The sequence below is a fragment of the Spirabiliibacterium mucosae genome, assembly GCF_014884965.1.
GTDB lineage: Bacteria > Pseudomonadota > Gammaproteobacteria > Enterobacterales > Pasteurellaceae > Spirabiliibacterium > Spirabiliibacterium mucosae.
The window spans coordinates 1-51,168 of record NZ_JABTBO010000016.1; the positions used below are offsets into that span (position 1 = coordinate 1).

Consider the following 51,168-nt stretch of genomic DNA (forward strand, 5'->3'; position numbering starts at 1 on the left):
GACACGGTGGTCCTCCAATAATTAAGTCAATAGTTTATCTTTGAGTAAATGATCAATGGCAAGAAAAATATTATCTAAAGACTCCTCAGATATTGTTTCGTTAATTACGGAGTTCATGATTTCATCAGGAATACAAGCATAAAACTCATCTCTACTTATTTTTCCTGTCAGATAATTTTCATATACATCTTCTTTTTGGTTGGATTTTAACCAGTGATACGCTGAGCGAGTGCGAAGAGTAAAACAAGCTGCTTTATCTGACTCTATATGAGCAATGGGATTAAAACCAGCTTGGATAAAACCTTCCGATAAACCGCCCGCCCCTGAAAACAAATCAAGAAAATATCGTTTATGATTCAACACAAAACCACCTTATCTATCATTACTCGTATCCAAAACTGAAATATAGAATTATGCATATTATCTCTTTAGTTAGACCTTTTTACGAGTTTACTCAACTCTAAATTTAGTAGAAGATACAATAAATTAAGCCACATTGTATTGTAAAATCAATTTGGTTGTCTTTTTGTTTTGATGATCTTTTGGGAGCTAATCTTTCATACTTAAAACGCCAACTTAGCTTTCCGCTATCCTGTAAGCATTGCAAATAAAGCCTACCTCCGTCAGCTAGTACCTTTTCTTTCTCTCTAAATTTTTAGCATTGTCTATCAGTGAGCAGCGGAGTTACTATTCTAGTCATAATTTCACCCTTAAAACCTCAATTTTGTACCACAATTCTAACGTGGTTCTTCCCGTGGTTCAAAAAGTAATTTATTTGGTTTTATTCTATGCAACTGCATTAGACATTAAAAAAGCCCTAAAGACTTGTCGCTCTAGGGCTCGTTTGACTTTGTTAGATTGTATTTTATCGCTTGTTGGTGCCTAGGGCCGGACTCGAACCGGCACACCCGAAGGCGGTTGATTTTGAATCAACTGCGTCTACCAATTTCGCCACCCAGGCGCGATAGTTACTGCAATCTCTTTGTGTGACGCATTATACGAAGATTAGAAAAACTTGCAAGCATTAAAACGAAAAAAATGTTTGTTCGCTTTAATTTTCAACAGTTTTGACCGCACTTTGCACATTTAAGTGCGTTTTCGCTTTAAAATCCACCACGTAATCAGCAAAAAGAGCACGCTTGGCAGCAGGGCACCCACAACGGGTGGGATGTCGAACACCATGGTGACTTTGCCGAACGTTTCGTTAATCACATAAAACACAAAGCCTGAGATGATGCCCGTGACAATGCGCGCACCCGCGGTGACGCTGCGCAGCGGCCCAAAGATGAACGACAACGCCAGCAGCACCATCACACCGACAGAAAACGGCTGCACCAGCTTGCGCCAAAAGAGCAGCTCAAATTGCGTTGGGTCTTGCCCGCTTTGTTTGAGGAAGCTGGCGTAGTTATAAAGCCCTGAAATCGACAGCGAGCTGGCCTTGAGGCTCACTGTCATCAGCTTGTCGGGCGTGAGGCTTGAGGCCCAAGTGCGGTTGAGGTAGTTTTTATTGTCGATTTTATCTTGGCCAATAATCGTTTCATTGAGGCGATTGAAGACCCATTGCTGCTGTTGCGGGTCAAAGGTTGCCTCGTTGGCGTATTGCACGTTTTTGAGCTTGCGCTCGCCGTCAAATTGATAGATGTAGATGTTTTTCAGCTTATTGGCGTCGTTGATTTGCTGGACATAGACAAAATTGTTGCCGTCTTTCGCCCAAATGCCGTTTTTCACTGAAATCAATGCACCACCACTCATGGCTTGTGAGCGCATATTGCGGGCAAATTGCTCCGTTTGCGGGATGCCCCATTCGCCCAGCAGCATAATGATCAGCACCAGCGGGATGGCCGTTTTAATCGTCGCCAGGCCAATTTTCAAGCGTGAAAAGCCCGAGGCCTGCATCACCACCAATTCGCTGTTGGCCGCCAGTGTGCCCAGCCCAATCAGCGCGCCGAGCAGCACTGCCATCGGGAAGAAGGTTTCAATATCTCGCGGCATGGTCAACAGCGTGTAATACACCGCTTGCAGGCCGTCGTAGCTGCCTTTGCCGATGTCGCGAAATTGCTCAACAAATTTAATGATGGCCGAAAGCCCCACCAGCATCAGCAGCGAGGCCAAAATGGTGCCAAGAATCGTTTTGCCGATATAGCGATCTAAAACCCCAAACATCGTTATTCCTCCAACGCGGCGCGGGGTGAAAACCAAGACCGCACTTTATACATAAACGCACTGTTCCACGCATTGAGCACAATGCCGAGCAGCAAAAAGGCCACGTGCACCAGTGGCATCATCACCATCGCATCAAGCTTGCCCGCACTGCCAGCGGACTTAAATGAGCTGAGCAGCAAGAAATAAATCAAATAGAGCAGCAATGCTGGCAGCATTTTGGCAAAACGCCCTTGGCGCGGGTTGACCTTGCTCAGCGGCAAGGCCAGCAGCGCCATCAGCGGCACGGCAATCACCAGTGAAATGCGCCACATCAGCTCCGCTTTGGCTTGTGGCGAGTTGTCAGCCCACAATTCAAGCAAGTTCAAACGTTCAATTTTATCGGATTCTGCCTCCACTTCACTGAAGGTGAGGTAGGCTTGGTAATCTTCAAAATGGGAGATTTTAAAATCCGGCAGCACCGCGCTGCCTTCATACCGCTCACTGTTGCGCAGTTTTAAGATTTGATCGCCATTGGGCAGGGAGGACAACTCACCTTGCTCGGCCACCAGCACCGACGGTTTGACGTTGCCGCGCTCGCGGGTTTGGAAAAGGTAGATATTTTCCAGCTGATTGCGCTTGACCGAATCAATAAACAGCACAAAATTGCCGTCTTGGCTGCCGATAAATTGCCCCGGCGTGAGGGCCGACAGGCTCGGGTTTGCCTTGGCTTGCTCCACCAAGGTGACTTGTTTATTAATCGCCCACGGTGAGAGCACAAACACGTTGTAGGCACTTAAAAGTGCGGTCAGCACCGATAAAATCAGCGCGACTTTCACCAAAATCCGCTGGCCCACACCACAGGCGCGCATCACCGTGATTTCACTGTCGGCATAAAGCTTGCCCAGCGTCATCAAAATCGCCAAAAAGAGCGACAGCGGCAGCATCAGCTGCGCCATGGTAGGCATGCCTAGGCCAAGCAGAGAAAAGATTAAATCGGACGGAATGTTGCCATTGACGGCTGAGCCGAGCACGCGCACCAATTGTTGGGCAAAAAAGATCAGCAGCAAAATGAATAAAATCGCCAGCTGGCTTTTGAAAATCTCGCGGGTTAAATATCTCAGTAAAATCACGCTATCGCCTTTGGGTTAAATAAACGGGCATTTTGTTAGTATACCCAAGTTGCGCCCATTTGTGAAAAGCCTTGTGCGTGTTTTGCTAGCGTTATTTTGCGCTATCCGTATAATGAACGGGCGATGCATTACCAAAATAAGGAGAAAAAATGCAATATACGTTAATCAATGGTGCGCTGGCGACACTGCCGGCGGACTGCTTAGTGCTCGGCGCCTATCAAGACGCCGCGCTGTGCGAGTGCGCACAACAGATTGATGACACGCTGCAAGGCAAACTCAGCGCGTTGATCGACAACGGCGATTTTGAGGCAAAGTGCGGTCAAACCGTGATGCTTTATGATGTTGCTGGCATTGCCGCCCAGCGCGTGTTGCTGGTGGGCGCAGGCAAAAGAGACAAACTCGACGCGCGACAATACCAAAAAATATGGGCGGCCGTGTTCACGGCGTTGAAAAGCAGCGGGGCAGAAACCGCACTTTGCTGTTTGCACCAGTTGGACGTGCGCGAGCGCGACACCTATTGGAAAGTGCGGTTCGCCGTTGAGCAGCTTGCGCGCTCGAGTTATGTGTTCGACCGCTTCAAAAAAGAAAAAGCGCCAGTGGTGGCATTGCGCAAGGTACAATTTTGGTCTGAGCACGCAGACAGCAACCTTGAAACCGCACTGGTGGAAGCGCAAGCCATTGCCTTTGGTGTGAAGGCGACCAAAGACATCGCGAACCTGCCAGCGAATATTGCCAACCCAGCTTATTTAGCCGAGTGCGCACGCGAGCTAGCGCAAGACTGTGACGTTGTCACTACCACCGTGATTGACGAAGCTGAAATGCAAACACTGGGCATGAACGCTTATTTGGCGGTGTCTCGCGGCTCAACAAATCCCGCGTTCATGTCGCTGATCGATTACAACAACACGGGCGATGCGAACGCACAACCGATTGTACTGGTGGGCAAGGGCTTGACCTTTGACGCTGGCGGCATCTCGCTGAAACCGAGTGCCGACATGGACGAGATGAAATACGACATGGGCGGCGCGGCCGCGGTGTATGGCGTGATGAAGGCGTTAACCCAATTGCAGCTGCCTGTGCGCGTTATCGGCGTGTTGGCTGGCTGTGAAAATATGCCCGACGGCAATGCCTACCGCCCAGGCGACATCCTCACCACAATGAACGGCCTGAGTGTCGAAGTGCTCAACACCGACGCGGAAGGGCGCTTGGTGCTGTGCGATGCGCTCACCTATGTGGAACGCCTCAACCCTGAGGTGGTGATCGACATCGCCACCCTCACGGGTGCTTGCGTGGTGGCGCTAGGCCAACACAATAGCGGCCTGCTCAGCCCAGATGACGCGCTGGCCACCGCACTTTTAGAGGCTGCGCAAAAAGCCGACGACAAAGCCTGGCGACTGCCGTTAGGCGAGGAATACAGCGAGCAGCTGAAATCCAATTTTGCCGATTTGGCCAACATTGGCGGGCGTTGGGGTGGCGCGAGCACCGCGGGGGCGTTTTTGTCCCATTTCACTGAAAACTACACCTGGGCGCACCTTGACATCGCCGGCACCGCGTGGAAGTCGGGCGTGGAAAAAGGCGCCACAGGCCGGCCGGTGGCACTGCTGGTGCAGTATTTGATTGACCAAGTGAACAAAAAAGGCACAAAGTACAACCTCAGCGCCCTTTATTCACGCTAAAAAGTAGGTTATACTGAACCACTATTTGGGGCTGATCTAGGATTCGACGGGATTAGCGAAGCCCAAGGTGCATGTCGAGGTGCGGTAGGCCTCGTTAACAAACCGCAAAACAATAGTCGCAAACGACGAAAACTACGCACTAGCAGCTTAATAACCTGCTCAGAGCCTTCTCTCCCTAGCTTCAGCTCGTAAGACGGGGGTCAAGAGGAGTCAAACCAAACGAGATCGCGCGGACGCCTAGGCTTGGGGATCGAAGCGTTAAATTGAATCAAGCTAGCTTATCTATCGCGTGTCTGTCCGCAGTGGGTAAGTGAAATCAAAGATAGACTAAACATGTAGTGCTGAAGGTAGAGTAATTTCGGACGGGGGTTCAACTCCCCCCAGCTCCACCAAATCGATGTAAAACACAGTTGAAGAAAGTTAAACAAGCCCTAGAGCGACAAGCCTTTAGGGCTTTTTTAATGTCTAATGCAGTTGTATAGAATTGAACCCAATAAAATACTTTTTGAACCACGGGAAGAACCACGCTAGAATTGTGCTGCAACCCCGTGGTTCTAAGACTAAAGATGAAATATCCCTTATTCAGCATGACGTTAGGACTGGTTTATCACACAATAGCAAGCCAAATTTTTAGTAATACGTTTAGTAATACGCCAAAATCATCTCACCAAAACGTATTACCAAAACTCCATCGCCTTGTCTTTTGGTACTAATAAAGGTACTAATGATTCAACCACCCTCTAGCCGTCGTTTTTTAGTCTTCTGTTTCGTCATGCGCTCGGCTTGCTTTGGATACTTATTATGACCTGAAAGCGTTATTCTCAACCGCACTTTTACCACTCTGAGCTGCCGTGAGTCTACTGGCCAATTGGTTCAATAAATCGATTTCACAGCCTAGTCTTTAATATTCTACGCAAATCAATCATCACTTCTTCATGCGGGTAGGTTTTGATTTGACTGTCTAGTATGCTTTTCAAAAATTTTTGCTCTTCGGTCAACGATTGCTCAAAGGCAGATAAGAGTATATCTTGCATGGTATCCTGCTGTTCTCGTGATTTTGCTTGCACATTTTGCATGATAACCTCCGTGGACTCGTTTATGAGTGTTTAACACAAAATTAGATCAGTAAAGAACGAAACTTTGCCCCTTTCTAATTTCAGCCCGATCCACTTACCCTACTCCCCCTCACTGAACCGAATTTTCACAGGTTCTTCGGTTTCGGTGAATTTTTTATCGCTGGTGCTGGAGAGCAGCCGTGCGATGGCGTTGAGGTAGGTGATTTCAAGGGTTTCGCGGCTGGTGGCGATAACGCCCATGTCGTGTAAAAAGCCGTCGCCGACGTCGTACATCCAGCCGTGGAGTGAGAGCTTTTTGCCTCTGTCCCACGCGGCGCGCACGATAGATGAGCAGCCGAGGTTATACACCTGCTCTGCCACGTTGAGCTTGGTGAGCATATTGGCGCGCTCTTCAGGCGGGATGGAGCCAAAGAGGTGGCTGTGTTTGAGCCAGATGTCGCGCAGGTGTAGCAACCAGTTGTCGATGAGCCCAAGGCTTTTGTTTTCCATCGCGGCTTTGATGCCGCCACAGTTGGTGTGCCCGCAAATGATGATGTGCTCCACATCGAGGGCGTCGATGGCGTACTGCACCACGGAGAGGCAGTTGAGATCGGTGTGGATGACTTGGTTGGCCACGTTGCGGTGGACAAACAGCTCGCCGGGGCCGAGGTTGGTGAGTTTTTCGGCCGGCACGCGGCTGTCTGAGCAGCCAATCCAGAGGTAGTTGGGTTTTTGATGTTCTGCCAGCTCTTTGAAATAGTTGGAATTTTCTTGCTGCATGCGGATGGCCCAACTGTGGTTGTTGGCCAGCAATTGCTCGATTTTTTTCATTGTTATTATCCTGTGTTAACTTCCTGTGGGTTATGATACTGGCTTAGGCCTGTGTAAGACAAGCAAAAACCCAAAGTGCGGTCAGCAGAGATGAAAAAAGCCATGAAACCATGGCTTTTTAATTAAGAGAAAATCAGCGTGCCGAGAAAAACGATCATGCCCAAGGCGCCGATAACGGTAATTAATGCGTATGTTAATGTGCTCATAAACACTCCTTTTTAAGATAATTACACCCGTGGCTTAAAGCCGCCGAGTTTGCCAATAAACCTTTTTCCAATAGGGCGAGTTGAGCGAGGAATAAATCACCCCGCCTTTGGTGGAAGCATGCAAGAACAAGTCGTCTTTGACATAAATCCCCACGTGGTAGCCATTCGGCCCCCGCCCTGTTTTAAAGAAGACTAAATCGCCTGTTTGAATATCACGCTTGGCCACCCGCACGCCTTGCTTGGCTTGTGCTTTGGTGGTGCGTGGCAGCTTGATGTTGAAACGCTGGGCAAAGGTGGTTTGCACAAAGCCTGAGCAATCCACCCCGCGGCGTGATTGCCCGCCGAGCACATAAGGTGTGCCCTGCCAGCTGTGTTGCTGCTCGCTGAGCTGGGCGATGGTATAGATGGGGTCTGGCAAGTGGGTGTTGTAGTGCCCTGTGCTTGCCACACGTTCTTCATCACCGCCACTCGACGAGCAGCCCACCAAGGCCGCCAGCATGAGCGCGGTCAGGGTTGCGCGCAACATCAACGCACCCTTAGCCCTTGCGAGAATGTTGTTGCGCCACGCGTGAGCGCAGTTTTTGCCCCGGCTTAAACACCACTACGCGGCGGGCCGAAACGGCAACACTTTCACCCGTTTTCGGGTTGCGCCCTGGGCGGGATTTTTGTCACGCAGTTGGAAATTTCCAAAGCCGGAGAGCTTGACATCTTCGCCTTGTTCCAAACAGGTGCGAATTTGCTCAAAAAAGCTCTCCACCAGCTCTTTGGCCTCACGTTTACTCAAGTCGAGCTTTTCAATCAAATGATCTGCAATTTCTACTTTCGTCAAAGTCATAGTTTAATCTCTCAAATAAGCATTAAAACGCTGCTTCAACTCAGATACAACATTCGATACTATCTGGGTAATATCGTCTTCTTCGAGCGTTTTTTGTCGGTCTTGTAAAATCAAGCTGATCGCAAGACTTTTACACCCATCGGCCACTCCTGTGCCTTGATAAACATCAAACAAGTTAACTTGAGTGAGCGTTTCACCTGCAGCGTCACGGCATGCTGCAACAACATCTGCTGCGGCCACTTCTTGGCTGACCACAACAGCAATATCCCTGCGGTTGGCAGGAAAACGAGAAATTGGCTTGGCTTGCACAATGTCGCGCTCGGCAATGGCGGACCACAAAATTTCAAACGCAATCACGCGGCCATTGAGGCCTAAGCTTTGGGCAATTTGTGGGTGCACGCTGCCGATAAAGCCCACCTCTTGGCCGTCAAGCACAATCGCAGCGGATTGGCCTGGGTGCAAGGCGGGAAGGCTTTGCTGAAATAGCTCACACGGCTGCCTGCGCGGGTGAGCTTCAAAATGCTGTCTAAATCGCCTTTGAGGTCATAAAAATCCGCACTTTCGCTTTTTTCAAACCAGTTTTCATTGTGGCGTGGGCCGGTGATCACAGCGCTGAGCACAAATTCTTGGCGCACGCCCGCTTCGGCGCTTTCATCAGGGATAAAGCGCAGGCCTGTTTCAAACAAGCGGATGCGATTTTGTTGGCGATTTTGGTTATACACCAGCGCGCCCAAAAGCCCTGGCAGCAACGACAAACGCATCGCTGACATATCTGCCGAGATTGGGTTTGGCAAAATCAGCGCAGGCTGCTCTGGGTGCAATTTTTGTTGCACTTTCGGGTCAACAAAGCTGTACGTCACCGCTTCTTGATAGTCACGATCGACCAGTGCGGTTTTGATGCGTGAAAGCGCCACATCGGCCTCTTTGTGCTCACGCATGGTCAAATGCGCAAGTGGTGCGCAATTTGGGATGGCGTTATAGCCATAAATGCGCGCCACTTCTTCAATCAAATCTTCCTCAATGGCGATATCAAACCGCCAGCTGGTCGGTTTGGCTGTCCATTGGTCATTCGAAAAGGCCACATCAAACCCAAGGCGGGTTAAAATGTCGGTCACGGTGTCATCAGCAATGTGATGGCCAAGCAGCGCATCGAGCTTGCTGCGGCGCAGTGTCACGCTGGTTTGTTTTGGCAAGTTTTCCTCGCTGACTACTTCACAAATTTCACCGGCTTCACCGCCACAAATGGCGATTAAAAGTGCGGTCGCGCGCTCCATTGCGTGACGTTGTAACATATAATCCACGCCGCGTTCAAAGCGGTGGGAGGAATCCGTATGCAGCCCGTATTGGCGGGCACGGCCAGTGATGGCCAACGGCGCAAAAAAGGCGGATTCCAAAATCACATTTTTGGTTTCGCTACTCACGCCCGTGGCCAAGCCGCCGAAAATCCCGGCCATCGCGACGGGGCCGTTTTGGTCGGCAATCACCAAGGTGTTGGCTTGTAATTTGGCTTCGCTTTCATCTAACAACGTCAGCAGCTCACCCTCGTTGGCCATGCGCACCACAATCGGTTGCGCGAGTTTGTCGGCGTCAAAGGCGTGCATTGGCTGGCCGAGTTCAAGCAAAATGTAGTTGGTGACATCCACCACAGGGTCAATCGAGCGCAAGCCACAACGGCGCAATTTTTCTTGCATCCACAGTGGCGTTTTGGCGCTGAGATCGACATTTTTCACCACGCGGGCTAAGTAGCGCGGGCAGGCTTGTGGTGCTTGCACGTCAATCGACACTTTATCGCTCAAGGTAGCGTTAACCTGCTCAATGACAGGCTCTTGAACATCGGCTTGGTTGACCACACCCAGCTCACGCGCCACGCCGCGCACGCTTAGGCAGTCCGCGCGGTTAGGAGTGAGACTGATTTCAATCGCGTTGTCGTCCAGCCCGAGGTATTGGCGCAAATCTTGCCCTACGGGCGCGTCAGCTGGCAGCTCGATAATGCCGCTGGAGTCAAGCTCAATGCCGAGCTCTTTGTACGAGCACAACATGCCTTCAGATGGCTCGCCGCGCAATTTGGCTTTTTTGATTTTAAAATCACCTGGCAGCACCGCGCCCACGGTGGCGCAGGCCACTTTCAAGCCTTGGCGGCAGTTTGGCGCGCCACACACGATATCCAATAAAGCATCAGCGCCCACATTGACTTTGGTCACGCGCAATTTGTCGGCATTCGGGTGTTGTTTACATTCCACCACTTCACCGACCACCACGCCTGAAAATTCACCCGCGCAAGGCTCAATGCCGTCCACTTCAAGGCCGAGCATGGTAATTTGTTCTGCTAATTCGGCTGTTGAAATGGCAGGGTTCACCCACTCACGCAGCCACAATTCATTTAATTTCATCTATCTCACCTTACAGCGTTTTAAATGTTTCAAAAAGCGCAAATCATTTTCAAAAAACGCTCGCAAATCTGTGACGTTGTAACGCAACATGGTTAAACGCTCAACCCCCATGCCGACCGCAAAGCCAGAATACTCATTCGGGTCAATGCCGACGTTGCGCAGCACATTTGGGTGCACCATGCCGCAGCCGAGCACTTCAAGCCATTTCCCGTTTTTGCCCATCACATCCACCTCAGCTGACGGCTCAGTGAACGGGAAATAAGACGGACGGAAGCGGATTTTCAAATCCTCTTCAAAGAAGTTGCGCAAAAAGCTGTGCAGCAGGCCTTTGAGCTCGGTGAAATTGGCTTTTTTATCCACAAACAACAGCTCAATTTGGTGGAACATCGGGGTGTGCGTTTGGTCGTAATCGTTACGATACACACGCCCAGGCGCCATGATGCGAATTGGCGGCTGTTGTTTTTCCATGGTGCGGATTTGCACGCCAGAGGTTTGGGTGCGCAGCAGGCGGTTGACATCAAACCAGAAGGTGTCGTGGTCTGCGCGCGCTGGGTGGTGCGCTGGAATGTTGAGCGCATCAAAGTTGTAGTAATCGGTTTCAATTTCTGGGCCTTGTTCAACACTAAAGCCCAGCTCTGAGAAAAATTGGGTCACGCGATTGATGGTGATGGTCACCGGGTGCAGGCCGCCAGTGTCACTGTTGCGCCCTGGCAGTGACACATCGAGTGCCTCTTTGGCGAGTTGTTCGTTGAGTTGTGCTTGCTCAAGTGCGGTTTTGCGGCTGTTGAGCGCCTCTTGCACTTGCACTTTGGCAGCGTTGATTTTTTGCCCTGCCGCTGGTCGCTCTTCAGGGCTGACATCGCGCAGGCCTTGCATCAAGGCGGTAAACTGCCCCTTTTTCCCAAAATAGTCAACCCGCACCGCATCAAGTGTGGCGATGTCATTGGCATTGGCAATGGCATCCAGTGCTTGGGTTGTAATGTCTTGTAACTGTTCCATTTTTTCTCCAAGGCCGCCGCCTGCGAGCCTGCGCAATAAAAGCCGTTTTAAAGGCAACACGGGGTGATTTTGCGCATAAAAAAGGCGCACGCAAGACGCGCGGCAATGATCCCTAATAAGTTATGTTGATGTGTGGCTATATAATACTCTAATAAATACGAAAAATCATCTAGTTATTATGCTTTTACCACCACCATGGATAAAAACTTGCGCCAACGCTTGGGCCGTAAAAATCCCCAAAGCCATAGCCCACGCCAATGCTTGGCGCCATGCGCACCGGCCGTTGTGGGACTGGCGGGGCATAATCGCTGGCATTGAGCAGGCTAGGCTGTTGATTTTGATTGTCTTTTTTGGCTGCTTGGGGTTGTGGCGTTTGGTGTGCAGCTTGGTAGCTTGGCAACGCGCTGTCTTGCGCAGGTGGCGTGTGAGCACAAGCGCCCAGCAACAGGCTTAAACTTAATAATAGAAAACGTGGCATAAGGCTCCTTGTTTTGCGCATTTAAAGGCTCATTATACAACAAAAAAACCGCACTTTAAGGCCTAAAGTGCGGTTTGTGAAAGCAATTAAAATGTGGTGGTGTCTTGGAATAGGCCCACTTTGAGATCGGTTGCGGTGTAGATCACGCGGCCATCAACCTCAACCTCGCCATCAGCCACGCCCATCACCAATTTGCGGTTGATTACGCGTTTAAGGTGCAGGCGATATACCACTTTTTGGGCGCTCGGCAGGATTTGGCCGGTGAATTTCACCTCGCCCACGCCGAGTGCGCGGCCTTTGCCTTTGCCGCCAAGCCAGCCGAGATAAAACCCGACCAATTGCCACATGGCATCAAGCCCCAAGCAGCCTGGCATCACAGGGTCATTGATAAAATGGCATTGAAAAAACCACAAATCCGGCTTGATGTTGAACACTGCCTCAACGTAGCCTTTGCCAAAGTTACCACCGTCTTCACTCATGTGGGTGATTTCGTCCATCATCAGCATCGGCGGGGCTGGCAATGGCGGGCCATCTTGGCCGAACAGTTCACCCTTGCCAGAGGCAATCAACTCTTCATAGTTGTACGACGCTTGTTTGTTAACGCTGTTGCTCATCGCTGTGTTCTCCTTTTTTAGCGCTGCAATGGGGGCATTCTAACAGAGAAAATCACAATTGAAAACAGCTAACAAGTGTATGCTGAATTATTTCTTAAATTTCACTAAACCGCGCGTAATCACACTATAAAAGTGGCCAACCGCACTTTGTGTTTTGTTCTCAAGCCGCGCTGAAATCAGATCGGAAAGCGACTCAAGTGCAAGGTCGTCACTAAACAGTGGCGTGTGCGTTAAAATAGCTAACGCTTGTTCAACATTTTCAACACACCAAAGATGAAACTGCCCCGCTTGCACGGCGGCTATCACCTCTGGGCGCAGGCTCAATTGGGAAAGCGTGATTTTTGGGATAATCACGCCCTGCTCGCCGGTCAGCCCACGCTGTTGGCAAAGGGCAAAAAAGCCTTCAATTTTTTGGTTCACGCCGCCAACGCTGTGTACTTGCCCGCTTTGGTCGATAGCGCCTGTGATGGCGATATGCTGAGCGACCGCCACACCTGCCAGCGCGCTGACCAAGGCGCAAAATTGTGCTAAAGAGGCGCTGTCGCCGTCAATGTCAGAATAGGATTGCTCAAACACAATCGCGGCTGAAAACGGCAATTGCGCCGGCAGGTTGAGCAAATGCGCCAAGCAATATTGCGCCAGCATGGTGCCTTTGCCGTGCACGTTGCCAGCTAGGTCATTTTTGCGCTCCACGTCGGTGATTTCCCCCTCACCTAATTGCACGGTACAGGTGATGCGGCTGGGTTCACCAAAGCTTATCGGGGTGCCGGCGTATTCCACCACCGACAAGCCATTCACCTGCCCCACGCGCGCGCCTGTGGTTTCGATAAAAATTTGCTGATTGACGTATTCCCGCAGGCTTAAATCCGCCAATGCAGCTTGTTGAAAGCGAATACGATCGGCATAGTGCCAAACCGCACTTTGGTCAATCACGCCATCTTGGCAAAGTGCGGTCATGGCGTGAATTTGGCTTTGCAGCTTGGCCAACGCAATGGGTTGCAGTTGGGCGTCTTCACTTTCACGCGCGCCGAGTTGATAGAGCGCACGCAGGCCGCTTTCATCAAAGTGCGCTTTGGCCTCATGGGCGATGCCTTGCACCAACCCTGCCCACAGCGCGAGGTTCGCCGGCGTACGGGTGTCGAAATAGTGCTCAATTTCACTGTATTGCGCCAGTTCATACAACGCATCATCAAGTTGCGCCAGTGCGGCAAGCTGCTCACGCGAGCCCAGCAGCACTAGCTTAAACGCCACGGCGGCAGGCTTGGGTGAAGGCAAATTGACTTTATCGGGCACCGCCCAAGCCAGCGAGTGTGTTTGCAGCGCATTTTTGAGCGTGAACCACCATTGCGGGTGCGCCAGCAGCGGCTCAATGCCAAGCAACAGCACACCGCCGTCGGCATGATGCAACAAGCCTGGTTCACAATGCAGCTGGCCGTCAGCACTGTGCACGCGGCCAAAAAGCGCCGCATGGTGGTAATAAAGTGCGCTGCGCACGTTCGTTTGCCCCTGCTCGCGGACAAATTGCGCAATCAGCTCGCCATAAACCGCCATGCCCTCACATTTGAGCACCAACGCCTGCCCCACATTTGCTTGCAGCAAATCCACCAAGGCCGAGCACGCACGCGGCTGCAGCGCCATAAACGGCTGCGTTGGGCGGATGTCAAACTCAAAGTGCGGTTGCGGGGCCAAGGCTTGGTAAGAAAGGGGTTGTATGCTCACAGTATTCTCTCAATTAATTTAACTTTGGGTATTATACATCAAACAGTTAAATCTCCACATAGAATATATCGCATGGCATTTTAGGATTTACAGAAAATGACGCTATGCGATAATATCATTGGCGGTAGAAGCTGCAGACGAATGCATGAACAGACTATGACAGGAGGTTCCTAATGGGTATCACAATCGGGCTTGTTGTATTTGTTGTTTTAGGGGCGATTTTCGTTTATAAAGTTAACCAGCAAATTAACCATCACAAATAATTATAAGGCCTGCATTTGCAGGCTTTTTTATGCCGCCTAGCCATTCACAAAGCCTAAAAAGGCGTGTATACTGCCTAAAAGTGACATTGTCACGAATCAAGCAACAGGGGGCGTGATGAAATATCAAAAACTGGAAAATCAAGAAGCACAGTGGAAGTGGCTCTATTTGGCCAAAAAAATCCGCAATGGCGAGAATATCACCCGTTATGACGAGCAAAGCCTGGCGGAAGATAAAGCCAATGCGCTGCTGCAAGCGCAAAATTACCCCGCCTTGATTGAACAGTGGATCACCCAACACCTCGCCCCTGATTTGACTATCAAACTCGACCAAGCCATACGCGCGCGGCGCAAGCGGTTTTTCAATGGCGAAAAACGCAGCACCAAGAAAAAGTCCATTGACTTGGAATACCACGTTTGGGCACGGCTGTCGCGCCACTCCCGCAAGATGAAAATGACGCTATCTGAAACCATTATGTATATGATTGACGAGGCGGAAAACAAAGAACGCTACGCCAGCAAAATGGATTTAATGAAGAAAAATCTCAAGCAGCTGCTTGAATAATTTTTATTCAACGCCATCTATCCTTTTACGAAACTGTGAACATTTTAGCGAAACATCTGTCATAGCTTTCGTTAGGCTTAACAATTTCTTTTACAGGATAGAGAGCAATTTATGAAAAAAAATAACTTTATTTTATCAACGCTGGCGGCAGCCGTATTGGGCTTGAGCCTGGGCACACTGCCAGCGCACGCTGAAAACGCAACCAATCTTGCCGAGAGCATTATCAAAACCCCAACGGTGGCGGCCAACGACAGCCAGCAATTGCCTAGCTTGGCGCCGATGCTGCAAAAAGTGCTGCCAAGTGTGGTGACCGTGAATGTCTCTGGCACACAAAAGCAAGAGTCCTTAATCCCTGATGAGTTTAAATTCTTCTTCGGGCGCGATTTTGGCGCTGAGCCGCGTGAGTTTCAAGGCTTGGGCTCTGGCGTGATTATCGATGCTGACAAAGGCTATGTGCTCACCAACAACCACGTTATCGAAAATGCCAATAAAATCAGCCTAACGTTGCAAGACGGGCGTGAGTTCAAAGCCAAATTGATTGGCGCGGACAATAAATCCGACGTGGCGTTGCTGCAGATGGAAAACCCGAAAAACCTCACCGCGATTAAGGTCGCCAACTCTGACAAACTGCGCGTGGGTGATTATGTCGTTGCCATCGGCAACCCATTTGGCCTTGGCCAAACTGTTACCTCCGGGATCGTCTCCGCCCTTGGGCGCTCAATGATTTCCGGCAACGGCAATTATGAAAACTACATTCAAACCGATGCCGCCGTCAACCGGGGTAATTCGGGTGGTGCGTTGATCAACCTCAACGGTGAGCTGATTGGCATCAACACCGCCATCATCGCGCCAAGTGGCGGCAATGTTGGCATCGCGTTTGCCATCCCAAGCAACATGGCGAACAATTTGGTGAAACAAATCATTGAATACGGTGAAGTACGCCGCGGCATTTTGGGCATCAAAGGCGGTGAACTCAATGCCGATCTCGCCAAAGCTTTTGGTGTTGAGGCGCAAAAAGGCGCATTTATCAGCGAAGTGATGCCGAAATCGGCGGCCGAAGTGGCAGGCTTGAAAGCTGGCGACATCATCACCGCCATTGACGGCCAGCCAATCAACAGCTTCGCCGAACTGCGCGCCAAAGTCGCCACCACCGGTGCAGGCAAAACGGTGAAATTGACCTATCAACGTGAAGGCAAAAGCCACGACACCGATGTGGTGCTGCAAGCTGATGACCAAAGCCAAACCGCAGCCTCCAGTGTGATGCCAGCCTTGAAAGGCGCTGAGCTTGGCAACTTCAACAAAGACGGCGTGCAAGGCGTTGAAATCACCAATGTGGTGCCAAAATCTGAAGCGGATCGCTACGGATTACAAAAAGGCGATGTGATCATTGGCGTCAACCGTCAAAAAGTTAACAACATCAGTGAGCTGCGCAAAATGCTGGAGAACAAGCCTTCTGCCGTGGCGCTGAACATCAAACGCGGTGACAGCAACTTCTATATGTTGGTGCAATAACCGACCGCACTTTTCGCTTAATCCCCAGTTTTGCTGGGGATTTTTTTATCTTGCAATTTTGCCCAACTGCCCTACAATCAGCCAAAAACAGGAGGCACCATGGCAGACCCGCATATTCAATCCCCGATGGACGGGTGGGATTATTTAACTGTGATTTTCTACCGCGCTGGCTTTTTTCTCGCTGCCGCTGGCACCGCTTTGCTGCCCGTGCAGGCGCAATCCCAGACCAGCTTTTTGCTGTTGGCCATCGCCAGCACTTTGTGCGCGGGGAGCTTGCATATTTACCTCAAAAAATTCCGCCTGATTTTGCAATTTGCCACCTGGACGGGCCTTGTGCTTGCCCTGCTCGGGCTGCCCGCGCTTGCCCTTGGCGCTTTTTTTGTCACCCTTGGCGGCTTGTGTTTTAAAGAGTATTTTTGCTTTCGCGTGCCACTGCTGAACCTCCAACCGCTCTTTTTGGCGCTTTTGTGGGCTGCGCACACCTTTGCCGGCGCCACACTCACCATGATGCTCGCGGCAATCTCGGGCGTGCTCTTTTTGTGGCTGGCGGTGAAAAAAGCACTGATGCCGCTGCATTTTGACATTGGGGATAAGCGCAAGTATGAAGTCTGATGCGCGCGTGAGCGCACTTTACCTCTACCCGATTAAATCGACCCAACCCAATGAGGTGACGCGACTAAAGATCAGCGCGGAAGGCGTGGAGCATGACCGCCGCTTTATGCTGACGGATTTAAACGGCCAGTTTATCACCGCGCGCAAGCACGGTGCGCTGTTTGATCTCGCCAGCCAGTTGATTGACGATGGCTTGGTCATTCGCCACCGTGATGGCAGCCAACTCACCGTGCGTTACGACGACTTCATCCAAACCGCACTTTGCACAGTGTGGGGCACAGAATTTGACAGCCTGATGGCCCGTGATGCCATCAATCAATGGTTGAGTGACAAATTGCAAAGTACGGTTGTGCTGCGCTGGTGCGGCCACCACAGCGCGCGGCGGATTAAACGCTACCCCGACACCGCGCTGTCCTTTGCCGACGGCTACCCGCTACTGCTGACCAATATGCAAAGTTTAGCTCGCGTGCAACACCACTGCCCCGTGGCGCTCGACATACGCCAATTTCGCCCGAATATCGTGATCGACAACGTGCCAGCGCTGGCAGAGCTTAGCTGGCAACGGCTGCGTATCGGCGAGGTGGAGTTTATCCACACCAAGCCGTGTGAGCGCTGCATTTTGACCACCCGCGATCTTCACACCGGCCAACTCGAGCCAAAAGCTGAGCCCTTTCGCACGCTCAAAAAGCACTTTGCCAATGCCCAAGGCAAGCCGATTTTTGGCGCCAATTTAATTGCGCTCAATCACGGCACAATCACCCTTGGCGATCCCATTGACGTTTTAGCCTAAAAAAGCAAAGTGCGGTTGGCAGAATGTGGCCTACATCACAATTTGAGAATCTTTCTCATTTGGTAAAATCTTGGCTAAAAGTCTAACCCTTTGCCCCGTTTAGGATTTTAAAAAGTCAAGGCCAAGGGGTGAAATTTTTAGCTTGAATTTGTGTTAAAAAATCACTATCTTGTATTTCGTTTTTTAATCCACCACAACATATAGTAGTTGTTAAAATTTTTAACAGCGTTGTTAAAATCATCGAAAACAGGACATCTTATGAACAAAGCATTGATGGTCACTAAGCGTGACGGGCGCTTAGAGCCGATTGATTTGGATAAAATCCACCGCGTAATCACCTGGGCTGCGGAAGGTTTGGATAATGTGTCGGTTTCACAAGTGGAGTTGCGCTCGCACATCCAATTCTATGAAGGCATCCGCACCTCTGATATTCACGAAACCATCATCAAAGCGGCCGCTGATCTGATCAGCAAAGATGCTCCTGACTATCAATACCTCGCCGCGCGCTTAGCGGTATTCCACCTGCGCAAAAAAGCCTACGGCCATTTTGACCCGCCGCGCCTTTACGATCACGTGAAAAAACTGGTGCGCATGGGCAAATACGACCCGGCATTGCTGACCGATTACTCGCGCGAAGAGTGGGATGAAATGGACGGCTACCTCGACCATTGGCGCGATATGACCTTCTCTTACGCCGCCGTGAAACAGCTCGAAGGCAAATACTTGGTGCAAAACCGCGTAACGGGCGAGATTTATGAATCCGCACAATTTTTATATTTGCTTGTGGCCGCCTGCTTATTCAGCCAATATCCGCCAGAAACGCGCTTGAGCTATGTGCGTCGGTTCTATGATGCGGTATCCACCTTTAAAATCTCGCTGCCGACACCGATTATGTCGGGCGTGCGCACACCTACCCGTCAATTTAGCTCGTGTGTGTTGATTGAGTGCGGAGACAGCTTGGATTCCATCAACGCCACAGCGGCCTCGATTGTGAAATACGTCTCACAACGCGCGGGGATCGGCATCAACGCAGGGGCCATTCGCGCCCTCGGCAGCCCAATTCGTGGCGGTGAGGCGTTTCACACTGGCTGTATCCCGTTTTATAAACACTTCCAAACCGCGGTGAAATCCTGCTCGCAAGGCGGCGTGCGCGGCGGTGCGGCCACCGTGTATTATCCGTTCTGGCACTTGGAAGTGGAAAGCTTGATGGTGCTGAAAAATAACCGCGGGGTGGAAGACAACCGCGTGCGCCACATGGACTACGGCGTGCAGCTGAATAAATTGATGTATCAGCGCTTGATCAAAGGCGGCAACATCACCTTGTTCAGCCCATCAGACGTGCCTGGGCTTTACACCGCCTTTTTCGCTGATCAAGAAGAGTTTGAGCGGTTGTATGTGCAATACGAAAACGACCCGAACATTCGCAAACGCAGCGTCAAAGCCATTGAGTTGTTCTCACTGCTGATGCAAGAGCGCGCCTCAACCGGCCGGATTTATATCCAAAACGTTGACCACTGCAACACCCACTCGCCGTTTGACCCACACGTGGCGCCGGTGCGTCAATCCAACTTGTGCTTGGAAATCGCGCTGCCAACCAAACCACTTGAGCACATTCACGATGAAAAGGGCGAAATTGCACTGTGTACCCTTTCAGCTTTCAACCTCGGTGCGCTGGAAAACCTCGACGAGCTTGAAGATTTAGCCGATCTCGCCGTGCGTGCGCTCGATGCCTTGCTTGATTACCAAGACTACCCGATTACGGCTGCGCGCATCGGTTCAATGGGCCGCCGCTCGCTCGGGATTGGGGTGATTAACTACGCTTACTATTTGGCAAAACACGGCGTGCGCTACTCTGATGGCAGTGCTAATGACCTCACGCACCACACTTTTGAGGCGATTCAGTATTACTTGCTCAAAGCCTCCAACAATCTCGCCAAAGAGCTTGGCCCGTGCGGTTATTTTGATGAAACAACCTATTCAAAAGGCATTTTGCCCATTGATACCTATAAAAAAGATATCGACAAACTCACCAGTGAGCCATTGCACTACGATTGGGAGAGCCTGCGCGCCGAGATTCAAGAATTTGGCCTGCGCAACTCGACCCTGACCGCACTTATGCCATCGGAAACCTCGTCGCAGATTTCCAATGCCACCAACGGCATTGAGCCACCGCGTGGCCATGTCAGCATCAAGGCCTCCAAAGACGGCATTTTGCGCCAAGTGGTGCCAGATTATGAAAATTTAAGCGACAATTACGAATTACTCTGGGACATTCCAAACAACGAAGGCTATTTGCAGCTGGTGGGGATTATGCAGAAGTTTGTCGATCAGGCAATTTCAACCAACACCAACTACGATCCAAAACGCTTTGAAGACGGCAAAGTGCCAATGAAACGCCTGCTTGCCGACCTGCTTACCGCCTACAAATACGGCGTGAAAACGCTCTATTACCAAAACACCCGTGACGGTGCCGACGACTCACAAGAAGACATCGACGACGGCTGTGCAGGCGGCGCGTGTAAAATTTAATTGAATGAGGTATTTATGGCTTACACTACGTTTTCACAAAATAAAAATGATCAGCTCAAAGAGCCGATGTTCTTTGGGCAGAACGTGAATGTTGCGCGTTATGACCAACAAAAATATGAAACATTTGAGAAACTGATCGAAAAACAATTGTCGTTTTTCTGGCGCCCAGAGGAGATTGACGTCTCCCAAGATCGCATTGACTATCAAGCGCTGCCAGAGCACGAAAAACATATTTTTATCAGCAACTTGAAATACCAAACGCTGCTTGATTCCATCCAAGGGCGCAGCCCGAATGTGGCGCTGCTGCCAGTGGTGTCGATTCCTGAATTGGAAACGTGGATTGAAACCTGGACGTTTTCAGAAACCATTCACTCGCGCTCATACACGCACATTATCCGCAATATCGTCAACGATCCGTCCGTGGTGTTTGACGACATTGTGACCAATGAAGAGATCATCAAACGCGCAAAAGACATTTCCGCCTATTATGATGACTTTATCCGCGACACCCAGCTTTACACCCTTTACGGTGAAGGTACCTATACCGTTGATGGCAAAGACTGTATGGTGAACTTGCGCAGCTTGAAAAAGCAACTGTACCTGTGCTTGATGAGCGTGAATGCCCTAGAAGCTATTCGCTTTTATGTCAGCTTTGCCTGCTCATTTGCCTTTGCTGAGCGCCAATTGATGGAAGGCAACGCCAAAATCATCAAATTCATCGCCCGCGACGAAGCGCTGCACCTCACTGGCACTCAGCACATCTTAAACATCATGGCCTCAGGCCAAGATGACCCAGAAATGGCCGAGATTGTCGAAGAGTGCAAAGACGAGGCCTACGAGCTGTTCCTCGCCGCCGCCGAGCAAGAAAAAGAGTGGGCGAATTACCTCTTTAAAGACGGTTCCATGATCGGCTTGAACAAAGATATTCTCTGCCAATATGTGGAATACATCACCAACATCCGTATGCAAGCGGTTGGTTTGCCGCTGCCATTTGAAGTGCGGTCAAACCCAATCCCGTGGATCAACGCCTGGCTTGTCTCCGACAACGTGCAAGTGGCGCCACAAGAGGTGGAAGTGAGCTCCTATTTGGTGGGGCAAATTGATTCCAAAGTCGACACCAGCGACTTTGGTGACTTTGATCTCTAACTGACGGACCGCACTTTAACAGTGCGGTTTTATTATGCAAGTATACAAAATAACCCTCCCCCGCTTTGGCTACACCGTTGAGCACAACAACGACGACGGCTCACTGCTCGAAACCCTTGAAAAAAACGGCATTGAACACGAATATCAATGCCGCTCAGGCTTTTGTGGCGCCTGCCGCGTCAAACTGCTCAAAGGCGAAGTGCACTACAACCAACCCCCGCTGGCCTTCTTAAACCCCGGCGAAATGCTCCTATGCTGCTGCAAAGTCGACAGCGATTTGGAGATTGATTTTTAAATCACCTCCGTGTGAAAGGTGTGTTGGCCAAGGTGCAATTCTAGCTTATCGCCAAAGTGCAGCTCGCCTACGCCTTTTGGGGTGCCGGTGAGCACCACATCGCCTTTTTGCAAGGTGAAAAATTGGCTGGCGTAGCTCACCAGTTGTGCGATATCGGTCATCATCTGGCTGCTGACGCCGCGTTGGCGCAGTGTGCCGTTGACCGACAAGCTGAACTCAATCGCCGACCAATCAGAGAATTGCGCGGCGGGAACAAAAGGCGAAATTGGGCAGGCGTTGTCAAAGCCTTTGGCGATCTCCCACGGGTGGGCGTTGGCTTTGCAGCGTGCTTGCACATCCCGCAGGGTTAAATCCAGCGCCACGGCAAAGGCACAAACCGCACTTTGGGCTTCCTCTTTGCTGGCTTGGCGCAGCTCTTTGCCAATCAGCACCGCAATTTCCAACTCATGCTCCACCCGGCCATGGTTTTTTGGAATCAAAATCGGATTTTGCAAACAGCAAAGTGCGGTCTGCGGCTTGATAAACAACAGCGGGGAGCTCGGCACGGGGTTGTTGAGCTCTTTAATATGCTCATGATAATTGCGCCCGACGCACACCACTTTTCCGGCTGGCAAATCCAGCGTGCTGCCTTTAATATCGCGGTGTTGATACATGCTCCCCTCCTTTTACATTATGGATTCACCCGTTGTTTGATGCGATCGGCAAACATGCCGATGCTGGTGGCAAAATAGTTAGAATTGTTCCAGTTCAGCAAGGTGCGGTAGTTATTGGTGACCAAAAAGGTGCGGCCAACTTCTTTGTTTGGCTGCACTAGCCACAGCTCGGCATTGCCCAGCGCCTGCCAGCGCGGCACATCGAGGGCGGATTTTGGCATCACACCCATCGCTTGCCATTGGCTTAAACTGCGCTGCAAGCCCGCTTTAGTGCCCGAGATTTCCAGCGATACTGGCGCGCTCAAGCTCACCTCCAGCCCCCACGGCAAGGTTTTATCCCAGCCCACGGTGGAAAGATAATTGGCGATGGAGGCAAACACGTCGTATTGGTTTTTCCAAATATCTTCCGTGCCGTCATGGTCGCCGTCGGCGGCATAGCTTAAAAACGAACTTGGCATAAATTGCGACTGCCCCATCGCGCCCGCCCACGAGCCTTTCATGCGCGCGCGGTCAATCACATTGGATTGCAAAATTTTCAATGCAGCGACATATTCTTTGCTAAACAACGCCTCGCGCCGGCCGTCAAAGGCCAGCGTGGCCAGCACCGAAAGCACGTCATAATTACCTTGATAATAGCCAAAGCTGCTTTCCATGCCCCACAGCGCCATAATGTACTCTGTCGGCACGCCATAGCGTTGGCTCGCTTTGGTCAGCGCAGGCAACTGCTGCCAATAGCGCTCAACGGCCACATCCACTTTGTGGTTGGTCAGCACTTTGTTGAGATAACGCGTGATCCCATGCGGGTTTGGGCGCGGTGGCGCGTTACGATTACGCTGGGCGCGCTCAGCTTGGGCGTTGTCAAGCTCCACTGCGCGGGCAATGTAGTTCACATTCTGCCCCTTTTGCGCGATGGTTTTCTCGCTCACGCCTTGCTGCTTGGCTTGATATTGCAAATAGTGCACATAGTGTTGGAATTGATCTAAAGTGCGGTTCGCCGGTGGCTGACTTTGGTATTGCACGCCAGTGTTGCTGCTGCAACCGGCTAAAATTAAGCTTGTGAATAAAAGTGTCCGTTTAAACATGATTTTCCTTATTTTTGTTCAGCTCTGCACCCAAGGGTCTTTCGGTGGCATTTGTAAATAAAACCCCTGCTCGTGCAGCTGTGTTTTCACCTGTTCAATGTCGGCGCGCGCGAGTTTGTCACGCGAGCTCAAATCCAAATTCATAACAAATTCAAGCCGCCCGAGTTGTGCCAACAACAGCGGCGGGAGGGCGTCAAAGTCATCTTTATCACGCAAATAAAGATACATCCCCTCTTTTTTGCAGGCTCTATAAATGGCACATTGCATCGCATCTCCCCGACATTTTATAAAATTTATGTTATATTTAAACAATTATACACGACATTTAGCCAATTCTCAGCCATGCAGAAAAACATTATTGAATTTCACACCGGTTCGTTTTCATCAATCGTGCTCAGCGTGCACGCCACGAGCGTGACGGCCATCAAAAAAGCGCTTGCGTTGAAAGTGAAAAACTCGCCGCTGTTTTTCCAAAACGTGCCAGTGATTTTGCAATTCACCCCTGAGCTTGAAAAGTGTGATTTAAACCGCCTCAAAGCGCTGCTGCTGGAATTTGGCATTCAGCTGATTGGCGTGAGCAATTGGCAAAATAATCTGCAAAAAGAGCTGATTTTAAGCCACGATTTGCCTGCACTGGGTAAAAGTGCCAGCCAAGAGGAGCTCATCTCACCACGCTATATCGCGCCGATGGTGATCAACTCTGATGTCAGCAAAAGTAACAGTGTTTATGCCAAAGGCCGGGATTTAATTATTTTCGGTGATGTGCTGCCAGGTGCGGAGGTGGTCAGTGACGGCAATATTCACATTTACGGCAAGCTGCAAGGTCGCGCAATGGCGGGGCTGAATAACGACAATTGCGCCCTTTACACCCAATTTTTAGAGCCTGAATTTATCGCCGTTTGCCAGCGGCATATGACCAAGGCGCTGATTCCTATCGATTATTTACTCCACAGCGTGCGCGTGAGTGCCGAGGGGCAAACACTGGTGTTCACCGCATTTGACTATAAATGATTAAAAAATAACCGAAAAGTTGAAAATTGATTTTAAACTGTGTATGATGAACGTGGTTTTGTTAAAACCAAGTTTGAATAACAATAAGTTTTACTTATCAGGAGAAACACTATGAAAATGATTTGGGCAGTAATTTTTGCATTAACCGTGGGTTCTTTAACTGCATGTAACACTGTGAAAGGCGCTGGTGAAGACGTGTCTGCAGCAGGTCAAGCAATCAACAACACAGCATCTGACGTTCAAAAAAGCCTATAATTGAATACAGATCAAAAAAGGGAACTTCGGTTCCCTTTTTTATTGGCAAAGTGCGGTCAGTTTGTCAGCCAACTGGCGAGCAAAATCACCACCACAAAAATCACCAACCACACCAGCTGCAATTTGGCACTTTTGCGGTTCACCTCTTGCTTGTGGGCACGCAGCCGCGCCATTTTTTCATTAAAGGCAGCAATGCTGTCAGGCGAGAAGGAAAAGCCACAATGCGGGCAAAAAGTCACCTCTTCAGCCACCTTTTTTTTACATTCTGGGCAATGGGAAATCTTCATCAGGCGCAAATCTCATCTGGCGTGAAGAAAAACGCAATCTCCCGCTGCGCCGATTGCAGCGAATCCGAGCCATGCACCGCATTGCGGCTTTTGCTCTCAGCAAAGTCATAGCGCAGTGTGCCCACGCGCGCCTGCGCAGGATCTGTCGCGCCAATCAGCTCACGCTGAGCGCTCACCGCATCGTTCCCCTGCAATACAGAAACCACCACTGGGCCTGATGTCATAAACTCCACCAAGCCCTCATAAAACGGTTGGCCTTGATGCTCGGCATAAAACGCCTGCGCCTGCTCACGGCTGAGTTGCACCATTTTGGTTGCCACAATTTTTAATCGCGCCTGCTCAAAACGGGCAAAAATAGCCCCCACCAACTGACACCCCACCGCATCAGGCTTAATAATCGAAAGCGTTTGTTGCATAAATTATCCTTCATTTTTATCGAAAATAGTTACCGTATAATCGATAACATATTAGTTATTTTTCTTTTTAAATCAATGTAGAATTCAAAACAAACTACGCTTGGGATTACACTCCCCGCGAAAAATTACTGAGTAAATTTTCAGCGCCATGTTGGGCTTGTTTGCCGAGTTTTTGCAGCAGGGATTTTTTCTCGCTGAAGCCTACTTCGAGCACGTCTTTGTCTTTCATTGCGCTTAAAATCACATCATCACTGGTGGCGAGTTCATCAACCAAGCCAAGCGTTAAGGCTTGTTGGCCGAACCAGTGCTCACCGGTGGCGATTTTGTCGATGTCTAAGTGCGGTCGGTGTTGGCTGACGAAATCTTTAAAAAGTTGATGGGTTTCGTTGAGCTCTTGCTGGAATTTTTCGCGATCTTTTTCGGTGTTTTCGCCCAGCACGGTCATGGTGCGTTTGTACTCGCCCGCGGTCATCACCTCCACGTCCACGTCATGTTTTTTCAACAAGCGGTGAACGTTTGGAATTTGCGCCACCACGCCCACTGAGCCAATCACTGCAAATGGTGCGGCGATGATTTTATCCGCCACGCAAGCCATCATGTAGCCGCCGCTGGCCGCGACTTTGTCCACCGCCACGGTGAGTTTGATGCCGTGTTGTTTCAAACGGTTGAGCTGTGAGCTGGCGTAGCCATAGGCATGCACCAAGCCGCCCGGGCTTTCAAGGCGCAGCAGCACTTCGTCGTCGGCCTTAGCGCAGGCAATCACAGCGTTAATGCTTTGTGCTAGTGCTTGCGCGCCGCTGGCGGCTAAATCGCCTTTAAAATTGAGCACATAAAGGCAAGGCTTTTGCGCAAGGGCGGCGGTTTTGTCGTGTTTGAGTTTGGCTTTCAGCGCTTTTTGCTCCGCCTTTTCTTTGGCTTTGCGCGCTTTTTCTTGTTGTTTCACCACCGCGTCATCAAGGCGGAAATCCGCCAGTTTGGTTTGTTGATCTTGCTGCTTTTTCGCCAAATCGGTGATTTTCAGCGTGCCCTTTTCTTCACTGTTTTTTTGCCGCAGCGCGACGATCAGAGCAAAAATCCCGACCACGATCAGCATCAAGGTGATCACTTCTAAAATAAAAATGCCATAATTGAGTAAAATTTCAGACCACATAGGCTCTCCTTTGTTTTGCGCTGTCATAATAGCGTAAAAGTGGCCAAAAAGGGGCATTTTTCGCTCACAAATTGCGCAGTTACGCCAAATCCTTGCCAAAGAGGTGAAAAAACTTGACTTTGTTTTCTTGTACTAGTTTAATAGTGCAAAATATCACAACGAGAGAACATCATGACAACATCCCTTTCCGTCACCACAGAGCAAGTGCCCTATTGCGCTGACCCAACGGCCGTGTTTGCTGCGCTGTGTCACAACCAAGATGCCAGCTTGCTGTTGGAATCTGCTGAAATCCAAAGCAAAAATAGCCTCACCAGTTTGCTGTTTGTGCAAAGTGCGGTCAAATTAGCCTGCCGCGATGACACCGTCACCTTGACCGCACTTAACCCCAACGGTGTGCAGGTGCTCGCCAATGTCGCCCAAGTGGCTGAAAAGCAAAGTGCGGTCGCCATCACAAGCAAAAGCGACACAGAGCTAACCTTGCGCTTTGCCAAACCTGCGGCCAACCTTGATGAAGACGCCAAATTACAAGCGCCGTCAATCTTCTCTGCCCTGCGCTTTGTCACCCAATGCTATGCCCAAGCTAGCGAAAAGGTCTATCTCGGCGGGTTGTTTAGCTATGATGTGGTGATGCAGTTTATCCCGATGGACGGCATTGAAGTGCAAGACGACGGCATTCACTGCCCAGATTACTGCTTTTATTTAGCCGATCAATTGCTGGTGTTCGATCACCAAAACCACACCTGTGAGCTGAAAAGTTTTTGCTTCACGCCGACAGAACAACAAAACGTGGCAGCACAGGGGCAAGCCATTGCGCAACAACTAAGCCACGTGGAGCCCACTTTAGCGATTGCGCCCGCCTGTGATGCGGTGAGTGTGAATATCGAAGACGACGCCTTTAAAGGCATTATCACCACGCTGAAAGATCATATTTATGCTGGCGACGTGTTCCAAATTGTGCCCTCGCGGCGCTTTTCCATCGCCTGCCCGAATGCCTTGGCCAGCTACCGCCAGTTGAAAAAAAACAACCCAAGCCCGTATATGTTTTATCTCCAAGACAGCGAGTTCACGCTGTTTGGTGCCTCGCCGGAAAGCGCGCTGAAATTCACGCCTAGCAGTCGCCAGCTGGAGATTTACCCGATTGCGGGCTCGCGCCCACGGGGGTTTAACGCTCGCGGTGAGATTGACCACGAGCTCGACGCACGCTTGGAGCTGGAGTTACGGCTGGATAAAAAAGAGCTCTCTGAGCATTTAATGCTGGTGGATTTGGCGCGCAACGACATCGCACGGGTGTGCAACAGTGGTTCGCGCCGCGTGGCAGAGCTGATGCAAGTGGATCGCTACTCACATATTATGCATCTCGTCTCCCGCGTGGTGGGCACGCTGCGCGATGAGTTTGACGCCCTGCACGCCTATCAAGCCTGCATGAACATGGGCACGCTCACCGGCGCGCCGAAGATCAAAGCGATGCAGCTGCTCTATCAAGTGGAACAACAACGCCGCCACAGCTACGGCGGCGCGGTGGGGTACATCACCTCCAAAGGCGATCTCGACACCTGCATTGTGATCCGCTCCGCCTTTGTGCAAAATGCGGTTGCCCATGTGCAAGCCGGCTGCGGTGAGGTGCTTGACTCCGACCCACAAATGGAAGCCGATGAAACCCGCCACAAGGCTAAAGCCGTGCTGCTGGCGATTGCGCAAACCAACCAACAAGGACACTAACATGGCCACCATCATCTTTTTGGATAATTTTGACTCTTTTACCTATAATTTGGTTGACCAGTTTAGAACCCTTGGCCATCAGGTGAAAATTTATCGCAACGATTGCGACCGCACCTTGGTTGAACAAGCCGCCCTCGCCCAGCTCGATACGGTGATTGCCCTCTCGCCAGGCCCAGGCGCGCCGAAGGATGCGGGCATCATGCCGGCATTGATTCAATCCATGGCCGGGCGCGTGCCGATGATTGGCATCTGCCTTGGGCACCAAGCGTTGATTGAGGCTTTTGGTGGGCAGGTGGTGCCAGCGGGTGAAATTCTGCACGGCAAAGTCTCGCGCATCACCCACGACGGGCAGGCGATGTTTGCCGATTTGCCCTCGCCGATGCCCGTGGCGCGCTACCACTCGCTGATTGGGCAAGCTATTCATCGTGATTTTGTCGTCAACGCCGAATTTGAGGGCTTGCCGATGGCCATTCGCCACCGCACTTTGCCGATTTGTGCGTTTCAATTTCACCCCGAGTCAATCCTCACCGTGCAAGGTGGGCAGTTGTTGGCACAAAGTATTGACTGGTTATTACGCAAAGAGGATGTATGCAACAGATTTTAGAACAGCTTTATAACGGGCAGCCACTTAATCGCGCGCGAAGTGCGCAACTGTTTGGCGCGATTGTGCAAGGCGCACTGACAAGCGAGCAACTCGCAGGTGCGTTGATTGCCCTGCGCGTGCGCGGCGAAACCAACGATGAAATTGCCGGCGCCGTGGAGGCGTTGCAACAGGCCGCACTGGCCTTCCCGCGGCCAGATTATCCGTTTGCCGACATTGTTGGCACCGGCGGCGACGGCGCGGATACAATTAACATTTCCACCGCCAGTGCGATTGTCGCCGCCCACATGGGCGCTAAAATTGCCAAGCACGGCAACCGCAGTGTTTCCAGCAAAAGTGGCTCAAGCGATGTGCTCACCGCACTTGGGATTAACATTACCATGTCGCCTGAGCAGGCCCGCGCAGCCCTTGATGAGATTGGATTGTGCTTTTTGTTTGCCCAGCAATATCACACTGGCTTTAAGCACGCCATGCCTGTGCGCCATGCGCTGAAAACCCGCACGATTTTCAACATTCTCGGCCCGCTAATTAACCCAGCCAAACCGGCGCGCCAACTGCTCGGCGTATACACGCCAGAGTTGATTGACCGCTACGCCGAAACCGCACTTTTAATGGGCCATGAGCACACCTTGGTGGTGCACGGCGCAGGGCTTGATGAAGTGGCGCTGCACGGTGAAACGCAAGTCGCGGAGGTGAAAAATGGCCGCATTGTGCGCTTCACTCTCACGCCTGAAGATTTTGGGCTAAAACAGCAAGCGCTGGACACCTTAAAAGGGGGGGGAACCTGCTGAAAATGCCCAAATGCTAACCGCACTTTTACAAGGTAAAGGATCGCACTATCACGCCAATGCGGTGGCGGCTAATACCGCACTTTTGCTGCGCTTGTTCGGCCATGATGACCTCAAAGCCACCACCGCCAAGGTGCTTGAAACGTTGGCCAGTGGTGAGGCCTACCGCACGCTGCAAGCCTTGCAAGCCGTGGCGCAGGAGGCATGATGAGCGACTATTTAAACCCGCAGTTAAACCAGCAAGCGACCATTTTGCAAAAAATTGTGGCGGACAAACAACACTGGATTGCCGAGCGCCAAGCGCGCCAGCCGCTGAGCACGTTCCAAGGGCAAGTTACGCCAAGCGATCGCGATTTTTATGCCGCGCTCAAACCCAAAGCGCAACCGCACTTTATCCTTGAGTGCAAAAAGGCCTCGCCGTCGAAGGGGCTGATTCGCGCGGAGTTTGACCCAACGGAAATTGCCCGCGTGTATAAAAATTACGCCAGCGCCATTTCGGTGCTGACCGACGAGCACTTTTTCCAAGGGGATTTTGCTTTTATCCAACAAGTGCGCGCCATCGCCTCGCAACCCGTGCTGTGCAAGGATTTCATCATCAGTGAATATCAAGTCTACCTTGCCCGCCACTCACAGGCTGATGCCATTTTGCTGATGCTCTCAGTGCTGAGTGACACGGGCTACACCGCACTTTCCACCCTCGCCCACCGCCTTGGCATGTGCGTGTTGACCGAGGTGGCCAATGAGGCTGAGCTTGAGCGCGCACTCGCATTGGGCGCGAAAGTCATCGGCATCAACAATCGTGATTTGCACGATTTAAGCGTTGACCTCACCCGCACGCCGCCGCTGGCGCAGAAAATCCCTGCTGATCGCACCGTTGTTAGCGAGTCGGGCATTTACACCCACGAGCAGGTGCGCCAATTGCAAGGCAATGTGAATGCCTTTTTAATTGGCTCCAGTTTGATGGGTAGCGCTGATTTGCAAAGTGCGGTGCGCTCAGTCATTTTCGGTGAAAATAAAGTCTGTGGCTTAACCCGAGCGCAAGATGCGAAATGTGCTTTTGATGCCGGCGCGCTTTACGGTGGCTTGATTTTTGCTGAAGCCTCCCCGCGGGCGTTGAGCCTGCGCCAAGCACAAGAGGTGGCGACCGCCGCGCCATTGCGCTATGTCGGCGTGTTTCAAAATCAGCCTATCGAGCTGATTGTGCGCCTAGCCAGCCAACTGGGGCTTTATGCCGTGCAGCTCCACGGCGCGGAAGACCGCACTTTTATCAAACAATTGCGCGCAGCGCTGCCTGATGCGATTGAAATTTGGCAGGCCGTTGCCGTCGCCGAAGGTGACAGCGCTGTCATACTGCCTGATGATGACAACGTTAACCGCTTTGTTTGCGACACGCGCGTTGGCACCACGCAAGGCGGCACAGGGCAAGCCTTTGATTGGGCGCTGTTGCGCGAGGAAGACAAACAGCGCATTATGCTCGCCGGCGGGCTAAATCTCGCCAATGCGCGCCAAGCCGCCGAAATGGGCTGCTTGGGGCTGGATATCAACTCCGGCGTTGAAAGCGCGCCTGGCGTGAAAGATTGTGAAAAATTAACCGCACTTTTGCAGTGCATTCGATAAAGAGAGAACCATGCAAACAACCCAACTCAACCCTTATTTTGGCGATTTTGGCGGGATGTATGTGCCCGAAATTTTAGTGCCTGTGCTGCTCGAGCTTGAGCAGGCCTTTGTGCAGGCACGAGATGACGCCGAATTTCAACAAGAATTTGCCGATTTGCTGCGCAATTACGCCGGCCGGCCAACGCCACTGACACTTTGTCGCAACCTGACCCAAGGCAGCAAAACCAAGCTTTACCTCAAACGTGAAGATTTGCTCCACGGCGGCGCGCACAAAACCAACCAAGTGCTCGGCCAAGCGCTGCTGGCCAAACGCATGGGCAAAACGGAGATCATCGCCGAAACCGGCGCCGGCCAACACGGCGTGGCCACCGCCATTGCCTGCGCGCTGCTGGGGCTGAAATGCCGCATTTATATGGGCGCAAAAGACGTGCAACGTCAATCCCCGAACGTATTTCGTATGCGCTTGATGGGCGCGAAAGTGATCCTCGTTGAAAAGGGCTCATGCTCCCTCAAAGATGCCTGCTGTGAGGCAATGCGCGATTGGTCCGCCAACTACGACAAAGCGCACTATTTGCTCGGCACCGCTGCCGGCCCTCACCCGTTCCCAACCATTGTGCGCGAGTTCCAAAAAATGATTGGGGAGGAAACCAAAGCCCAACTGCGCGAGCGCGAGGGCGTGCTGCCCGATTGCGTGATCGCCTGCGTGGGCGGTGGCTCCAACGCGATTGGCATGTTTGCCGATTTTATTGATGAAAGTGCGGTGCGGTTGATTGGCATTGAGCCGGCCGGCGAAGGGCTGGAGAGCGGCAAGCACGGCGCGCCACTGAACAAAAGTGCGGTTGGGATCTATTTCGGCATGAAATCGCCTCTGATGCAAAGTGCTGACGGGCAAGTGCATGAATCCTACTCCATCTCCGCGGGGCTGGACTTCCCATCCGTTGGGCCGCAACACGCCCATTTGCACGCCACTGGGCGCGCGGAATATCACGCCATCACCGATGATGAGGCTCTGGTGGCCTTTCAGCAACTGGCACAGCATGAAGGCATCATCCCAGCCCTTGAATCCGCCCACGCACTGGCTTATGCCTTGAAATTGATTAAACAAGACCCGAACAAAGAACAAATTATCGTGGTGAACCTCTCTGGGCGCGGTGACAAAGATATTTTCACCGTGGATAAGATTTTAACTGAACGTGGAGTTGCCCTATGAGCCGTTTTGACACCCTTTTTGCCGCATTAGAAAAGCAAGGCGCGTTTGTGCCCTTTGTCACCCTGTGTGACCCGACCTTAGAACGCTCATTTGACATCATCTGCACGATAGTGGACAACGGCGCTGATGCGTTGGAACTCGGCTTTCCGTTCTCTGACCCGCTGCTTGATGGGCCGGTGATTCAAGCGGCGAATAACCGCGCACTCGATGCAGGTTTCAGCACCGATGCCTGCTTTGAGCTGCTCACCCGAGTGCGTGCGCGCTACCCCGACACGCCCATCAGTTTGCTGCTGTGCGCCAATTTGGTCTATGCCCAAGGGCTGGAGCACTTCTACCAACGCTGTCACGCGGCAGGCGTGGACGCGGTGCTGATTGCCGATGTGCCGCTGATGGCCGCGGAGCCTTTTGTGCAAAGTGCCCTCAAGCATGACATTCAGCCCGTGTTTATCTGCCCGCCGAATGCCGATGACGCCACCGTTAAGAAAGTGGCGCAGCAAAGCCAAGGCTACACTTATCTCGTCTCTCGCGCGGGGGTGACCAGTGCTGAGAACCAACAGCACGCCAGCACGTTAGACAGCCTGATTGCCAAGCTGCAAGCGCACAATGCGCCAGCGATTTTACAAGGCTTTGGCATCGCCAAACCTGAACAGGTGAAAGACGCCCTCAATGCTGGCTGCCGCGGTGCCATTTCAGGCTCCGCGATTGTGAAGATCATTGAACGCAATTTAGATGACCACGCAAAATGCTTGCAAGCGTTGGGGGAATTTGTCGCAGCGATGAAAAACGCGACGCGATAAGTTAAGGGAAGTAAAAAAGAAAAAGTGCGGTCAATGACCGCACTTTGTGTTTTAGCCCACCACTTCTGGCAGGTAACCTGCATTGATTAAAAACGGAATGCAGATGATGATGATCCCAAGCACCAAGGCCACCAGCAAGCCGATGTTGCCGCCTTTGACGCGGTACGGCAAGTTCGGGTTGAGTTTGCGCGCCCGCCACGCCAGGCCAATTGGCAACACCAGGCCGTAGAAGGCAAACATAATGCCCGCATAACCGAGCGCCATGATAAAGGCTTTTGGATAAAACAGTGCGAACAGCAACGGTGGCACAAAGGTCAACAAGCCTAAGAATGGGCGATTGGTTTTGACATGAACGCGCAAGAGCAAATCCCGCAGGCAGTCAAACAGCGCCAGCGACACACCCAAGAAGGAGGTGATCAACGCCAGTGATGAGAACACGCGCACCGCTTCGCCTAAGAAGTTGCTGCCCGTGATGGTGCGGGTGGCTTCAACCAAACCGTTGAGGGTTGGGTCGGTTTTCAAAATTGCGAGGAATTGGCTTTGGCTCAACACGCCATGGGTTGCCAACTGCCACAGGAAATAGGCCACCAATGGGATGCCGGTGCCTGCGACGATGGCGATGCGCAATTTTTTAATGTCGCCGTCGAGGTAGCGCACAATCGATGGAATCACCACATGGAAGCCAAAGGAGGTGAAAAACACCGGTGCGGCTGACAACAACACGGCGTTATCCAGTGGCAAGGCCATGAGGTTTTCACTTTTCACCAGAGGCAACATCATAAACAAGATCACCACAAAAATGACGATTTTGCTGAAGAAGAACAAACGGTTGACGGCATCCACACTGCCAGTGCCAATTACGATAAACACGCCGAGCACCACGGTGAATAAAATCACACCAAAATCACTGGCGCTTAAGCCTTCGATCACAGGCAAGAGTGAGCCAATCAACGAGCCACCGCCGCTAACATAGGCGGCCAAAATGGCGTACATAAAAATCAACAGTGACAAGGTGGCTAGCACTCGGCCGATGCCACCGAAATACTGCTCTGCCAAGGTGGCGATGCCGGCGTCTTTGCTCGCGGTTTGGTAGACTTCAATAAACAGCAAAGCGCTGAATGAGAGCAATAGCCATAACACAAACAGCAAAAAAACCGTCATGCCAAAGCCCATGCTGGCTGAGGTGATTGGCATGGCAAGCATGCCTGCACCAATGGTGGTGCCGGAGACAATTAACGTACTCCCAAGCGTTTTATTTTTCATAGTGGGTTCTCGATTTAGGTTAATGAGTAAATTATTTTATACAAATTTGCTTTACAGTCTAAATCTTTTTTGCATTTTTGCGCAAAAAAACCCAAAAGTGCGGTTTAGGTCACGATCAATTGACGGATTTTGAAAAATAACTGCTTAAACAAGCTCGGCACGCTCTCCGGCCCACGGCTTTTGATGTCGTTGGCCAGCGCCAGCGCAATGTCGGGCTTGGAGGTGTAGTTAATCGCCTTTTGAATCACTTTGGAGGTGTTCATTTTTTTGCTGGTGCCTTTAACATTCGCCAAGCGGAAGAACACACGCTCAAAACCATTGTGGAAGAAATAGTGCTCAATGTCGCGCTCTGGCAGCGTGATGATGCGGTTGGTGAGGGTTTCTTCTTGCGCGAGTTTGTTGCGCACTGTATCAGAATATTTACGCCCTGCACTGTCGCCGTCGGTCAACACAAACCACTCAATGCCCATGTGCTGGCAATATTTGATCAGCGGGCGCAGGCCACACTGAGCAAAACCGATGATGCGGATGCCCTCCATCTCCAAATTGATGTTGAGCACGTCCGCCAGCTCAGAGAGCAGCCACACCTCGGTTTCACCCTCCACCAGCAACCACGCGCGGGCAAACAGCGCCAGGCTGCGATTATAGTGAATATGAAACCCGAGCTTGCGGTGGTCATCTTGGCTGAGATCGCCACGCGCGAGCTGATAAGCATGGGTCATATTATCGCGGCGCAACAAGCGGCAGATGTGCTCAATGCGCACATAAGAAATCAGCTCCACCGAGTTGGTGGTGGTGATGCGCTGAATCGGCAAGTGGCTGGCAAACTCCCAGGCAATCGCCACCATGCGCGGATGCAGGCGGGCTTCAATGTCTTCCAGCAAAATGATCGGGCGGGTGTAGCGCTCAAAATTGAGCATTTTGCCTTGCTCAAACAGCGCCATCAACGCCAGCAACAAACGTTTTCGCAGGCTGCCCTTTTTGTCTTGCGCCAGCTCTTGGTTGAGCTGCTTGACCGTTGCCCACCACTGCATTGAGTCGGTCATCAGCAAGGCATTGGGCGGCTGCAAAAAGTAGTATTGAATAATGTTGAAAATCGCCTGCAACTCTTTGGCCGGCAGTTTGTCTTGCGCGCGTTTGAGCTGGAAGTTGGACTTGTGCGCCAAGCGCGCATCGCGAAAGCGCAGCACGGGGTGCTGGGCAATCAGCGCATCTAAAAGTGCGGTTTTGTTGTCTGCCTCTAACAGGTCGCCGTTTTGGTCTAAAAAGTCATAATGGGTGCTCACCTGCCCTTGGGCAAGCTCGGCGCTCACACGCAGATAAATGCGGGCGTATTTATCCTCATGGGGGCAAAACAGCGGCGTGAAGTGGGCGCGCTCATCAAAGTGCGGTTCGTTGACATCACTGACACTGAAAATAACAAAAGGGTGCAGGATTTTTTCAGCCCTTGCGGCGCGCTTTCAAGCTGGGCGTACTCCTCTGGCGTGAAGTGGAAATCGGTGGGTTGAAATTGATAGCGCGGGCTGGCTGGGTTGAGGATTAAGCTCAAGGCGTCCAACAAACTGGATTTCCCCCACGCGTTTTCACCCACCAGCACCATATTGGAGCGCAGACTTATCGATAAGCGATTCAAACCACGAAACCCTGAAATGTCGACCTGTTTTAAGTACATACTGCCCCCTTTTTTGACCTAGCTTACTAAAAAACGCGCCCGCGGGATATACCCTAGGCGACATTTTCGTTATAATTTTGCCCAAGGAGCACGCATGGACGGATTATTGATTGTATTGTGCCCCATGGTGTTGGGGTATTTGATTAAAACGCGCAATCTCGCCATTTTAAGCCGCCTCAATCTCGGTGTGGTGGTGCTGCTTTATGTCATCTTGTTTATGATGGGCTTCTCGTTAGGCCAAATTGACAACCTCGCGCAAAAGCTGCCCGTCATTGCCCACTCTGCCGTCACTTTTGTGGTGCTCACCATCGGCTTGAATGTGGCCGGCCTGCTAGTGCTGGATAAGCGCTATCCCTTTCAGTTGAAAAAAACCAGCGGCAAAATGCCCTCTCGCTGGCGCTTGATGCTCGATTCTTTACTGATGCTCGGCATGGTGTTTGCAGGCGTTTTGATTGGCCTTTCCAGCAAAGGCGTGTTTGCCCTGCCGCACAATGCCAGCACTTATGTGCTGGTGGCGCTGATTTTTTTGGTTGGCGTGCAGCTGCGCAACAACGGCATCAGCTTGCGCCAAGTGTTATTCAACCGCCGCGGCATTATCGCTGCCTGCTCGGTGATTGCAACAAGCTTAATTGCAGGCGTGCTGGCCGCACTGTGGCTTGAGTTGCCGCTCTTTCACGGCTTGGCTGTCGCCTCAGGCATTGGTTGGTATTCACTTTCTAGCGTGATGATTAACGACGCCTTCGGCCCTGTGATGGGCAGCATTGCGTTTTTCAATGACCTGATCCGCGAGATTTTAAGCCTGATGTTTGTGCCGATGCTAATGCGCCGCTTTGCCACCGCGGCGGTGGGCTTCACCGGTGCAACCGCGCTGGATTGCACCTTGCCGATTATCCAGCGCAGCGGCGGCGTGCAAGTGGTGCCGCTGGCAATTAGTTACGGCTTTATCATCAACCTCGCCGTGCCACTGCTACTGGTGCTGTTCACCAGCCTCGGCGGCTAATGGAAATGCAAAGTGCGGTCAGGCCACATCAAAGCTGATAAAAGCCCATTTGATCACCCGCTCTTGGGTGGTGAAGCCGTGATCGAAGTATTCCCGCACGGCCGCTTCGTCTTTGCTGGAAAGCTCGCCCAAGCTCCAGCGCACGCGCTCAACCAACTCATCGGCAGAGTTGGCAACAAAGCGCTTGTCTTGGCAGTCAATGTAGTCCACTTTAGGGTGAATGCCCATTTGATACAAAATATTGATCACATAAATGTAATCTGGCTTGGGCACGATCCCGCGCTCAATAATCGCATCAATGTCTTCAGCCAAAAAGCTGCGCCCGACTTTGTAGGTGAGATAAACCCGTTTTTTGGCTTTGCTGATGAGTTTTTCCAGCCCCATTTTGATGTCATCAAGCTCCAAGCAGCGTGAGGCAAACACCAAATCACACGCAGGCACATCGCGCCAGTCATCTTCATAGGCCAGCTGGCGGGTGCGGATATTGCTAATGCCCTGCGCTTTGGCGTTGTCGTGCAGGCAGGCAAGCATATTGGCTGAGTAATCACAGGCGAGCACCTCACGCAAGTGTGGTGCGGCCAGCAGCGACAAGGTGCCTGGCCCACAGCCGAAATCCAGCGCCGTTTCGCAATCGCTGAAATCCACCCGTGAGATAAAATCCGTTGGGTAGTTGCCTTTGAGCATTTTTTGGCCTGATGCGAGGGCTTTTTTATCCCAATCGGCGCTGGTTTTGGTTTTAAAGGTGCTGGCCTTTTTCTGCGCGCGATAAAGCCAGTCGAAATCGAGAAGATCGTAATTTGCTTGTTCAATCATAACAGTGCTCCGTAGCGCTGGTAGTCAATGTCGTAAAGGGTTGAAAGTGGCTCGGCTTGCAGCAGCTCCTGCCCGCCAAAGCTAAGCACTTGGCCGTGTTTAATCATCAAAATCGCGGTGTCTAAAAACTGCGCTTGGCGTGGGTGATGGGTGGTGATCACAAAGCTGTAGCCTTGGGTTTGCAGACGCTGAATCAACTCAAGCAGGCGAATTTGGTTGCCAAAATCCAAGCCATTGGTTGGCTCGTCCATAAAAATCATCTTCGCTTGCGTGCTCAAGGCGCGAGCGATGTATACCAACTGCTGCTGCCCGCCGCTGAGTTGGGTGAAAAGTTTGTTTTTTAAATGGCCGATGTTGACCTCATTTAATGCTGCTTCACAAATGGCGTAATCCGCGTTTGAAAAGCCCTCCAGCGCCTTTTTGTGTGCCAAGCGCCCCATCAAGAGCATATCAATCACGTTGTAAGCAAAGGGCGTGTGATAGCGCTGGGGAATATAGGCAATTTGGCGCGCCATCGCCTTGCGTGGAATGTCGCTGACCGATTGCCCGAGAAACCGCACTTTGCCTTCAAACGGCAAAATCCCGAGCATGCAGCGCAACAAAGTGCTTTTGCCGCAGCCGTTTTCCCCCAAAATGCACAGGCTGCGCCCCGCCTCAAGGGTGAAGCTCACGCCGTTGAGCACGCGCTTTTTGCCGTAGCTGAAGTGGAGATTATCAACCTCGATCATACCTTGCCCTTCACGCTAAAGAGCACCGCGATAAAAATCGGGATGCCGAATAATGAGGTGATGATGCCGATTGGGATTTCATAGCTATACAGCTGACGTGACAGGGTGTCACAAACCAGCAGGAATATCGCCCCCACAATGGCTGAAGCCGCCAGCACAAAGCGGTTGTCCGCCCCGAATAAAAAGCGGCAGATGTGCGGGGCAATCAGCCCAATCCAGCCGATAATGCCACCCAGCACCACGCTCAAAGAACTCGCCAAGGTGGCCAAAATCACCACCGTGATTTTCAGCCGTTGGGTGTTGATGCCTAAACTTTTCGCCTCGTCTTCCCCCAGGCTGAGCGCATTGAGTTGCTTGCCGAGCAAAACCAGCAACAACACGCACACCAGCATCACGCCACCGACGGCCAAAACCGCACTTTTAGTGGCAAAACTTAAGCTCCCCATCAGGAAATAGACGATATTCGGCAAGGTGTCATACGGGTCAGCAAAATATTTCAGCACAGACAACAGCGCGCCGAAAATCGCTGAGCTAATCACGCCGCCTAAAATCAGCATCAACAGCGGCTGCGCGCGGGAGATAAGCGAAAGCATAAAGGCGATCATCACCGCGGCAATGCCCATCACAAAGGTTAGCATTTGCATCGGCACAATGCCCACGCCCAAAATCATCCCCAATGCAGCCCCAAAGCCTGCGCCACTGAGCACGCCCAAAATCGACGGTGACACCAGCGGGTTGACCAGCATCGCTTGATAGGCCGCGCCACTGACCGACAGCGCCGCGCCAATCAACACCGCGGCGGCAATGCGCGGGAAGCGAATATCCAGCAGCACCACCTTCGCCACGCTGTGATCAGCACTGAAAATGGCGGCATATTCGCTTAAGTTGAGGTCAAATTTGCCAATAAAAAGCGTTACTGCCACCAAAAAGGCCAGCAGTAACGCCAGCAACGCCAAACTAAGGTGTTTCATTTAAAATATCGTTCAAATCACTCTCACTGAGCTCGCGTGAGAGGAACAATTGATAGAAATTTTTCGCCTCATCACGAATATTGATCTCAGCAAATTCGTTCGGGTGCAGTGTTTTCATCAACCAACGAATGCCCAAAAAGCGCATAAATGAAGCCGGTTTACCCACCCACGAAAACGGCTTACGCGGGATTAAAAACACTTGTTTGTTTTTCACCGCATCGAGCACTTGCCATTTTTCGTCTTGATAAACGCTGTCGTAAAAGGCTTTATCATAGGCGATGATCATATCAGGGTTGAGGGAGAGCACCTGCTCAAAGTTGACGCTGACACGGCTGTTTTGCTTGGTGTTTTCGCATTTCAGCACCACTTCGCCGCCGGCGAGAGTGATCAAATCACCAAAGCTGCTTTTTTCACATTCGCTTTTCAAGCCATCTTTGCCAAAGGCGTAATACACCTGCGGTTTGGATTTGTAAACCGCACTTTGCGCCATGTCGATGGATTTTTGCGCGTAGGCGTGGAGTTTTTCACCACGGCTGGTAACGCCTAAAATATCGCCCAGTGGCGCGAAAGAATTAAGGCTTTGCTCAAGCGTCAGCGCGTCGATGTAGAGCACGGGCACGCCTGAGTTGGCAAAAATCTCGCGGTATTTGTCTTTCACATTGTGGCTGGCGAGGATTAAATCTGGTTTTAACGCGAGCACTGCTTCCATATTCGGTGTTTTACCTTGGCCAAAAAAGCCACCCACAACCGTTTGTTCAGTCACTTTTGGGTCGAGGTATTGCTTTTCAATGGGGTAAAATTCAAAGTTTAGGCCTGCAATTTTGCTTTTATCCACCGCATAGAGTTGATACAGCAGTACAGGGTTTGAGGCATAAACTTTTTGAATTTGATCGGGTTTTAAGTTTTCACAGCCCACACATTCCGGCGCGGGTGCGGCCAAGGTGCTTTGGGCAAAAAGCCATGAGAGAAGCAAGAAAATAAAACGCATACACACTCCGTTATAGACAAGTTTATATAACGTTAACACAAAAAAGCCCGACAGCATAACTGTCGGGCGATTGTTGCTGGATTATTCGCCGTTGACGAATTTTTCACCCAAGGCGATGCTTTTTGCAAGGTTGGCAGCATGGCTTCAACCGCACTTTGCTCAAACTCGCTCAACGGGCCAATTGGCAGGATTTCTTCCACGCCGTTTTTGCCTAAGCGCACTGGCACTGCGAAAAAGCGTGCGTATTTGCCGTCGCCTTCAACGTAGGTGTATTCCACAGCCTCTTCCCCGCTCAAACCTTTGAGCACTGAAAGGCCAAAACGTGCAGCGGCTTGCGCCATGGAAAGGGTTGCACTGCCGCCACCGGCTTTGGCTTCCACCACTTCGGTGCCTGCGTTTTGGATGCGTTTGGTTAAGGCTTCCACTTCTTCTGCGGTGAAGCTCGCGCCTTCGACTTGTGAGAGCAATGGCAAAATGGTCACGCCTGAGTGGCCACCAATCACAGGCACTTTCACTTTATCCAGCGCCACGCCTTTGAGTTCAGACACAAAAGTTTCAGAACGGATCACATCGAGTGTGGTGACACCAAAGAGGCGACGTTTGTCGTAAACACCTGCTTTTTTCAGCACTTCTGCCGCGATGGCGACTGTGGTGTTCACTGGGTTGGTGATGATGCCGATGCACGCTTTCGGGCAAGCGACAGCGGCTTTTTCAACCAAGTTTTTAATGATGCTGGCGTTAATGTTGAACAAATCAGAGCGGTCCATGCCAGGCTTGCGCGCAACACCGGCGGAGATGAGCACTAAATCCGCGCCTTGCAGCGCTTCGCTTGGGTCTTCACCCGCGTAGCCTTTGGCTTGCACAGGGGTTGGGATGTGGCTGATATCTTTTGCCACACCTGGGGTGACAGGGGCAATGTCGTACAACGCCAACTCTGTGCCAGCCGGGCAATTGAGTTTGAGCAACAAGGCCAATGCCTGACCGATACCACCTGCGGCACCTAAAACAGCAACTTTCATTTCAATCTCCTTAATGTTTACATTTAATTAACTAAAGTGGGTTAAGTCTAGATCCAAACGCGGGCAAATTCAAACACGACAACGCAAAAGTGAGAGCTAGGGCAAATTTTTTCACACTTTGACCGCACTTTGCTTAAAAATAAAATTTTATTTGCCTTTTTATGAAAAAATATGCACTATCTATGCAAAATTCTGCATAGAGAACGCATAATGAATACACAAAGCAAAGCTGAAAACCTCAACAGCGCCTTTCGCGCCCTGCTATTGGAGGAAAAGTACGCCTCCCAAAGCGAAATTGTCGACGCGCTGCAAGCCCAAGGCTTTCAGGTTAATCAGTCTAAAATTTCACGCATGCTGGCCAAATTTGGCGCGGTGCGCATTCGCAATTCCAAAATGCAAACGGTCTATTGCCTGCCGCCCGAGCTGAGCATGCCGAATACCTCCAGCCCGCTGAAAAATTTGGTGCTGGATATTGACTACAACAACGCGCTCGTGGTGGTGCGCACCAGCCCAGGTGGTGCGCAGCTGATCGCCCGGCTGTTGGATTCAATCGGCAAAAACGAAGGCATTTTAGGCACCATTGCTGGCGACGATACGGTGTTCATCACCCCAACGCTGAACACCAAAACCACGCAGCTAATGAAAAATATTCAACAGTTGTTTGAAAACTCACTCTAAGGAGGGCTTATGCGCATTTTTATCACTGGCGCCACTGGCTTAATTGGCACCGCACTTTGCCACAAACTCCTCAGCCTTGGCCACTCAATAGTTGCGCTCACCCGCGACGCGGATAAAGCCAAAGCGCATTTTGCGGGTGCCACCCTGGACTTTTGCACTGACTTGACCGCACTTTCGGATTTTAACGAGATTGACGCTGTGATTAATCTTGCTGGCGAGACGATTTTTGACCAACGCTGGACTGACGAGCAAAAAGCCCGCTTGGTGGAAAGCCGCGTGAAGCTCACCACCGCCTTGGTTGACAAAATCAACGCCAGCCAAACGCCACCCGAGGTGCTGATTTCAGGCTCGGCCATTGGTTTTTATGGCGATGTGCACCAAAGTGCGGTCGACGAAACCGCGCCCGCAGGCGAGAGCTTTGCCGCCGAGCTGTGCCAACAGTGGGAGGCAGCAGCCAGCCGCGCCAACACGCGCGTATGCTTGCTGCGCACCTCAAACGTGCTCGCCGCCCATGGTGGTGCGCTGGCGCAAATGCTTGGCGTGTACAAGCTCGGCTTGGGCGGCAAATTGGGCTCAGGCAAGCAAAATTGGGCGTGGATTCACCTCGATGACATGGTTGAGGCGATTGTGTTTTTGCTGACGCACAGCCAATGCCACGGGCCGTTTAACTGCTGCACACCGCACTTTGTGCCGAATGCACAATTTAGCCGCACCTTGGCGCAAGTGCTTGGCCGACCGCACTTTGCCTTTGTGCCAGCCTTTGTGCTCAAGCTGATGCTTGGCGAGCGCGCGCAACTGCTGCTCGACAACCAGCCGATTGTGCCCAATGCCCTTGCTCAAGCAGGTTTTCACTTCAACCACCCGCACCTTGAAGGCGCGCTGAAAGACCTGCTGGCCTAACGAACGTTAGGCATTTTGCCTAAGGCTTGCTATAATTTGCGCAAAAAACACCAATAACGAATTAAGCAGCCTTAGGTTTGACCATGACAGCGCCAACAGATCCGCAAAACGAACAACAACCCGAACAACCTTCCCCCGCACCCAAACGCAAGCGCAGCTGGCGGATGCGGTTTTTGATTTTCAGCCTGAAATTCGGCTTCACCGCACTTTGCTGTGTGTTGTTTTATCTTGCCTATTTGGATGCCAAAATTCGCCATACTCTTGATGGCAGCATTTGGCAGCTGCCGGCTGAGGTTTACGCCCAAATTGAAAGCATTGAGCAGCCCCGCCACCCAACGCTTGCCGAGGTGCGTGAGCGCTTGCTGGATAACGGCTACCGCCAGGTGAATATGCTTGGCACGCCGGGGGATTTCAAAATTGAAAACGACACTGTGGTGCTGATCCGCCGCGCGTTTGAATTCCCAGACGCGCCAGAGCCACAGCGCGTGCTGCGCTTGCGCTTTAAAGACGCTCGGCTAAATGTGATTGAAGATTTGGTTAATCGCCAAGCTATTGCGCAATTTCGCCTTGCGCCCAAACTGATTGCGATGTTGCAATCCAACAAAGAAGATCGCTTGGCGATCCCGCTACATCAATACCCGCGTTATCTGATCGACACCCTGCTGCTGACGGAAGATCGCCGCTTTTATGAACACAATGGCGTGAGTTTGCTTGGCATCACGCGGGCGATGATCACCAATATTCAAGCTGGCCAAACCGTGCAAGGCGGCAGCACCTTGACCCAACAGCTGGTGAAAAACCTCTTTTTAAGCAACCGCCGCAGCCTCACGCGCAAAATCAACGAGGCCTTTATGGCGATTTTGCTTGATGCGCGCTACGACAAAAACAAAATTTTAGAAACCTACCTCAATGAGGTCTATCTCGCGCAATCAGGCGATACGGAAATTCACGGCTTTGCGCTCGCCAGCCAGCTGTTTTTCGGCCGCCCAATTCAAGAAATCCGCCTTGACCAAATCGCCCTGCTCGTGGGCATGGTCAAAGGCCCGTCGATTTACAACCCGTGGCGCTACCCTGACAACGCCACCGCGAGGCGCAATGTAGTGCTGAAAATCATGCAAGAAAACGGCATCATCAATGAAAGCCTCTACCAACTGCTCAGCCGTCGCCCGCTGGATGTCAAACCCAAAGGCAGCGTGACCCGCGCCCAGCCGGCCTTTATGCAGCTGGTGAAGCAAGATTTAACCACCGTGTTGGGTGAGGCGAAAACAACCGCACTTTCCGGCGCGCGGATTTTCACCACCTTGGATATCAACAAACAACGCATGGCGGAAAAGGCGCTGGTTGAGGCCACGCAAAAACTGCAACTGCAACAAAAACGCCCTGATCTTGAAGCCGCCATGGTGGTGGCGGATTATCGCAGCGGCGGTGTGCTGGCGATGGTCGGCGGGGTGCAAACGCAATACGCCGGCTTCAACCGTGCGCTGCGCTCGCAACGGCAAATCGGCTCGCTGGTTAAGCCTTCGGTTTACCTCAGCGCGCTGGCCAACCCAGATCAATTCCGCCTCAACACGCCGATTCAAAACCGCCCGATCACCATTCGCATCAAAGGTGCGCCTGATTGGCAACCGCGCAACTACAACCGCCGTTACAGCGGCTCGGTGATGCTGATGGACGCGTTGGTGCGCTCACTCAATATCCCCACAGTGAACGTCGGCATGAAAGTGGGGCTTGATACCATCATCGCTAACCAAAAAGCGATGGGCTGGGATAAAATCAAAATCCCGCGCGTGCCCGCAATGCTGCTCGGATCGTACTCCATCGCGCCGTTTGATGTGGCAAAACTGTTCCAAGTGATCGCCAACGCGGGGGAAAAGGTGCCTTTGTCCTCCATTGACAGCGTCACCCAGCGCAATGGTGAAGTGCTCTATCAACGCCACGACACCGCCAGCCAAGTGGTGCCACGTGAAGCGGCGATTCAAACACTCTTTGCCATGCAGCAAGCGGTTGAGCGCGGCACAGGGCGCAGCTTGCAGGCTGATTTTGCCCAGTTCCACCTCGCGGGCAAAACTGGCACCACCAATGACGCGCGCGACACCTGGTTTGTCGGCATTGACGGGCAAGAGGTGGTGACCGTATGGCTGGGGCGTGATAACAACGGCAAAACGGGCTTGACCGGCTCAACCGGCGCGCTGAAGCTTTATCAGCATTACCTTTCCCTTGTGCCGCCAACGCAGCTGCATTTGCCAACCTCGCCGAATATTAAATGGGTCGGCATCAACAGCTTTGGCAGCTGGGACTGTGGCAGTGGCCGCACCATTCCTGTGTGGGCTAATCGCAACCAAAGTTTCTGCTCACAAAGCGCGCCAGTGGTGGCGCCAAGCAGCCAACCTGCACCTGCCGCACCCGCTGAACGCAAGCCAAGCGTGTGGGATGCGTTGAATCTGCAAAACGGCGCGCCTGTGGAGGAAGCACAGCCGAGCCGTTAAAAGTGCGGTTGGGCTAAATCCAATCGAGCATTTTGAGGATCACAATGCCAAAAGCGGAGGTAAACATCGCCGCAAAAGTGGTGATACCGATGATGTTAGCGGCGGTTTTGTCATTGCCGCCCATGCCGCGCACCATGGCATAACTGGCGGCCGCCACCGGGGTTGAGGTCATTAAAAACACCACACCCAAGCCAATGCCGTGCAAGCCAAAAGCGTGCGCCAGCAGCACCATGATGATAGGCGCAACAAACACTCGCCCGAGGCTCGAGGTGATCGCCACCACCGAGGTGCTGTCAATTCGTTTGAGATCCAGGCTCGCGCCTGCGCACAGCAGCGCGAGTGGCAGTGTCATGTGCGAGAGATAATTGCCCGTGCTAATTAATGGTGCTGGGATTGTAAACGGCAGATGGCTGACCACCAAGGCGATGATGATCGCCAAAATCAGCGGGTTTTTGATCAACTGTTTCAGTACATAAAGGATATCGGCCTTGCCGTTTTCCGCCAGCGAGCGGCTTAAGGTGATCACCGCCAGCACGTTATAAAGCAAGGTGATAAGTGCGGTATAGACCGACGCCACCGCAATGCCCGCCGCGCCATAAGCATTGGCACACAGCGAGAGCCCAATAATGCCACTGTTGCCACGAAACACCCCTTGCACAAAGGTGCCACGCTCGCGTTTATCACCCACAAAGCGCCATGCATAAAGCTCGGCGAGGGTGAAGATAATCAAGGTGCCAAGATAGCCCACGCCAACAATGCTCAGCTGGGAGGAATAATCCGTTGGATTTTGCACAATGCTTAAAAATAGCAGCGCTGGCAGCGTGATGTTGAACACCAGTTTCGCCCCTTGCTGGGCGAAATGGTCGTTAATCATGCCGATGCGTTTGAGGTAGATCCCGAGCAGCAACATTAAAATATTCGGCAAGGTGACGCTGACCGAAAAGGCAATGGAGTCGAGAAAAGTGTCTTGCATAGCCTGTCCAAACAAAGTTCAATGCCAACATCTTAGTCATATTTTGTTGAAAATGCCAGCACGCGCGAGAAAGTGACGTGAAGTTAGTAAAAATCATTCACAAACGTCATGAAAGCCTGTATAATCCCCCAGCAATATTTATCCACCCCACCTAGACTTGAGAGATATTGCAATGCTTAGAATCGCCAAAGAGGCACTCACATTTGATGACGTGCTATTAGTGCCAGCACATTCAACTGTACTTCCCAACACTGCCGATTTAACCACCCATTTAACCAAAGACATCAAACTCAACATCCCTGTGCTTTCTGCCGCGATGGACACGGTGACCGAGACAAAATTGGCCATTTCTCTTGCACAAGAAGGCGGTATTGGCTTTATCCATAAAAACATGAGCATTGAGCGCCAAGCTGACCGCGTGCGCAAAGTGAAAAAATTTGAAAGCGGTATCGTAACGGATCCGATCACTGTTCGCCCAGAGATGAGTTTGCGTGATTTAGCTGCATTGAGCAAGAAAAACGGCTTTGCAGGCTATCCTGTTACTACTGAAGATGGTGATTTGGTTGGCATTGTCACCGGTCGTGATGTGCGCTTTGTCACTGATTTAGATCGTCCAGTAAGTGCGGTGATGACACCTAAAGAGCGCCTCGTTACCGTGAAAGAGCATCGCCCGCGCGAAGAGGCCTTTTCACTGATGCACCAACACCGCATTGAAAAAGTGCTGGTGGTCAACGATGCATTCAAACTGGTGGGCATGATCACCTTAAAAGACTACCAAAAAGCCGAAAGCAAACCGAATGCCTGTAAAGACCAATACGGCCGCTTGCGTGTGGGTGCCGCTGTCGGCGCCGCACCCGGCAATGAAGAGCGCATTGACGCCTTAGTGGCTGCTGGTGTTGACGTGCTATTGATCGACAGCTCCCACGGCCACTCTGAAGGCGTGCTTGAACGTGTACGCGCTGCACGGGCTAAATACCCTGATTTGCCAATTGTAGCAGGCAACGTGGCCACCGCGGCAGGCGCCATCGCCTTGGCGGACGCGGGGGCAAGTGCGGTTAAAGTGGGCATTGGCCCTGGTTCAATTTGCACCACCCGCATTGTCACCGGCGTTGGCGTGCCGCAAATCACCGCGATTGCCGATGCCGCCGAAGCGTTGAAAGACCGCGGCATTCCTGTGATTGCTGATGGCGGCATCCGCTACTCAGGTGACTTGGCCAAAGCCATCGCCGCAGGTGCTAGCTGCGTGATGGTCGGCTCGATGCTCGCGGGCACCGAGGAAGCACCAGGGGAAATCGAACTCTTCCAAGGCCGTGCGTTTAAATCCTACCGCGGCATGGGCTCACTGGGTGCGATGACCAAAGGCTCAAGCGATCGCTACTTCCAATCCGACAACGCTGCCGACAAACTCGTGCCAGAAGGCATTGAAGGGCGCATTCCTTACAAAGGCTATTTGAAAGAGATCATCCACCAACAAATGGGCGGCTTGCGCTCGTGCATGGGCTTAACTGGCTGCGCCACGATTGAAGACCTGCGCACCAAAGCGCAATTCGTGCGCATCAGCGGCGCCGGCATCACCGAAAGCCACGTGCATGATGTCACCATCACCAAAGAAGCACCGAATTATCGCATGGGGTAAAACGAAAACCGCACTTTAGTATTTAAAGTGCGGTTGATTTTGAGAGTTGCTATTAGATATAAGGCGCAAACGATATGAAAAAATTTACTATTGTCGCCAAGGTGCGTTTGCAATCTATAAAAAAGAAGGCTTGCAAGTGCTGAAAACCTCGCCATGCCAAGCCAACAAAAAATAATATTTTAATCAATAGAGATCATAATGAATAACATCCACAACGACAAAATCCTTATCCTCGACTTTGGTTCGCAATATACACAATTGATCGCCCGACGCATTCGTGAAATCGGTGTTTATTGTGAGCTGTGGGCGTGGGACGTTTCCGAGCAAGACATCCGCGATTTCAACCCGAAAGGCATCATTCTTTCAGGCGGGCCGGAGAGCACCACGGAAGAAAACAGCCCGCGTGCGCCAGAGTATGTCTTCAACGCCGGCGTGCCCGTGCTGGGCATTTGCTACGGCATGCAAACCATGGCGATGCAACTCGGCGGCTTGACCGAAACCTCCGACCACCGCGAGTTTGGCTATGCCCAAGTGGCGCTTGAAAACCCAACCGCACTTTTTGCGAATATGCAAGACGCGCAAAGTGACGCTGGGGGCGCGCTGCTGGATGTGTGGATGAGCCACGGTGATAAAGTCACCCGCTTACCAGCGAATTTTAGCGTGGCAGGGACTACTACCACCTGCCCAATTGCTGCCATGGCCGACGAGCAGCGCCATTTTTACGGCGTGCAATTCCACCCAGAAGTGACCCACACCAAAAGCGGCTTGACGTTGCTCACCAACTTTGTGGAAAACATCTGCGGCTGCGCGCGCGAGTGGACAGCCGAAAACATTATTGAAGACGCCGTGGCGCGCATCAAAGCGCAAGTTGGCGATGATCAAGTTATTTTAGGGCTCTCAGGGGGCGTGGACTCCTCCGTGACCGCACTTTTACTCCACCGCGCGATTGGCAAAAACCTCCACTGCGTGTTTGTCGACAACGGCTTGCTGCGCCTTAACGAAGCCGAGCAAGTGATGGCGATGTTTGGCGACAAATTTGGGCTCAATATTATTCACGTCAACGCTGAAGAGCGCTTTTTAAACGCGCTCAAAGGCGTGGCCGAGCCGGAAGCCAAGCGCAAAATCATCGGCAAAGTGTTTGTCGATGTGTTCGATGAAGAGTCCCACAAACTCAGCAACGTCAAATGGCTCGCGCAAGGCACCATCTACCCTGATGTGATTGAATCCGCCGCCAGCAAAACCGGCAAAGCCCATGTGATCAAATCCCACCACAATGTGGGTGGCTTGCCAGATTACATGAAACTCGGCTTGGTTGAACCACTGAAAGAGTTGTTCAAAGACGAAGTGCGCAAAATCGGCCTTGCCCTCGGCTTGCCGCATGACATGCTGATGCGCCACCCTTTCCCAGGCCCTGGCCTTGGTGTGCGCGTGCTTGGCGAGGTGAAAAAAGAATACTGCGACATTCTCCGCCGCGCCGACGCGATCTTTATCGAAGAGCTGCACAACGCCGATTGGTACCACAAAGTCAGCCAAGCCTTCACCGTCTTTTTGCCAGTGAAATCCGTCGGCGTAATGGGCGACGGGCGCAAATACGACTGGGTTGTGTCTATCCGCGCGGTGCAAACCATCGACTTCATGACCGCTCACTGGGCACACCTGCCATACGAGCTACTCGGCAAAGTGTCCAACCGCATCATCAACGAAGTCAACGGCATCTCCCGCGTCACCTACGACATCAGCGGCAAACCACCGGCTACGATTGAGTGGGAGTAGATGAAAACAGGCGTTAAAGCCTTATAAATGGCTATTTTATGAGTTCTGTGTTTGTAAAATGATGAAGGTTTTAATAAGTATATTCTATATTTAATCACCCATTTTAAGTGATTATTAATATATTTAGTAATGTTATAGCAAAAATAATAGAATATCATCATGTAATTTATGATGAGAAAGATTTTTGCTTCCATAAATTTGAAATCACTTTTATATTTTTTATCATTGAAAGATTTAAAAAAAGGAGCTACAATGAATGAAGGCGTGTGGTTAGAATTTTACTTGCGTTTCGCAAGTGTTGATTTAAATGTGAGGCTTGCTTGCCTCGTTTCTCAATTTTTATGAACTATGTACTTTGTATGTGTTTTATATGTAAAGAGTAACCACACGCTTTTTTATTGTTATGAATAATTATAAATTTGCACGAGAGGAATTAGCTAGATTAATAGGCGTTGACCTTAAAAAGATTACCTATGTGCTGTTTAAAGCGAGAATAGAAAACTTATATTCATCATTTAAAATTCCTAAGAAAAATGGAGAATATAGAGTTATTGACACACCTAGCGATAAGTTAAAATGGATTCAAAAAATTAAGCGAAAAATTATATAAAATCCATGTTGATTATATAACAAAAACGGTATAAAGACAAATCTATCTCATGGCTTTGAGAAAACAAAGTATAATAACAAATGCTTACTGTCATAAAATAAAAATATTTACTGAATGTAGACATTTCAGATTTCTTTCATCTTTCAATTTCGGAAGAGTTCTCGGTTACTTCTCTAAAAGTCGAGAGTTTATGTTTTCTAAAGAAGTTTCCACAATAATTGCTCAGTTAGTATGCTATAAGGGAAAGTTACCTCAAGGAGCACCAACATCTCCTATAGTTTCAAATTT

At 51.3% G+C, this 51,168-nt stretch carries 45 protein-coding genes, 1 tRNA gene, 1 other RNA gene and 5 pseudogenes; 23 read left to right on the top strand and 29 right to left on the bottom strand.

The window, feature by feature from the left end:
* Positions 1–21: 21 nt before the first annotated feature.
* The 4 genes from HPC37_RS07060 to lptF form a co-directional block, all read right to left on the bottom strand.
* Positions 22–363, bottom strand: a complete 342-nt coding sequence (locus tag HPC37_RS07060; protein WP_208122467.1) for a DNA cytosine methyltransferase — start codon at positions 361–363, stop codon at positions 22–24.
* 513 nt (positions 364–876) lie between these two features.
* Positions 877–961, bottom strand: a tRNA-Leu gene (locus HPC37_RS07065).
* 125 nt (positions 962–1,086) lie between these two features.
* A complete protein-coding gene (gene lptG, locus HPC37_RS07070) occupies positions 1,087–2,163 on the bottom strand; it encodes an LPS export ABC transporter permease LptG (protein WP_208122468.1) in 1,077 nt (358 codons plus the stop codon).
* Positions 2,164–2,165: 2 nt separating this feature from the next.
* Positions 2,166–3,272: an LPS export ABC transporter permease LptF gene (lptF, locus tag HPC37_RS07075; RefSeq protein WP_208122469.1), complete on the bottom strand. Its 1,107-nt coding sequence runs from the start codon at positions 3,270–3,272 to the stop codon at positions 2,166–2,168.
* A gap of 149 nt (positions 3,273–3,421) precedes the next feature.
* On the opposite strand from lptF, the gene HPC37_RS07080 reads away from it, so the two are divergent.
* On the top strand, positions 3,422–4,948 hold the full coding sequence (locus HPC37_RS07080; RefSeq protein WP_208122470.1) for a leucyl aminopeptidase: 1,527 nt from the start codon (positions 3,422–3,424) through the stop codon (positions 4,946–4,948).
* A 27-nt stretch (positions 4,949–4,975) separates the two neighbouring features.
* Positions 4,976–5,340, top strand: a transfer-messenger RNA (tmRNA) gene (gene ssrA, locus HPC37_RS07085).
* 407 nt (positions 5,341–5,747) lie between these two features.
* On the opposite strand, the gene HPC37_RS11275 is transcribed toward ssrA, so the two are convergent.
* From HPC37_RS11275 to HPC37_RS07135, 11 genes and pseudogenes are all read right to left on the bottom strand, one after another.
* A complete protein-coding gene (locus tag HPC37_RS11275; protein ID WP_427915964.1) occupies positions 5,748–5,825 on the bottom strand; it encodes a VENN motif pre-toxin domain-containing protein in 78 nt (25 codons plus the stop codon).
* 10 nt (positions 5,826–5,835) lie between these two features.
* Positions 5,836–6,024: a hypothetical protein gene (locus HPC37_RS07095; protein ID WP_208122471.1), complete on the bottom strand. Its 189-nt coding sequence runs from the start codon at positions 6,022–6,024 to the stop codon at positions 5,836–5,838.
* Positions 6,025–6,123: 99 nt separating this feature from the next.
* Positions 6,124–6,834 carry a carbonate dehydratase gene (gene can / locus HPC37_RS07100; RefSeq protein ID WP_208122472.1) on the bottom strand — a complete coding sequence of 237 codons (711 nt, stop codon included), beginning with the start codon at positions 6,832–6,834 and terminating at the stop codon, positions 6,124–6,126.
* A gap of 240 nt (positions 6,835–7,074) precedes the next feature.
* Positions 7,075–7,566 (bottom strand): C40 family peptidase, encoded by a 492-nt coding sequence (locus HPC37_RS07105; protein ID WP_235961539.1) that lies wholly within the window; start codon positions 7,564–7,566, stop codon positions 7,075–7,077.
* A 10-nt stretch (positions 7,567–7,576) separates the two neighbouring features.
* Positions 7,577–7,875: pseudogene (locus tag HPC37_RS07110) on the bottom strand (integration host factor subunit alpha).
* Positions 7,876–7,878: 3 nt separating this feature from the next.
* A pseudogene (gene pheT / locus HPC37_RS07115) lies at positions 7,879–10,265 on the bottom strand (phenylalanine--tRNA ligase subunit beta).
* Positions 10,266–11,204: a phenylalanine--tRNA ligase subunit alpha gene (gene pheS, locus HPC37_RS07120; RefSeq protein ID WP_427915965.1), complete on the bottom strand. Its 939-nt coding sequence runs from the start codon at positions 11,202–11,204 to the stop codon at positions 10,266–10,268.
* Entirely contained in the window at positions 11,141–11,275 is a 135-nt protein-coding gene (locus HPC37_RS11280; RefSeq protein WP_427915963.1) for a hypothetical protein, read from the bottom strand. Before HPC37_RS11280 ends, pheS begins: the two co-directional genes overlap by 64 nt.
* Before the next feature lie 173 nt (positions 11,276–11,448).
* Positions 11,449–11,742: a hypothetical protein gene (locus HPC37_RS07125; RefSeq protein ID WP_208122474.1), complete on the bottom strand. Its 294-nt coding sequence runs from the start codon at positions 11,740–11,742 to the stop codon at positions 11,449–11,451.
* An 86-nt stretch (positions 11,743–11,828) separates the two neighbouring features.
* A complete protein-coding gene (gene fabA / locus HPC37_RS07130) occupies positions 11,829–12,356 on the bottom strand; it encodes a bifunctional 3-hydroxydecanoyl-ACP dehydratase/trans-2-decenoyl-ACP isomerase (protein ID WP_208122475.1) in 528 nt (175 codons plus the stop codon).
* Between the two features lie 87 nt (positions 12,357–12,443).
* Positions 12,444–14,075: an AAA family ATPase gene (locus tag HPC37_RS07135; protein ID WP_208122476.1), complete on the bottom strand. Its 1,632-nt coding sequence runs from the start codon at positions 14,073–14,075 to the stop codon at positions 12,444–12,446.
* Between the two features lie 378 nt (positions 14,076–14,453).
* On the opposite strand from HPC37_RS07135, the gene matP reads away from it, so the two are divergent.
* From matP to yfaE, 7 genes are all read left to right on the top strand, one after another.
* The gene (gene matP, locus HPC37_RS07140; RefSeq protein ID WP_208122477.1) at positions 14,454–14,900 is read left to right on the top strand and encodes a macrodomain Ter protein MatP; all 447 of its coding nucleotides are present in this window, start codon (positions 14,454–14,456) and stop codon (positions 14,898–14,900) included.
* A 111-nt stretch (positions 14,901–15,011) separates the two neighbouring features.
* Positions 15,012–16,412 carry a Do family serine endopeptidase gene (locus HPC37_RS07145; RefSeq protein WP_208122478.1) on the top strand — a complete coding sequence of 467 codons (1,401 nt, stop codon included), beginning with the start codon at positions 15,012–15,014 and terminating at the stop codon, positions 16,410–16,412.
* 99 nt (positions 16,413–16,511) lie between these two features.
* Positions 16,512–17,024, top strand: a complete 513-nt coding sequence (locus tag HPC37_RS07150) for a DUF2301 domain-containing membrane protein (RefSeq protein WP_208122479.1) — start codon at positions 16,512–16,514, stop codon at positions 17,022–17,024.
* Entirely contained in the window at positions 17,014–17,814 is an 801-nt protein-coding gene (locus HPC37_RS07155) for an MOSC domain-containing protein (protein ID WP_208122480.1), read from the top strand. Before HPC37_RS07150 ends, HPC37_RS07155 begins: the two co-directional genes overlap by 11 nt.
* A 258-nt stretch (positions 17,815–18,072) precedes the next feature.
* The gene (gene nrdA / locus HPC37_RS07160) at positions 18,073–20,343 is read left to right on the top strand and encodes a class 1a ribonucleoside-diphosphate reductase subunit alpha (protein WP_208122481.1); all 2,271 of its coding nucleotides are present in this window, start codon (positions 18,073–18,075) and stop codon (positions 20,341–20,343) included.
* Between the two features lie 15 nt (positions 20,344–20,358).
* Positions 20,359–21,489: a class Ia ribonucleoside-diphosphate reductase subunit beta gene (gene nrdB, locus HPC37_RS07165; RefSeq protein ID WP_208122482.1), complete on the top strand. Its 1,131-nt coding sequence runs from the start codon at positions 20,359–20,361 to the stop codon at positions 21,487–21,489.
* 34 nt (positions 21,490–21,523) lie between these two features.
* A complete protein-coding gene (gene yfaE, locus HPC37_RS07170) occupies positions 21,524–21,784 on the top strand; it encodes a class I ribonucleotide reductase maintenance protein YfaE (protein WP_208122483.1) in 261 nt (86 codons plus the stop codon).
* Here the strand turns inward: yfaE and HPC37_RS07175 are convergent.
* From HPC37_RS07175 to HPC37_RS07185, 3 genes are read right to left on the bottom strand one after another with little or no spacing between them, the layout of a single operon-like run.
* A complete protein-coding gene (locus HPC37_RS07175) occupies positions 21,781–22,437 on the bottom strand; it encodes a fumarylacetoacetate hydrolase family protein (RefSeq protein WP_208122484.1) in 657 nt (218 codons plus the stop codon). The two genes, yfaE and HPC37_RS07175, sit on opposite strands and share 4 nt — an antisense overlap.
* A gap of 17 nt (positions 22,438–22,454) precedes the next feature.
* Complete coding sequence (locus tag HPC37_RS07180; protein WP_208122485.1) at positions 22,455–23,519, bottom strand: lytic murein transglycosylase; 1,065 nt, start codon at positions 23,517–23,519, stop codon at positions 22,455–22,457.
* A gap of 18 nt (positions 23,520–23,537) precedes the next feature.
* Positions 23,538–23,786 carry a YcgL domain-containing protein gene (locus HPC37_RS07185; RefSeq protein WP_208122486.1) on the bottom strand — a complete coding sequence of 83 codons (249 nt, stop codon included), beginning with the start codon at positions 23,784–23,786 and terminating at the stop codon, positions 23,538–23,540.
* Between the two features lie 75 nt (positions 23,787–23,861).
* On the opposite strand from HPC37_RS07185, the gene minC reads away from it, so the two are divergent.
* A complete protein-coding gene (minC, locus tag HPC37_RS07190; protein ID WP_208122487.1) occupies positions 23,862–24,530 on the top strand; it encodes a septum site-determining protein MinC in 669 nt (222 codons plus the stop codon).
* A gap of 111 nt (positions 24,531–24,641) precedes the next feature.
* The gene (locus HPC37_RS07195) at positions 24,642–24,785 is read left to right on the top strand and encodes an entericidin A/B family lipoprotein (RefSeq protein WP_208118149.1); all 144 of its coding nucleotides are present in this window, start codon (positions 24,642–24,644) and stop codon (positions 24,783–24,785) included.
* Positions 24,786–24,841: 56 nt separating this feature from the next.
* Here HPC37_RS07195 and HPC37_RS07200 read toward each other — a convergent pair whose 3' ends face one another.
* The 3 genes from HPC37_RS07200 to sohB form a co-directional block, all read right to left on the bottom strand.
* On the bottom strand, positions 24,842–25,072 hold the full coding sequence (locus tag HPC37_RS07200) for a zinc ribbon domain-containing protein (protein ID WP_208122488.1): 231 nt from the start codon (positions 25,070–25,072) through the stop codon (positions 24,842–24,844).
* Positions 25,072–25,488 carry a nucleoside-diphosphate kinase gene (ndk, locus tag HPC37_RS07205; RefSeq protein ID WP_208122489.1) on the bottom strand — a complete coding sequence of 139 codons (417 nt, stop codon included), beginning with the start codon at positions 25,486–25,488 and terminating at the stop codon, positions 25,072–25,074. Before ndk ends, HPC37_RS07200 begins: the two co-directional genes overlap by 1 nt.
* A 106-nt stretch (positions 25,489–25,594) precedes the next feature.
* Positions 25,595–26,638: a protease SohB gene (gene sohB, locus HPC37_RS07210; RefSeq protein WP_208122490.1), complete on the bottom strand. Its 1,044-nt coding sequence runs from the start codon at positions 26,636–26,638 to the stop codon at positions 25,595–25,597.
* 171 nt (positions 26,639–26,809) lie between these two features.
* On the opposite strand from sohB, the gene HPC37_RS07215 reads away from it, so the two are divergent.
* The 6 genes and pseudogenes from HPC37_RS07215 (at position 26,810) to trpA (ending at position 33,370) form a co-directional block, all read left to right on the top strand.
* A complete protein-coding gene (locus HPC37_RS07215) occupies positions 26,810–28,357 on the top strand; it encodes an anthranilate synthase component 1 (protein ID WP_208122491.1) in 1,548 nt (515 codons plus the stop codon).
* A gap of 1 nt (position 28,358) precedes the next feature.
* Positions 28,359–28,961 (top strand): aminodeoxychorismate/anthranilate synthase component II, encoded by a 603-nt coding sequence (locus tag HPC37_RS07220; RefSeq protein WP_208122492.1) that lies wholly within the window; start codon positions 28,359–28,361, stop codon positions 28,959–28,961.
* Positions 28,946–29,954: pseudogene (gene trpD / locus HPC37_RS07225) on the top strand (anthranilate phosphoribosyltransferase). The gene HPC37_RS07220 and the pseudogene trpD overlap by 16 nt, the downstream one beginning before the upstream one ends.
* A complete protein-coding gene (gene trpCF, locus HPC37_RS07230; protein WP_208122493.1) occupies positions 29,951–31,363 on the top strand; it encodes a bifunctional indole-3-glycerol-phosphate synthase TrpC/phosphoribosylanthranilate isomerase TrpF in 1,413 nt (470 codons plus the stop codon). Before trpD ends, trpCF begins: the two are co-directional and overlap by 4 nt.
* 10 nt (positions 31,364–31,373) lie before the next feature.
* Entirely contained in the window at positions 31,374–32,573 is a 1,200-nt protein-coding gene (trpB, locus tag HPC37_RS07235; RefSeq protein WP_208122494.1) for a tryptophan synthase subunit beta, read from the top strand.
* Complete coding sequence (gene trpA / locus HPC37_RS07240) at positions 32,570–33,370, top strand: tryptophan synthase subunit alpha (protein ID WP_208122495.1); 801 nt, start codon at positions 32,570–32,572, stop codon at positions 33,368–33,370. The genes trpB and trpA overlap by 4 nt, the downstream gene beginning before the upstream one ends.
* Before the next feature lie 51 nt (positions 33,371–33,421).
* Here the strand turns inward: trpA and HPC37_RS07245 are convergent, their stop codons facing one another.
* Both HPC37_RS07245 and HPC37_RS07250 read right to left on the bottom strand, forming a co-directional pair.
* The gene (locus tag HPC37_RS07245) at positions 33,422–34,633 is read right to left on the bottom strand and encodes an aromatic amino acid transport family protein (RefSeq protein ID WP_208122496.1); all 1,212 of its coding nucleotides are present in this window, start codon (positions 34,631–34,633) and stop codon (positions 33,422–33,424) included.
* 104 nt (positions 34,634–34,737) lie between these two features.
* Positions 34,738–36,305: pseudogene (locus tag HPC37_RS07250) on the bottom strand (DUF2813 domain-containing protein).
* 94 nt (positions 36,306–36,399) lie between these two features.
* On the opposite strand from HPC37_RS07250, the gene HPC37_RS07260 reads away from it, so the two are divergent.
* A complete protein-coding gene (locus HPC37_RS07260) occupies positions 36,400–37,305 on the top strand; it encodes a LysO family transporter (RefSeq protein ID WP_208122498.1) in 906 nt (301 codons plus the stop codon).
* An 18-nt stretch (positions 37,306–37,323) separates the two neighbouring features.
* On the opposite strand, the gene HPC37_RS07265 is transcribed toward HPC37_RS07260, so the two are convergent.
* From HPC37_RS07265 to mdh, 5 genes and pseudogenes are all read right to left on the bottom strand, one after another.
* On the bottom strand, positions 37,324–38,118 hold the full coding sequence (locus HPC37_RS07265) for a class I SAM-dependent methyltransferase (protein ID WP_208122499.1): 795 nt from the start codon (positions 38,116–38,118) through the stop codon (positions 37,324–37,326).
* Positions 38,115–38,846: an ABC transporter ATP-binding protein gene (locus HPC37_RS07270; RefSeq protein ID WP_208122500.1), complete on the bottom strand. Its 732-nt coding sequence runs from the start codon at positions 38,844–38,846 to the stop codon at positions 38,115–38,117. Before HPC37_RS07270 ends, HPC37_RS07265 begins: the two co-directional genes overlap by 4 nt.
* Complete coding sequence (locus tag HPC37_RS07275; protein WP_208122501.1) at positions 38,843–39,817, bottom strand: FecCD family ABC transporter permease; 975 nt, start codon at positions 39,815–39,817, stop codon at positions 38,843–38,845. The genes HPC37_RS07270 and HPC37_RS07275 overlap by 4 nt, the downstream gene beginning before the upstream one ends.
* Positions 39,804–40,805 carry an ABC transporter substrate-binding protein gene (locus HPC37_RS07280; protein ID WP_208122502.1) on the bottom strand — a complete coding sequence of 334 codons (1,002 nt, stop codon included), beginning with the start codon at positions 40,803–40,805 and terminating at the stop codon, positions 39,804–39,806. The genes HPC37_RS07275 and HPC37_RS07280 overlap by 14 nt, the downstream gene beginning before the upstream one ends.
* A gap of 81 nt (positions 40,806–40,886) precedes the next feature.
* A pseudogene (gene mdh, locus HPC37_RS07285) lies at positions 40,887–41,824 on the bottom strand (malate dehydrogenase).
* 210 nt (positions 41,825–42,034) lie between these two features.
* On the opposite strand from mdh, the gene argR reads away from it, so the two are divergent.
* From argR to mrcB, 3 genes are all read left to right on the top strand, one after another.
* Complete coding sequence (gene argR / locus HPC37_RS07290; protein ID WP_208122503.1) at positions 42,035–42,502, top strand: transcriptional regulator ArgR; 468 nt, start codon at positions 42,035–42,037, stop codon at positions 42,500–42,502.
* A gap of 9 nt (positions 42,503–42,511) precedes the next feature.
* Positions 42,512–43,402 carry a TIGR01777 family oxidoreductase gene (locus HPC37_RS07295; RefSeq protein ID WP_208122504.1) on the top strand — a complete coding sequence of 297 codons (891 nt, stop codon included), beginning with the start codon at positions 42,512–42,514 and terminating at the stop codon, positions 43,400–43,402.
* Positions 43,403–43,485: 83 nt separating this feature from the next.
* Positions 43,486–45,888, top strand: a complete 2,403-nt coding sequence (mrcB, locus tag HPC37_RS07300) for a penicillin-binding protein 1B (RefSeq protein ID WP_208122505.1) — start codon at positions 43,486–43,488, stop codon at positions 45,886–45,888.
* Positions 45,889–45,901: 13 nt separating this feature from the next.
* Here mrcB and HPC37_RS07305 read toward each other — a convergent pair whose 3' ends face one another.
* Positions 45,902–46,861 carry an AEC family transporter gene (locus tag HPC37_RS07305; RefSeq protein ID WP_208122506.1) on the bottom strand — a complete coding sequence of 320 codons (960 nt, stop codon included), beginning with the start codon at positions 46,859–46,861 and terminating at the stop codon, positions 45,902–45,904.
* 172 nt (positions 46,862–47,033) lie between these two features.
* Between HPC37_RS07305 and guaB the strand changes: the two genes are divergently transcribed.
* Both guaB and guaA read left to right on the top strand, forming a co-directional pair.
* The gene (guaB, locus tag HPC37_RS07310) at positions 47,034–48,497 is read left to right on the top strand and encodes an IMP dehydrogenase (protein WP_208122507.1); all 1,464 of its coding nucleotides are present in this window, start codon (positions 47,034–47,036) and stop codon (positions 48,495–48,497) included.
* 198 nt (positions 48,498–48,695) lie between these two features.
* Positions 48,696–50,270, top strand: a complete 1,575-nt coding sequence (gene guaA, locus HPC37_RS07315) for a glutamine-hydrolyzing GMP synthase (RefSeq protein ID WP_208122508.1) — start codon at positions 48,696–48,698, stop codon at positions 50,268–50,270.
* Positions 50,271–51,168: the final 898 nt, after the last annotated feature.

What these genes read in the sequence shown, in the direction of transcription:
- lptG (WP_208122468.1), bottom strand. Translation starts at nt 2,163, where the DNA reads ATGTTTGGGGTTTTAGATCGCTATATCGGCAAAACGATTCTTGGCACC.
- sohB (WP_208122490.1), bottom strand. Translation starts at nt 26,638, where the DNA reads ATGTGGTCTGAAATTTTACTCAATTATGGCATTTTTATTTTAGAAGTG.
- HPC37_RS07200 (WP_208122488.1), bottom strand. Translation starts at nt 25,072, where the DNA reads ATGAAGATTTCCCATTGCCCAGAATGTAAAAAAAAGGTGGCTGAAGAG.
- HPC37_RS07265 (WP_208122499.1), bottom strand. Translation starts at nt 38,118, where the DNA reads ATGATTGAACAAGCAAATTACGATCTTCTCGATTTCGACTGGCTTTAT.
- HPC37_RS07270 (WP_208122500.1), bottom strand. Translation starts at nt 38,846, where the DNA reads ATGATCGAGGTTGATAATCTCCACTTCAGCTACGGCAAAAAGCGCGTG.
- trpB (WP_208122494.1), top strand. Translation starts at nt 31,374, where the DNA reads ATGCAAACAACCCAACTCAACCCTTATTTTGGCGATTTTGGCGGGATG.
- ndk (WP_208122489.1), bottom strand. Translation starts at nt 25,488, where the DNA reads ATGCAACAAACGCTTTCGATTATTAAGCCTGATGCGGTGGGGTGTCAG.
- HPC37_RS07195 (WP_208118149.1), top strand. Translation starts at nt 24,642, where the DNA reads ATGAAAATGATTTGGGCAGTAATTTTTGCATTAACCGTGGGTTCTTTA.
- mrcB (WP_208122505.1), top strand. Translation starts at nt 43,486, where the DNA reads ATGACAGCGCCAACAGATCCGCAAAACGAACAACAACCCGAACAACCT.
- can (WP_208122472.1), bottom strand. Translation starts at nt 6,834, where the DNA reads ATGAAAAAAATCGAGCAATTGCTGGCCAACAACCACAGTTGGGCCATC.
- HPC37_RS07095 (WP_208122471.1), bottom strand. Translation starts at nt 6,024, where the DNA reads ATGCAAAATGTGCAAGCAAAATCACGAGAACAGCAGGATACCATGCAA.
- HPC37_RS07175 (WP_208122484.1), bottom strand. Translation starts at nt 22,437, where the DNA reads ATGTATCAACACCGCGATATTAAAGGCAGCACGCTGGATTTGCCAGCC.
- guaA (WP_208122508.1), top strand. Translation starts at nt 48,696, where the DNA reads ATGAATAACATCCACAACGACAAAATCCTTATCCTCGACTTTGGTTCG.
- argR (WP_208122503.1), top strand. Translation starts at nt 42,035, where the DNA reads ATGAATACACAAAGCAAAGCTGAAAACCTCAACAGCGCCTTTCGCGCC.
- minC (WP_208122487.1), top strand. Translation starts at nt 23,862, where the DNA reads ATGCAGAAAAACATTATTGAATTTCACACCGGTTCGTTTTCATCAATC.
- HPC37_RS07275 (WP_208122501.1), bottom strand. Translation starts at nt 39,817, where the DNA reads ATGAAACACCTTAGTTTGGCGTTGCTGGCGTTACTGCTGGCCTTTTTG.
- HPC37_RS07105 (WP_235961539.1), bottom strand. Translation starts at nt 7,566, where the DNA reads ATGTTGCGCGCAACCCTGACCGCGCTCATGCTGGCGGCCTTGGTGGGC.
- HPC37_RS07245 (WP_208122496.1), bottom strand. Translation starts at nt 34,633, where the DNA reads ATGAAAAATAAAACGCTTGGGAGTACGTTAATTGTCTCCGGCACCACC.
- HPC37_RS07180 (WP_208122485.1), bottom strand. Translation starts at nt 23,519, where the DNA reads ATGTTTAAACGGACACTTTTATTCACAAGCTTAATTTTAGCCGGTTGC.
- HPC37_RS07080 (WP_208122470.1), top strand. Translation starts at nt 3,422, where the DNA reads ATGCAATATACGTTAATCAATGGTGCGCTGGCGACACTGCCGGCGGAC.
- HPC37_RS07185 (WP_208122486.1), bottom strand. Translation starts at nt 23,786, where the DNA reads ATGCAATGTGCCATTTATAGAGCCTGCAAAAAAGAGGGGATGTATCTT.
- fabA (WP_208122475.1), bottom strand. Translation starts at nt 12,356, where the DNA reads ATGAGCAACAGCGTTAACAAACAAGCGTCGTACAACTATGAAGAGTTG.
- HPC37_RS07295 (WP_208122504.1), top strand. Translation starts at nt 42,512, where the DNA reads ATGCGCATTTTTATCACTGGCGCCACTGGCTTAATTGGCACCGCACTT.
- trpA (WP_208122495.1), top strand. Translation starts at nt 32,570, where the DNA reads ATGAGCCGTTTTGACACCCTTTTTGCCGCATTAGAAAAGCAAGGCGCG.
- HPC37_RS07150 (WP_208122479.1), top strand. Translation starts at nt 16,512, where the DNA reads ATGGCAGACCCGCATATTCAATCCCCGATGGACGGGTGGGATTATTTA.
- HPC37_RS07145 (WP_208122478.1), top strand. Translation starts at nt 15,012, where the DNA reads ATGAAAAAAAATAACTTTATTTTATCAACGCTGGCGGCAGCCGTATTG.
- nrdA (WP_208122481.1), top strand. Translation starts at nt 18,073, where the DNA reads ATGAACAAAGCATTGATGGTCACTAAGCGTGACGGGCGCTTAGAGCCG.
- HPC37_RS07155 (WP_208122480.1), top strand. Translation starts at nt 17,014, where the DNA reads ATGAAGTCTGATGCGCGCGTGAGCGCACTTTACCTCTACCCGATTAAA.
- matP (WP_208122477.1), top strand. Translation starts at nt 14,454, where the DNA reads ATGAAATATCAAAAACTGGAAAATCAAGAAGCACAGTGGAAGTGGCTC.
- HPC37_RS07125 (WP_208122474.1), bottom strand. Translation starts at nt 11,742, where the DNA reads ATGCCACGTTTTCTATTATTAAGTTTAAGCCTGTTGCTGGGCGCTTGT.
- trpCF (WP_208122493.1), top strand. Translation starts at nt 29,951, where the DNA reads ATGATGAGCGACTATTTAAACCCGCAGTTAAACCAGCAAGCGACCATT.
- HPC37_RS07220 (WP_208122492.1), top strand. Translation starts at nt 28,359, where the DNA reads ATGGCCACCATCATCTTTTTGGATAATTTTGACTCTTTTACCTATAAT.
- HPC37_RS07260 (WP_208122498.1), top strand. Translation starts at nt 36,400, where the DNA reads ATGGACGGATTATTGATTGTATTGTGCCCCATGGTGTTGGGGTATTTG.
- yfaE (WP_208122483.1), top strand. Translation starts at nt 21,524, where the DNA reads ATGCAAGTATACAAAATAACCCTCCCCCGCTTTGGCTACACCGTTGAG.
- HPC37_RS07215 (WP_208122491.1), top strand. Translation starts at nt 26,810, where the DNA reads ATGACAACATCCCTTTCCGTCACCACAGAGCAAGTGCCCTATTGCGCT.
- nrdB (WP_208122482.1), top strand. Translation starts at nt 20,359, where the DNA reads ATGGCTTACACTACGTTTTCACAAAATAAAAATGATCAGCTCAAAGAG.
- HPC37_RS07280 (WP_208122502.1), bottom strand. Translation starts at nt 40,805, where the DNA reads ATGCGTTTTATTTTCTTGCTTCTCTCATGGCTTTTTGCCCAAAGCACC.
- guaB (WP_208122507.1), top strand. Translation starts at nt 47,034, where the DNA reads ATGCTTAGAATCGCCAAAGAGGCACTCACATTTGATGACGTGCTATTA.
- HPC37_RS07305 (WP_208122506.1), bottom strand. Translation starts at nt 46,861, where the DNA reads ATGCAAGACACTTTTCTCGACTCCATTGCCTTTTCGGTCAGCGTCACC.